A 57671-nucleotide genomic window follows, 5' to 3' on the forward strand; every position below is an offset into this window, starting at 1 on the left:
GACCTTCCTACAGAGGACTTTCACCTCATTAGTTCATGCCCATGCTGGGCGTACACAAGGCGTAGCAACACGCCGCTGCGCGGCTGGACAGTTTGTAAGTCGCGCTTATGTGGTTTTGCTGCGCAAAAGTATTCCACAACGCACAGCTTACAAACTGCCGTTGTGCTTAACGTTAGTTTTTAGGTTAACCAAATGATACTTAGTGCAATTAACATTGCTAACCGAATAGTGGCTTTAGCGATCATTATTTTCCTTTTCGCTGGAGGTTATTTATCTATTTTTTCAGATGTCAGAGTTACCGTTGATAACTCATCAGGTACATGGATCTTCAGTTTGTATGTGTTTTTATTAGTGTTCGGGTTGTTTTCATTTGGTTGTATGTATTTTTTGAACAAAAGTCATTTTTCTGAAGTTCGAAGAAACTGGAAAGGCACATATTTGGTAGTTCTGCCGGTCGTATTTGCTGGCTGGTTAGCGACAGCTATATTCGGCGGCCTGCCGAAATTTTTGCATCCTTTTTATGCAAGTGACGGCACCACAGAGCTAACTGTCGTAGAAATGGAAAGTGTAATATTTAAAGGCCGATGTGCTCCGAGAGTTGTTGTAAAAGAAGTCACTTTTTTTATCAAACAACATATTTGTTTATCAGAGTCTGTTTACGGCAATCTTGAGTTAGGTTCGAAAATACGAGTTTTTGGGCAAATATCACCTTTTGGAATAGAGGTCGCGGCAATTGAAAACTAACAAGCGCCTCAAACATCGCGGTCTGCGGCCGCTGGAATCGCAACAAGTTGCTCGCTGTTAGGCGTGCGTTATGAGTTTTTGGTTAGGAGTTAACCCATGAATGATGAACAACTTTCAAGAACTCTTCAATCGGTTGGTCAGGCTTGTTTCGTGAGATTTTTTGGTGAGTTTTCGTCGAACACATTATCGCGCGAGGATATAGTCGAAAAGCTACGAGCAGAGACAGATTATACTGAGGGCTCTTGTATCTCTCGTACTGGCCACGCTCGAAGTATTATAAATGCAGGTCGTGCGGAAGCCGCCCTGAACATTATCATTTCGTCTGATTCACCTCGTGTTTCTGAGAAAACTCGCAAGGATGCACTGCAATGGATTCAAAAAATAATCTCATAACAAGGCGCATCACTCGCAGCCTGCGGCGGCTGGGATGCCAACCGCTGCGCGGTCGTCACCCGAGTGCTTTGCGTTAGGAGTCTTGAGTAACATGGAAATTGAAGGAAGAAAATATACCCTTGTTGTTACAAGCGCTAACGACTTCGATACACTTAGCTTGGAATGCACACTCGATAACGAATTAATAATCGAAGCAGAGCTAGTCAGTTATAAGGAAAAACAGGCAAAAATCCACTTCCATAAAAGTGGGCTTTCGCTAAAGGTGGTTGAGGCGTTCATCAATGAGGTCAATAAAGAGCTAATTCATGGCGGACAGAAAAACTCCTAACAAGTTGCTTAATTTCATTCCGGCCACAAACAGCGTGGCCTCCACTGGACTGCCTACGTTACGCTGCGGCAGCCAATTAGCAAAGCGTTAGTTTCTTACAATTAGGATTGCGTATGATTTTTAATTCAGGGCCATGTGTTTTAGAATCAGAAAAAGAGCGGAACCTCTATACAAAGTTCTTTGCTGGTTATTTTTTTAATGAATTTATTGATGGATACGACGAGCGTGTAGTGTGGATAAATAGCTACCTATCAAAAAAATTAAATAAAACAGTGTACTTGCAGTCTCCTTCAATCAGTTTTGATAATCATACCTATTTACTCGATATCGACTCTGACAGAGGGGAATTTGCGGATATTTTACTTCATGACCCAGTATCAAAGACAATGATCGCAATTGAAGCGAAATACCTAACTAATTGGTCTATAGAGAAAGACATTAAGAGTAATCTTAAAAGAATTAACGCTATTAGAGAAAGGTATTATAAATATACATTACACTTTTGCCTTTTAGTAAGTTCCACTAAATGGAAGTCAGCCATAAAAATGAAAAAGCACGAGAGTAGTAGTTACGCCTGTTTTATTAAGGACTTCAAAGATGATGTTGGCGTATTGTTTTGGGAAGATCTTGTTGAATATTGTGATTCAAAAACCGTTAAAAAATATATGGAATATAGGCTCAGTTTAGTTAATGCACCTGCTTCCCAAAGGTATGCAAATATCCAAAACTAATCGGGTAGCCGGAGGTATTTAGCCTCCAGCCCCCACACCACCCTGCATGCAGCTCTGCACAGGGCGGTTCATTTAGAACGCCTAACCTGTTTTCTGGTTCGGATAGTTAACCGCGATCCATCCATCTCTCAGTGAATACAATCCTGCTTTCTTAAGATACTCATTACTCAGCGCTTGCTGTATCCCTGGTGTTTTCGAGCTTCGCCACGGCCCTTTGCTTGTAATTCCACAAGCAACGGCCGCTTGGATCCTGACGCCACGTTTGAGTAAGTTTTGTACCTTAGTCCGTGGCTTTCGCCATTGACGCCAGTAGCACATACGTACTCGACGACGGATCCAGTGGTCTAAATCGACACACTCTTGGTAAGCGTTGGCTATGCCAAAGTAATTGATCCAGCCTTGCATGTATTGCCGCACTTTAAACAATTGATAGCTCATGCTCACGCCCCAATTGCGGTTTGTCAGTCGCCTTATCTTTTGTTTAAAGATGTGCAGTGTTTTGACATGCCACTGGATCTTTCCGCGGTTAAAGGTAAACCCTAGGAACTTGCTTTGTCGTACCTTAACCACTTGGCTTTGGTCATGCCATCGATACCAGCCGCGCCATTATTGGCTTTAACCTGACGCCAAGCTCGGTGTAAATTCTCAGGCTGAAGCAGTTGTTGGAATAAATCGCTGTTGAAGGCTGGTTGCTCATTTACAGTGGCCATTAGATCACGTGGTTTCGTCGTCTTGTCCCCTTACTTCGTGGGGGAGGCCCTGCCAACTCACCTCTAGCCTACGCCTCATATGATGTTCTTGTTCATCAGCTCGCAAATTTGCTAGCGGCTTCCTTCAAACCAATCATCAATGATAAGCCCTTGCCATTCGCTAGTAGTTAACGTTTAATAACAGGATGTTATTGAACGGTGATCTTCCTACAGAGGACTTTCACCTCATTAGTTCATGCCATGCTGGGCGTACACATCGCCATCAAAAACGCGCCCTTTGAGCGCTCGACTCGCAACAAGTTGCTCGCGTTTGTGGCGGGCGTTAGCAGCTATGAGTTAATTGAGAGGTATCATGGCACAAATTAAAGACAGATTAGTTAGGATAATTCGTGATAAACCTCGTGTTCTGACTAGAGCTATATTTTGGAAGATTCCGCACAACACTTCAGAAGATGAAGTGTTTTTGAAGCTTGGTAGATACAATAAACCAAAGAGTTGGCATGAGAGTGAAACTCTCGAGCTCGATAGCCCTAAAAGTGAACTAACACTAGACAGTGAAGAGTTTCACAATTTAATTGATTTTATTTCAAACAATTATGAACCTTTCAAGCAAGGTACTAGAGCTTTCTTGCCACTTGATAATCCGTATGATCTTTCCAATGCTGAGCAAATTAAACAGTTGTTGAATTTGCCAGACAAACGGGGAATGCTTGAGTTCCTTTTGGCAAATGAGGTAATCCCTGAAGATCTAGAGTTAGGTTTAGAGCATGCTCGAAAAGTCCGAGCGCTAGATGAATTCCAATACCTTTTAGAGTCGGACTTTACTGAAAACGTATGGCAAAACTGGTTTGAAAAAAATAGTTGGGTTCTTGGTAGTGACTTTGTCAAAGTTCTAGATGAGAGGGCTATAGATACCCACAATATTTCAGACTTTCTGATGGAAAGCTATGATGGTTTTCTGGATATTGTCGAAATAAAACGCCCTGAGGGAAGCCTTAAATTTTGGTCTACGGGACTTGACCACAATAACTATTATCCGCACTCTGACCTAATTAAAGCTATCACTCAATCCCAGAGTTACATTCATGAAGTTGAACTGGAAGCTAACAGCGTCAAGTTCATGGAAAGGGTAGGCTACGTTAAAACCATCAAGCCAAGGTGCACTTTAATTTACGGGCGCTCAAATGATTGGAATAAAGAGCAACAACAGGCATTTCGCGTACTCAATAGTAGTTACCATAACCTAACAATTATGACGTTTGATCATGTCTTAGAAAGGGCAAAGCGCATAATTGGGAAACGCGGCTAACAAAACAATAAACAACATTCGCTTCGCTTATTGGGCACGATTATGACAAACATAGAAATCAAATGTGCTAGCAATCGCAAAAATGGGTAACCGCTGGCTGCTTACACTAGAGTCTACAAATGAGTTTGCGTTAGGGTTCGGAGAAACACCAGACAACATTATGATGTATGGTTTTGTTTCGCCTGATGCAGTAGGCGAGTGGTGCGCGTAGTTATCACATAATAATCAAATATTATTGCCGGCAACCCGCTGCGCGGTTTTCCGCGCTAAATTTGGGCGTAATAGGACTTAAATATGAACGAGACAGAAGAGCCAATTATCGATAATTTCTTGAATGAGATATGCTTTTTATTCCCAGAAGTGAAACGCAAAATGGATTCGCACGATGTCTTTATGACCACTTCAAAAATGGAGGAGTTTGCAAATGCTACTACTCAGGCATTTTCTTCTGGCAATATTGCGTTAGCTCAAAGCTATCTAGATTACATAAATGAAAAATTACCCAATGCGCATCCAAAAGAGTTTGAGTTTATTGATGTGTATTATGTAGAACATTTGTTTTGGCAGGCTAGCCAGAAAACTAAAGAAATGGGCTGGCCTTTAGTGCCAACAAAGCTACAAAGTTTATATGTTGCATTTCATGGTAAACCTGCCCTATAACAAGTTGTAGCACATCGCCCTGTTGGGGCTTCGACTGGCGCCGCTTCGCGCCGACTGCACGTGTGCAAAGCGTTAAATTGCAGTCAAGGATGGTGGATTATCAACATAGAGATTTATGATGTGTTTACCGGCGAATCGGCTTTTGGCAATCCTTGTGGAGTGTTAGAGCTAAATAACTGGCTGTCTGATACTGAGTTGCATCAAATTACTCATGATGTTGGACTGCCAGTGACTTCGTTCATTACTAACGTCGACGGACAATTTCACATTCGCTGGTTTGCATTGGATGGTGAAATTAACCTTTGTGGTCACGGTAGTTTGGGAGCTGGTGCAGCGATCCTTTCTAAGTACCCATTGGAAAAAGTAGTTTTCAACAGTAAACACGGTGAGGTAGTGATTTCTAAAAGAAATGGCCTATATTCACTCGTATTGCCGAGCTGGGAAGGTAAGCCTTGTGCTGTTCCAGCAGAAATATCTGATTTGGCGATTGATGCCATTGATGTTTTTTCTACTCGAGATTTAGTCTTAGTTTTCCCCTCGGTAGAGACGGTAATGAATTTCCAGCCAGATTATAAGCACTTGAGAGAAATCAATGAATATCATGCTTTAATTGTGACGGCTGCAAATAGTAATAATGGTTATGTTCTAAGATACTTTGCTCCAAAAATTGGTATATCTGAAGATTTGGCAACAGGCTCAGCACAATGCTCTCTTGCACCGTATTGGTTTAAAAAATTTGGTTCAGACTCATTGAATGTGCGTCAACTTTCAATGTCCGGTGGTTATTTTGAAGTAGAGCGAGCAACTGAGAATTCAATAACAGTATTTGCTCAAGCAAAGCTGCGAGCTATTGCAATTTAACTAACGCTTCAAGAGGGACTGTCAACGCGTGGCGTTTCCTGTCCCATTGAGCCGCGGTGGTTACGGTTGCTGTGGTTTACTCTATATCATCATCGACTTTACTAGCAAGGTAGGTAGGCCCTTATTCAAGAGCCCATTTTGAGCGTATCAGTAGATTTGACTGAATAACTTAATTTTCTGACCAAACTCGTTGAGGGACAGGCGCTTACTGTTACCGCTCCCCACTAGAATGTAGAAGGTATTGTTCGTTTCAAAGATGCAGTTATGGTGAGTATGGACAACCATTGTGGTTCTGACCCATCCGCCACTGGGGAAACGGCCTTGGCCATCTTCAATTATGTGATTCGCCAGTACCAGCTCTTTAATAGGGTGAGTGCCAGGGGTGCCTTGTGGGACATCAATAATCCAAATGATCCACTCTGAAACGACGCACCAAGCTTTGAATGGTTGGATTGACTTACAATGCAATTTCATCTGTTCAATATCATCTATTCGACAACCATATGCGGTAGGGATGCCTTCAAGAGAGAACAGTTCTGCTGTTATTTCAGCTTGTTGAGCCAGTTTTTCTATCATGGGTTGCTCCTTAAATATTAAAGGCGCAAGTGCGTTTAAGCAGCTGATTTACGCTATAAACCGGACTGCATATCACGAACATTGCAACAACCCTATTTTAGTTTAGATGTTCAATACGATTCTGCCAGTAGACATCATTAAAATTAACTTACCGAAATATCAATTTTCGGTGAAAGCTTTTCCAGCGATTATCGGGCCAAGCTGTTACGGTCACTGCGACAACGTAAACTGGCTATCCCTGTGGTGAAACCTTAGTTAATGGCAAATTCGTGTTGTGTTTACAACAAAGCATGTCTGAGCCGCGCCGAAACCGTGGTTGAATACTTTGGGCGTGATACCCGTAGAGTCATGCTGCATCAGTCAAGAATTGCAGAAGTGATCGCAGAAGATGTCAGTTTTCAATCGTGACGGTCTGCAGCATAAGCAAATACCGCTAAGCTGTGATGAGTTTATTCGCCGCTATTTAATTCTTGTGTTGCCCAAAGGCTGATGCGAATGAGGCATTTGGGTTTTCTTGCCAACGCTTGCAGCCACAAAAAATCAGCGCTGATCTAGCGGTAATTGGCAAACCGCAGGCGACATTGGCGAATCCTTTGTTAAGGAAAACTGTTCGTAGTCAAGCCCGCAATGCCAGTTTGGCCACTTGTAGTTTATTGAGCAGATATGGTAACAGGATTAGTGATGATAAATAGCCAAGGTTAGCCAGTACGCGTGTCAGGATAACCACGCCTTAAAGATGTAGCGGAATGAACGATAGCGAAAAGCAGTTAGCTTTGTGAGCTTAAACCTATGATGGATGTGGTACGAGTGTTAACCAGAAGGTGGGCCTCAATGGTGCCAATCAAGGTCAATAACAAGTCAAAAATGAGCCTAAAAGAATGATAAAGCTGAAATAATATCAAGTGATTACCCTCAAAACTTTGTAAAAAACCACTACCGCAAAAAAGCAAATTCCTATAGCATCATTTATACAAATTCACAGGGATGTGGCTTCGGCCAAGTCTAACAACCGATTTATGCCCAGAAGGAGAAAAGAGATGAAAATGGATGCATCTGAATTAATAGTGTTCTTCCTATGATGTTTTTGTTCATCAGTTCGCAGCTTTGCGTCCGGTATCCTTCAGACATTACCTCTCGGAGTTGTCCCTACCGTTCGCTAGTAGTTAACACTTAACAACAATAATTATAAATAGCTAAGGATGATGACCTTCTTATAGAGGACTCTCACCCAATTAGCTCATGTCCATGCTGGACGTACACAAATAAAAGGAATGCCATGAGCGAACAATCTAATCAAATCTATGAATCAATTCAGATACAGATTCAAACTGTTATCCAAAGTTTATCGGAACAACAGTGTCAAGGTCGTTTGGCAGAAGACATTTCTGGAGCGATGGAGAATTTGAGTCTGCTCAATGAACGGCTCCAAAATGAATTGAATAAGCTAAAAGAAAGCAGTGAATGGAAACGCTTTACCATTGCTTTCTATGGAGAAACTAATGCTGGCAAATCTAGCTTGATTGAAGCTTTACGCTTACAACTGGGGGAAAAAACTAAGCAAGAAAGCCAGCGAAAGTTTAAAGAAATTCAGCAACAGTTCGGTCTAACCCAAGAAAAATTTGACGAAGTGCGGGATGTGATTATGGATACGGAAAAGACTCTTGAGGCTGTTAATCAAGAGCTTGCTACATTATCGCAAAAATATGCTGCACAAATCATACAGGCTGAATTAGCGGTTAGCCAAGCGGAAAACAAATCTATGCAGGAAGCTGCTGAATTAGCCATGCAGCACAACAAGGTTATACGAGAGTTTGAATCCGAAACTCTCAAGCTGAATGAGCTGCTGCAAAAAATTAGAGCTGAACGAAATTGGTGGCAAAAAATCACCTCATATATTTTTGAATCCCCAGAAAAAAAACAGTTGGCAGAAATTAAATATCATGTTGCAAAAGTAAAAAAACAGCAGCAAATTGAACATAACGCTCTTATCGCTCACCATCAGACACTGAAACAGTTGGCAGATATCGCTCTTACTGAACTTCAGGCGCAAAAAAAACAGGAACAAACCCTAATTGCCAAAAGGAAACAAGAATTACAGGAAGTACAACGAAAAGCTGAAACTGAAAGGAACCGTTTAGATAACGAAGCGAATAAACTGGCTGAATTTGCTGATGGACAAATTATTGGTGATGGTCGCTCCGACTTTACCCGTACGAATACCGCTTTTGATTTTGATTTAGGTGGACAGCAATTCTCTTTAATCGATGTTCCTGGTATCGAAGGTGATGAAACTGTTGTCAGTAAACCAATTGAAGAGGCCGTACGCAAAGCACACGCTGTATTTTACGTAACACGCACAGCACGCCCGCCGCAGACTAATGATGGGAACACAAGTAATGCAAAAGGTACTTTGGAAAAAATCAAAGCGCATTTGGGGGCGCAAAGCGAGGTATGGTCAATATACAACCATCCAGCCAACAGCCCACGCCAATTGACTTCACCACTATTGAATGAAGACAACCGCAATAGTCTGGCTGCAATGGATGCGAAGCTAAAAACAGAATTGAAAGAGCAATACTGCGGAAGTTTAGTCATTAGTGCGCGCCCCGCTTATCTAGCGCTGACTGAATGTATTGTACCCGGTAGCAAAGACGCTACCGAACAGCGGAAATTTTTAGAAAAATTTACAAATTCTCAGGCTATTTTATTATTAAGTGGCCTAACTGAGTTCGTCACTTGCTTAAAAACAAATATTATTGACGACTATCGAAATAAAATTCTTAGGTCGAATTTAAATAAAGCTTATAAAGCTCTTTACAACTCTTTAAGTGAAATGGAAAAGCTACAAGCCGAATTTACCAATCTGGAAAAAAATGTAAAAAGTGAAGTTTCTAATTCTAAATCACAAATTAATGTTTGTTTAGAAGAATTCACAGGGAGTTTACATGCAGCAGGCAGCAAAGTCAGATGTAAGTTTCACGACCAAGTGCAGAAACGTATTTACGATGAGATTGAAGGAGATATAAGTCATGATGAATTCAAACGAAGTTTAAAAAATACTCTAAATAAAAATGCAGAGAATATTCAAGTAACACTGAAACAATTAATTGAAAATGAAGCTGATGCTTTGGGTGATAAAATCAAGAGTATAATTAAACGCTCAAGTCACCATTTAAAAAACATTGTTACAGCACAAAATAATAATTTCGATTTTCAGAAAAGTTTTAAAATTAACATTAATATGGATAATGGTCTAAAATTGAGCGGATTGGTTGCAGGTGGTATAAGTGCAGCTCTTGGGGTCGCCTTCTTAGTTAGTAATCCCGTGGGGTGGACAGTAGCATTTGTTGGAGGTGTTCTGGCTCTTGTTGGTTCGGTAGTAGGTATAGTTAAATCTGTTTGGGGCTTTTTTGATTCCGACTACAAAAAATCCCAGCAAAGAAAAGAAACAGATAAAGTCCTACGTGAGGCGAATAAAAACATCGAAAATGAAATCAATACAATCATCACACAAATAAAACAGGAAATGTTTGTCGAAATGGGAAAAATACAAAAAGAATTAGAAGCTCCAGTTAAACAATGTATTGATATCAATACCTCACTGAAACAGGCTAATACCGAATTAACCGCCATCGCCAGCAATATAAAATCTTAAACTAAAAAGAGGACATTATTATGAGTAATACTGTAGTTGAATTTAAACATCAACAGCAGCAAACCCTTCAGGTGCTGCAAAAACTAGCAGGTTTTATAGAAAAGGGGCGGGTTTTTGGACTGAATCCTGATATAGCTTTGATGGATAAGCTAGCAACAGCCCTCAAAAACGCTGAAGAAAAGATATTAAAAGTAGCTCTGATTGGCGGATTTTCTGAAGGTAAAACATCCATTGCTGCAGCTTGGCTGGAACGTTTAAACAAAAGCATGAATATTAGCCAGCAGGAATCGTCCAACGAGGTACAAGTATATCGTTTGGATAACGATATCGAGTTAATTGATACACCAGGATTATTCGGCTTTAAAGAGCAAATCAATAGCGCAGGTGAAATTGAAAAATATAAAGAAATTACCAAAAAATATGTAAGTGAAGCACACTTAGTGCTGTATGTAATGAACTCGGTTAATCCAGTCAAAGAAAGCCATCAAGATGACTTAGCTTGGTTATTTCGTGATTTAAGCTTGTTGCCGCGAACAGTTTTTGTTTTAAGTCGCTTTGATGAAGTTGCAGATATAGAAGACGATTGGGATTACCGTCAAAATCTAAAGGTAAAAAAAGATAATGTTATTAACCGCTTGGAAAATTTAATTGACTTGACCGAGCAAGAAGTAGAGCATATAAAAGTCGTTGGTGTATCAGCTAATCCGTTTGGTGAAGGCACATCTTACTGGTTGGAGCATTTAGACGAATTTAAGAAAATTTCCCGCATCACTACCTTACAAGAAGCCACCCTCCAAACCATCACACAAAACGGAGGGGCTACACCGATTGTATTAGAAGCACAAAAAAGTATGATTCAAGATGTATTGGGTAGGCAAATGCCTATAGTAAGGCAGCAACAAGCTTTATTAGACAGTGAGCTACTTAAGTTATCAGATACAACCAAACACTTAAATAACGAACTTGCACCAATGGTTGCTAAAATTGCCAACGTTCGCGTGGAATTAATGGCGTTTGTTAGTAATCATTTCACTTCACTTATTCGTCAAGTTAAAGGTACGGACTTAACAACGTTTACCGATTTTTATGAAAGTGAAATTGGTGCAGAGGGTATTGTATTAAATACAGAAATCGAAAAAGAGTTTAGTCGTCAATGCCAGTCTGTATCTAGCAGTTTACATCGTATCAGCTTGGATTTTGACAATGAAATGAGTCGCTTTGAAACATCAGTAGGAGCTGATTTAGCTACTAAAGGTATTTCTAGCCTGAAAAATGTCAAATTAAATAATACACATATTCTAGCTGCAAGGGATGGTATTGTTTCCGCGGGTAAAATGGTAGGTATGGATTTGGCTAAATACATGAAATTCAAACCGTGGGGGGCCGTTAATTTTGCCGCTAAAGCGAATGCAATATTTGCAGTATTAGGTCTCGCTATGGAGGCTTTCGATAGCTATAAAAAAGCTACAGCCGAAGCCGAATTCAGAGAAATGGTGACACAGATTGTCTCAATGCTAGAAGAACAACGAAAAGGTCTATTAGGTTCTTTAAATCAGGAAGATTTTATTAATCAGCTTTTCCCTGTCTATAAACAATTGAGAGAAAATCTCGATATTGTTTTGCGTGCGAACGCAGAAACCGCTAGCCGTAAGAAATCCTTTGATGAATGGCAAAATGAGGGAGTAAATATTGAAGGTAAATATCGTATTGTCACAGAAAATAATTATTATTTTTCAGAGGTTAAAACAGATAATGCCGTCTGAAAGTTTTTAATGGTATAAAATGCCACCCATGTTGGCTGTTCGTTTTTTTGCCTGATACTGATACTCAAAGAGTATCAGTTTTCGTTTGCACACCACTGGAGCCAGGCTTTGTTTCCTAAATTGAGTCAGCGAACAAAACTCTCATCATTGTTCAAATATCAAGCTACATAGTGGGTTTCAGGCATACCTAGCCCAGTAAGCTTGTTCAAAGCCCTAATCATCGCGTAAGCTTCTCCCAGCTGAGCGTTATAATTCCGCATGCTCAACGTGCCTCCTAGCAGTTGTTTTATCCTGTGCATAGCGGTTTCTGAGATTGAACGGCGATGATAGCCATACCGTTTTTTCCACTGCTTATTTGAGCCATGAAGCTGTTGCCAACTGACGGCTAAGTTTCGTGGATGCCCTTGTTCCCATAGCGCAGCACCTTCCCTAGGTGGAATGAGCACTAAAGCGCGTTTTCGACGAACGGCTTCGTGACAGGCTTTCATGTCGTAAGCACCATCACCCGAGATATTGCGGATTTTTCGATGGGTTTGCTTAAGTAAATTGGGCATCACTTCAGCGTCTGTTACGCCTGATAAACTGAGTTCTGCGGCAATAATTTCATGGCTATGTGTATCTACGGCAATATGCAGTTTACGCCACACTCTGCGCTTTCCATCTGTGCCATGTTTCTTCACTTTCCACTCACCTTCGCCATAGACCTTCAAGCCTGTTGAGTCGATAGCTAAGTGCTCAATGGCGCCGCGAGTCTTGGTTTTAAAAGCAATATTGACCGTTTTCGCGCATTTACGGATGCAGGTGTAATGCGGGCGAGATAATGGGATGTCACCCAGTTTAAACACCGAATTGATAAAGCCCTGTAAGGCTCTCAGTGGCATAGAGAAAATACGCTTAACCATCAACGCAGTGGTAATGGCTAAGTCGCTAAACACTTGAGGGCGACCTTTCTTGGGCTGCTCGACCTTGGCTTTCCACTTAGTAATTGCATCCTCATCAATCCAAAAGGTAAGTGAACCGCGGTTGATTAAGGCTTGGTTGTATTGCTTCCAGTTGGTTGTTTTATAGCGAGGTTTTGACAAGGTTGATGGGTAAGTTGATAGGCGATGCCGATCAGATCAGCGGCTACGGTTTTAGTTCAACCTATTTAGGAAACAAAGCCGATAAAGGGATTAAAAGTATAGAACTATTGTGGAGACGTGCTTTACCTGATTGCTCAAGATATAACAAAAGGGCATGAGAATGCCGCCGTAAAGCGCTTCGTAATGCACCGTTTTCAAACGGTAAAACGTACCTACGAGCAAGGTATTCGTCCAGCTGACTTCAATTTACAACAATACATACAAGACGGTGCAATGCACTTCTCTAACGGCGAAACCCTAAAGCTTAAAGCTAAGGTCACCGCAGAGTTAGCATTTCATCTAACCGAAAGCCCTATGTCTGACGATATGGTATTAATACCTTTAGACGAACATTTTTATGAACTGACAGCAACAGTGCACAATAGTTGGCAATTGAACTGGTGGTTAAAAGGACAGGGCGCCAATATAGCGGTACTCGAACCGCAATCACTTCGAACTCAACTTAGTGACAACTTGCGTAAGGCGCTTGAAGCTTATGGATCACAGTGAAATATGTGTACATTATAAACATTAAAAGAGTTAAACTTAATTTAATTCAATCTGTTAGGGTCACATCTTAGCCGTTGAATGTTGCAAGGCTTATTGTTTAACAGTGCAACACCAAAATTTAAAGCATTTATCTAGTAATGGAGTAGAGATGAAAAACAAAACAGCTTTGATTGTTTTAGAGCGCCCTTGGGGCACGAATACTAGCGATAATAATAGGGCAAGTGTACTGCCATTTTTTCATGGACTGCAGCAGTTGAATGGTGATTTTGATGTATTTCATGCTCAGTTCTATGAAAGAAAAAGCTTTGAGATGGCTCTTAATGACATGATGGAACTCAAATATAGCCAATTCTATATTTATATCGCATGCCATGGCAGTGGTAAGCGCCTTGAAGGATTGAATTTATCAACGGCTATGTTCGCTATCCATGAAAAAGCACAAACAAATAATATTGTCGGCGTAGTGATCGGAGCCTGTGAAATTGGTAAAAATGTTTCTCATTTACAAGCGTATTCTGAAGGTTCATCAATAGTTTGGCAGTTTGGCTACAAATGTTCGGTTAATTGGCTAGATGGTACATTATTAGATGTGAAAATTTTTGATGAATTGCTCAGGCTAAAGCCTAAAGCATTCAATGAATCTGAAAATATTGTCCAAGCCTTTGCGGAAGTGCTAGAAGATTTCAAACCCGAGGCTTCGATTGGTTATGATAGAAATGGTAACCCCATGCCCTTAAAAGACTCGCTTACATTAGTTGTACAGTCAAAAGGACAGGGGAAACAAGCTAAGGATCATAGCTCAGAACTCTTTAATATTTAGATTAGCCACACTTCTATGTATTAAGCGGCTAAATGTCATTAGCCGCTTTAAGTAAGGATTAGTTTCATATCCTCCTCATCACATTCTCACTTAAAATACGGCCATTTTTCTGGTTTTAAAGCAACTTGGCTGGTATCTTACAAGCCGACATTTTTGTACTTTTGTATTTGAAAAGGTTGATGTTTGTATGAAGCTTAACATTTAGCGAAAAACGCTGAAAAAGGCATCAACACTGTATACCGCTGTGGGCATTTTTTACTCAGCAAACCATTCGACGTTTTTCACAAAACTCATTTTCAACGAATGGCTTTCCTCAGCGTTGTTCAAGCTAGGTGCTACAGAACGCGGCTCAAGGTATAACGCTATTACTCGCTGCAACTTCATCGTCAAAATAACTTGCAAGATAGGACGCCACATGGCCATTAAAAAGAACGAACTCTATTCCTCCCTTTGGGCCAGCTGTGACGAACTGCGTGGTGGTATGGACGCCAGCCAATACAAGGATTACGTTCTCACACTCTTGTTTATGAAATACGTTTCCGACAAATATAAAGGCGATCCGTACGGCATGATAGTCGTGCCCAAAGGTGCCAGCTTTGACGACATGATTGCCGCCAAAAACGATAAAGAAATCGGCGATAAACTCAATAAAATCATTGGTAGCTTAGCGGAAGAAAACGATCTTAAAGGCGTTATCGATGTTGCCGACTTTAACGATGAAGACAAGCTCGGCAAAGGCAAGGAAATGGTTGATCGCCTGACTAAGTTAGTCGGGATTTTCCAAGGATTAGATTTAACCGGTAACCGTGCCGATGGTGACGACTTATTAGGGGATGCCTATGAGTATTTAATGCGCCACTTCGCCACCGAATCGGGCAAATCCAAAGGCCAATTCTATACCCCGTCAGAAGTCTCGCAAATTCTGGCTAAAGTGGTTGGTATTCAAAACAATACCCCACAAGATGCCACTGTTTACGACCCCACCTGTGGTTCGGGTTCTTTGCTGTTAAAAGCCAGTAACGAAGCACCACGCGGCTTGTCTATTTTCGGCCAAGAGATGGACAACGCCACCAGTGCACTTGCTCGCATGAACATGATTTTGCACAACAATGCCACAGCTAAAATCTGGAAAGGCAACACCCTTGCCGATCCGCAGTGGAAAGACGGCGCCAATAAACTAAAAACCTTTGACTTTGCCGTGGCTAACCCGCCATTTTCTAACAAAAACTGGACGAGTGGCTTAAACCCACTAAACGATCCCTATGATCGATTTACTTGGGGAACTCCGCCCGAAAAGAACGGTGATTACACTTTCTTACTGCACATCATTACCAGTTTAAAAAGCACAGGTAAGGGCGCAGTCATTCTGCCCCACGGCGTACTGTTTAGAGGCAACGCCGAAGCCAATATTCGTCAAAATCTTATTAAGCAAGGTTACATCAAAGGCATTATTGGTTTACCTGCCAACCTGTTCTACGGCACGGGGATCCCCGCCTGTATTATCGTGATTGACAAAGAGCACGCCCAAAAAGCTGCAGTTCACTTTGGTGAAGCCCTGCAGGGTGAAAGGCCGCTGATTGAAGGGCACGGCAATGACGTGAAAAACAATCAAACTCACATCACCGGCCGTTCCATCTTTATGATTGACGCCAGCAAAGGCTTCATCAAAGACGGCAATAAAAACCGCCTGCGCAGCCAAGACATTCATAAAATTGTCGATGTGTTTAATAAAGGGCTTGAGCTAGAGCGTTTTAGCCGTTTAGTCACGATTGATGAAATTGCCAAAAACGATTACAACCTCAACATACCGCGTTATATCGACTCATCAGAGCCAGAAGATTTACACGATTTAAGCGCCCACTTGCAAGGCGGTATTCCTAATCGCGATATCGATGCCCTGGCGCATTACTGGCAGGTATTCCCTAGTATTCGAGCGACCTTATTTGGTCGTAACCCAGAGCTGCCAGCGCGTGATGGCTACAGCCACTGCATGATAGACGCCAGCAAAGTGAAAGCCAGTATTTTGGCCCATAGCGAGTTTAAAGACTTTGCCAGCCGCAGCTTATTCCCCTTTAAAGCCTGGGTGAAACAAGCTGCGTTAACCGAAATGAGTCTAGGCGACAGCCCTAAAGAGTTAATCCACGACATATCAGAAAGCCTATTAGCCGCCTACGCCAACAGTGAACTGCTGAGCAAGTACGACATCTACCAGATCCTCATGGATTACTGGAGCGACACACTGCAAGATGACGTCTACGTATTAGCGCAAGATGACTGGCAAGCGGGTAAAACCCTGCGTGAGTTAGTCGCAGCCAAAGGTGAAAAGCTTAAAGAAACACCCGATTTAATCATTAACAAGAAAAAATACAAAGCCGAGCTGATCCCACCATGCTTAATCGTGGCGCGTTACTTTGCCGCGGAGCAAACCAAGCTTGATGCCCTTCAAGTCAAACAAGACGAAGCCACTCAAGCCCTCGAAACTTATCTAGAGGAAAATGCCCCTTCTGGAACAGGGAGCGAAGAAGGCTTGCTCGCCGATGCGTTAAACGACAAAGACAAAATAACCAAAGTCAGCGTCGCGGCGCGCCTTAAAGTCGCCACCGATAAAGCGGAAATTGCCGCCCTTAAGCAAGCGACCAAGTTGTTTACCTCTGATGCCAACGCCAAAAAAGCCGTAAAAGAAGCCCAAGAAATCTTGGATTTAGCGGTATTTAAGCAATACCCACATTTGAGCATTGACGAAATTAAAACCCTGATCGTCAACGACAAATGGCTCGCCACATTGCAAGCCAACATCATTGCAGAGATTGAGCGTGTCACTCAGCAAATGGCCAACCGCGTCAAAGAGCTGGAGGAGCGTTACAGCACGCCGCTGCCCACCTTAACAAAATCGGTTGAAGCTTTAAGCGATAAAGTCGCGGGCCACCTCAAAGCCATGGGTTTGGAGTGGACACTATGAGTCAAGCAATAAACCAAGTGATACCAGAAGGGTATAAACAGACTGATATAGGGGTGATTCCAGAAAATTGGGATGTCATTACATTAGATGACGCCGCTAATTTTTTAGATGGCCAAAGGCGACCAGTAAAATCCGGCGACAGAGCAAGGATAAAGGGACAATATCCATATTATGGTGCATCGGGGATTGTTGACTATGTTAATGACTATATCTTTGATGGTGAGTTTATATTATTAGGGGAAGATGGTGAGAACATACTTAGCCGTAATTTACCTCTTGCATTCAGGGCAAATGGGAAAATTTGGGTAAACAATCATGCCCATGTCATGATACCTAAATCCAATTTTCATATCGATTTTTTAACTTCATATCTTGAAAGTTTAGATTATTCGTTGCTTAACTCAGGTACAGCCCAACCTAAGCTCAACAAACAAGCTTGTTTAAATATAAAGGTTCTTCGACCTTCATTAAAAGAACAAACCGCAATAGCTAATGCTTTGTCTGATATTGATGCCTTGCTGAGTGAGTTAGAAAAACTTATCGCCAAAAAACAAGCGATAAAAACCGCCACCATGCAGCAACTGCTCACCGGCAAAACCCGCTTACCGCAGTTTGGCTATTATTCTGATATTAACAGTACAGATGGCGCAGTCGAAGGTAAGCGCAATAATGCATCAGCAACGAATGTTAACGTCGGAGCCTGCGACGACGGCTATCTAGCTTCTCAAGAGAGCGTAGGCATGAATAGCCGACGTAAAGGCACCAAAACCAGCGAACTAGGCGAAATCCCAGAAGATTGGGATATAAAAGCTTTAGGAGAGTTGGTTACCATTCAAAGTGGAGAAAGCCCGTCAAAGTTTCAATTTAAACCTGATGGTGTACCATATTTTAAAGTTGAGCAATTGAATAATGGCTTGGTATACGCAGAAGATACAGAATACCGTATTGACACAAAAAAAGTAGTTAAAGCCAATAGTATAATTTTTCCCAAAAGAGGCGCTTCAATACTCCTAAACAAAATAAGAGTGTTAAAAAACGACAGTTTTATGGATACGAACTTAATGACACTAACTTGTGGGGATAGTCTAGTTAGCCTCTATCTCTATAATATGTTGACCTATCGAGGATTAGATAAAGTTGCAGATACGACATCCATACCTCAAATCAATAATAAGCATATTATTCCATTACTTATTCCAGTTCCTAATATAAAAGAGCAAACCGCGATCGCCACTATTCTCTCGGATATGGATAACGAAATCAAAACCCTCGAGCAACGCTTAAGCAAAACCCGCCAAATCAAACAAGGCATGATGCAAGAACTGCTCACGGGTAAAACCCGCTTGCCGTTTGACAAAGACACAATATCTGAGGTCAGTGTGTAATGAGTAAAAAGGAATTAGTACCACAGGATGTGACGGTAAAATTGGTGAGTTTTAGTCAATTAGCAAACGTAAAAAGTCCATTAGCGTTAGATAGCTACCAACGTGCTTATGTGTGGGGCGAAGATAAGATCATTCAGTTGTTGAATGATTTTGCGGAATTCATCCACACAAATAATGGCGCTAAACAATATTACATGGGCACTTTGCTGCTGCACCAGAAAGTTGGTGTTAAGCAAAACAAGCATTTCGTTATTGATGGCCAACAGCGCTTAACTAGCTTGTCGGTTTTGTATTGGTTGTTATACGGTAAGTTACCAGCGCATATACAGTTTGAATTTCGCTCGTCTCGATCTTTGGTCAATATCCAGCAAGCAAAATGCACTATGCAAGCATGGTTCAAAGAGCAGAAAATTGATAAGGATGCATTTACTAAGGTGTTTAAGCAATTACGCTTCACTGTCATTGCTGTGCAGCGAGAAGACTTAGCCTTTACCTTTTTTGATACTCAGAATAATCGTGGTGTGCCGCTTGGCAGCACAGATTTACTCAAAGCTTACCATTTACGTGCCATTCAAGACGGTAATCTTAAATTGGTCGAGCAATTGCAAAGCCATTGTGCGAGACGTTGGGAGCAAGTTCAACTCCAAGGCGAGTTAGGCAAAACTAGCCAGCATAATGATTTTGCTCCTGAATTATTTCATTATTATTTGTGGCGTGGCCGTAATTGGACTGGCAATCAAGTAGAAGAGCTAGAAAGTAAAGATGAAATGCTTAAGCATTTCGGTGAGCACAGCAAAAAAGCCATTATTGGAGAAGTGGCGCTGTACTGTGCAGGAACAAACCAATGGGGGAAAAGCCTTACATTAACTACCACCAATGACTATTCGTTAACGCCAGCAAAACAACATATTGGCCAACAAGCGGCTTATTTACCTTTTGCTTTGCGCCAGCCCATTAGCCAAGGTGTAGGTTTTTTTCTCTATGCTGAAAAATATGCCTCAATGCTCAATGTGTTATTTCATCAGCCATCTGATAGCCCTGAATTGTTAGCACTACAAGGTTTTTATAATGACGTTGTTTCAACCTTATCTGCTTATTTACAGAGTCTATTCCGCTTAGCGGTTTTGACATATTTCGACAGGTTAGGCAGCGAGGGATTGTTACGATTTGCTATTTGGTTAGATCATCGTTTGGGCGCAATTCGATTAACACAGGCCGACATCCGCCGTGAAACGCCACTTAAATTTCTACGGGATGCAAAACAGAATCTACTCGATGTGCTTGCCTACGCCTACGACAACGATGATGTGATCCGTTTTTTACGGCAAAGTGATGTGAGCAATGCGTATGCAAGCAATGATGGATGGCAAGTACAAATTAAGAATAACCGCTTAGTCCAAGAGCGTTATGCGTCTGCTGTTGCAGGTTATTTTAATGTTCGAGATTTGAGAGATAAGACAAACCAACATATTGAAAACACGATTACACATAAACTCAGTCAAGTGAGTGTAGAGAAACTCGGTGTACAGCAGGGAGCTTGTCATGTCTAAATTCGAGTCAGATTTAATTACTTTAGAAGACGTAATTAAAAATGAGTATTTCTTTAATATCCCCATTTATCAGAGACTGTACGTCTGGGGAAAAGAACAAATTCACAGCTTGTTGGATGATATTGTAACTGCCTGGCAAGAAGATAAAAATGAGTTTTATCTAGGCGGCACCTTAGTTATAGAAAGGACATCACAGAATACGACTGACACAAGTAAACTCTATGATCTCATTGACGGACAGCAACGTTTTACCACCTTATGGCTGATAAGCGTGGTACTGGGTGAGCATCTTACTGAGTATCGACAAGTGCAAACTGAGCAAGGTGTTCGCCCACGGATAAACTTTGCCATTCGCCCTCAAGTCACTGAATTTTTTGAAAAGTTGTGTAAAGTATCCTTACCGCAAGCTAAACAGTTAGAAGATGCGCTTCAATATATCAAGTCTTATTTTGACAATGCTGAAGTCAAGGTAGATAAAGTTACTTTAACTGATTTTATTCTCACGAAAGTTCAGATGATATTAACAAAAGTCCCTAAAGAGACAGATTTAAATAAATTATTTGAAGTGATTAATAATCGTGGAGTGCAGTTACAGCATCATGAAATTCTAAAAGCTAAGCTACTTGAAAGCATAGACTCAAAAGAACGTGAAGCTTATGCACAGTTGTGGGATGCATGCTCAGACATGAACGGTTACATTGAGCGCCATTTACGCGCAGCCACCCAAGTTAATACCCTTTCTTTATACGAAAGTAAAATCGAATCATACGTTTATCAACGCGAACAACTCAGTAAAGCCAAATATGTCATTGAGAGCTTAAAGCAAAACAAGCAGCATATTGAAACCAAGCCTATGAGTTTGGAAGCCATTTTAAAGAACAAAAATAGTTTCACCTCGAATGACTCTGAACCTGAAGACGAAGTTGATGATGGTTTACCCGACAGGGTATCAAGCATCATTACTTTTTCAATGCTTTTACAACATACATTGCGGATATATTTACAGCAAAGTGGCAAGTTCGAACATAAAGACATCAACAAAGTTTCTGATAAAGATCTATTGCAAATATTCAAATTACACTGGCTTAAATTTCAACCTAACAGTGAGCAAGTGAAGCAATTTTTCGAACTGGTTTGGGAAGTACGCTATCAATTTGATAAGCACATCATAAAATGGGTACTAGTTGAAGAAGACAAACAACATGCTATTCGTAGAATATACGTCAATCGGAATACAAAGAAAAAAACCGAATATTTACAACGTTATTCCACCGATGCAGATCCAGATTTTGCACTTTTACAGAGTATGCTGTATCACTCACAGCAAATGACAACTCAATATTGGTTAACACCATTACTTAATTTTTTGTTAAAAAACAATGAGAAAAATGCACTTTACTATTTGCAGCATCTTGATAATCATTTGCTATGTAGTGTGGCTGACGCCCCTTTGATTGAACGTACTCATCGTTATTTAGTGAATTGCTGGCATAAAGAGAAAGTGTTAAACGCGGCTAAAAGCCTTAACCAACCCTACGATAATGGGACTCAATATCCGCATTATTGGTTTTACAAACTTGAATACGTCCAGTATCTCAAACTCAAAGCTAAAAAAAGTAATCTTGTCGATAATTTTAGAATGACAGCTAAAAACTCGGTTGAGCATGTCACGCCGCAAAATCCTAGAATTCCGCAAGATGCAATACCTGCTAATTTACTTCACACTTTTGGGAACTTAGCCTTAGTCACTGGAAGTATTAACTCTGAAATGACCGATGATGGTTTTACTATCAAAAAAGCTAAATTCGAAGAAAGACATAAAGGTAAAGGTGTGTCGCTTAAGCTTGAAGATATATATTCAAATAAACAGTGGAAAAAAGATGAAATCAGGCACCATCATCAAAAAATGATTAGCGACTTTAATCTTTATATTAAAAAGGTGAATGACAAAACAACGGAGTTGTTGAATGAGTAATGTCGGCCAAAAGGAACGTGCCACCCAAAACCGTGTGGTCAAATTCTTTCAAAATGAATTGGGCTATCGCTATTTAGGTGATTGGAAGGATAGACAAGCTAACCGTAATGTTGAAAGCCATATATTAGCCAATTGGCTGGCCGATCGCGGCATATCAGAGCTACTGATCAATCGTGCATTACGTAAACTGGATATTGCAACTGCGTTGGGTGAAGGCAAAAAACTCTATGATGCCAATAAAGAGGTGTATCGCTTATTACGTTATGGCGTGAAAGAGAAAGAGGGCGCAGGTGAGCAAAATCAAACGGTTTGGCTGATTGATTGGCAACACCCTGAAGCGAATGATTTTGCTATTGCTGAAGAAGTGACAGTGAAGGGGGATCAGCTATCGCCCAAAACAAAACGTCCCGATCTGGTACTGTATGTCAATGGTATTGCCCTTGGGGTGATTGAGCTAAAGCGCTCGTCTGTTTCTGTGAGTGAAGGGATACGCCAGAATCTCGATAATCAAAAGAAAGACTTTATCCGCAATTTTTTTACGACCATGCAACTTGTCATGGCAGGCAATGATACCCAAGGTGTGCGCTACGGCACGATTGAAACCACCGAGAAATACTATCTTGAGTGGAAAGAAAATGTGGAATGGAAAGATCCTGCCATTATCACGAGTGTGGATAAAACAGAAAATGCGAGCACTTTACTGGATTCGCACTTAGGCCAGCTTTGTAATAAATCGCGGTTTTTACAACTGATCCACGACTTTATTGTATTTGATTCTGGGGTAAAAAAGACCTGCCGTCATAATCAATACTTTGGTATTCAAGCCGCCAGAAAACACATTAAGTCACGCCATGGTGGAATCATTTGGCACACCCAAGGTTCAGGCAAGAGCTTGACCATGGTGTGGTTGGCTAAGTGGATCCGTGAAAATGTCGCCGATTCTCGGGTGTTGATCATTACAGACAGAACCGAACTCGACGAGCAGATTGAAAAAGTCTTTATCGGTGTTGATGAATTTATTTACCGTACTAAAAGTGGCAGTGATTTAGTCGCCAGCCTAAATAAGCCCAATCCTTGGTTATTATGCTCATTGGTACATAAATTTGGCCGCAATGGCGAAGCGCTAGATGACAATGCTGGAGTGGGAGGCGATGACGATGCAACCGACGATTTTATTGCAGCAATGACCCGTAACTTGCCAAAAGACTTTAGCGTTAAAGGCAACTTGTTTGTTTTTGTTGACGAGTGTCATCGTACTCAGTCTGGCAAGTTGCATACGGCAATGAAATCTCTGCTTAGTGGTAAAGAGTGGCCTGAAGCCATGTTTATCGGTTTTACGGGCACGCCATTAATGAAAAAGGATAAGAAAAAATCCTTTGAAATCTTCGGCCCTTACATTCATACCTACAAGTTTAATGAAGCTGTACTTGATGGTGTGGTGCTGGATTTACGCTACGAAGCCAGAGATATCGATCAGCATTTAACATCAGAGAAAAAAATTGATCAGTGGTTTGAGGCTAAAACCAAGGGATTGTCTCACCTAGCGAAAATGCAGCTAAAACAAAAATGGGGCACGATGCAAAAAGTGCTCTCCAGTAAATCACGGCTCGAAAAAATCGTTAGCGATATCTTAATGGATATGGAACTTAAACCACGATTGATGGACGGCCGAGGCAATGCCATGTTGGTGTGTGCTAGCGTGCATCAAGCCTGTGTTGTCTATGATCTGTTTAGTAAAACTGACTTACATGACAAGTGCGCGATTGTCACCAGCTATCAGCCTGTTGCCGGTTCAATTAAGGGTGAGGAGTCGGGAGAAGGGTTAACAGAAAAACTGTTTAAGTACGATGTATACCGAAAAATGCTGGCGAGTTACTTCGAACAATCAGAAGATGAAGCGGCTAAAAGAGTCGAAGAGTTTGAAAAAGAGGTTAAAAAGCGTTTTATCGACGAACCTGGTCAAATGCGTTTATTGATTGTGGTTGATAAGCTACTGACGGGTTTCGATGCGCCTTCTGCGACATATTTATACATTGATAAGTCGATGGCCGATCATAACTTATTCCAAGCAATTTGTCGGGTGAATCGACTCGATGGTGAGGATAAAGAATATGGTTATATCATTGACTATAAAGATTTATTTAGGTCATTAGACAAAGCATTAAAAGACTACACCGCCGAAGCGTTTGACGCTTATGATGTTGAAGATGTTGCTGGTTTATTGAAGGACAGATTAGTGCAGGCGAGGGAAGATCTCGATAATGCACTGGAGACTGTACGGGCGATTTGCGAACCCGTTGAAACGCCTCGTCATACTCAAGATTTTATTCATTATTTTTGTGGCAAATCTGGTGTTAGCTATGATGCGGACACTAGAAGCGAACAAGAAACACTGCGCCTGACACTCTATACTGCGGTCGCTAAGCTGCTCCGCGCTTACGCCAATTTAGCCAATGAAATGGAGCAAGCGGGTTACACCACAGAAGAATCTATCCAGATCAAAGCTGAAGTCGTGTTCTATGAGAAAGTGCGCGATGAAGTGAAGCTTGCCAGCGGTGATTTACTCGAAATGAAGCGCTTTGAACCGGCAATGCGTCACTTGCTCGATATGTATATTCGAGCAGATGACAGCGAAGTGTTAATGGATTTTGAAGACTTCGGGCTAATCGATTTAGTGATCAATAACAACGGGGAGGGCATGGATCAACTCCCAAAAGGATTGCGCGATAATGAAGATGCTATGGCGGAAGCCATTGAGAATAACGTCCGTAAAACCATAGTGGATGAAAATCCAGTTAACCCTAAATATTTTGACCAGATGTCGACATTGCTCGAAGAGCTAATAAAACAGCGCCGAGAAAAAGCACTGAATTATCAAGAGTATTTAGAAAAAATCCGTGAACTGGCCAAAAAAGTGGTTAATCCTGTTGGCGCGAGTCAATCTAGCTATCCGGATTCTATTGATACCGCAGCTAAACAAGCTATTTTCGATAACTTTGGTAATGATGAAGTATTAACCACCAAAATAGATACTGCAGTTCGCTTTACTAAGAGAGCGGATTGGCTAGGTGATCGATTTAAGGAACGTGAAATTGCTAATGCAATCCGTGAAGAAACTGCCAGTTATGGCATTGATGTGGCTGCAATAATGGAGCTTATTAAAGCACAGAAGGAATACCATTAATGCCGTCAACACATCCTTTAGATGAGACTTTTTCAATCGAAGTGCGCGGCATAGAAATAGTGGTTAATCGCAAGAATATTAAAAACTTACATTTGAGCGTATTACCTCCGGATGGAAGAGTAAGAGTGTCAGCTCCTATTCATACGTCAGAGCAAGCGATACGTTTAGCTGTTATAGGCAAGTTAGCCTGGATTAAAAAGCAACAAAGGGATTTTGTTACCCAACCTAGGCAATCAAGTCGCGAAATGGTTAACGGTGAGAGCCATTACCTATGGGGACAAAGATACCGCTTAAGTATGGTTGAGACGACTGGCAGACACCTTGTGAGTCTTAAAGGCGTGTCGAAGTTAGTCATTGCGGTATCAACGGATACTTCAACAGAAAATCGCTTGAAACTCCTTAACGGATTTTATCGATTGGAAATGCAACAAAGGATTTTGCATCTACTCGAGATATGGCAAGAGCGTTTAGGTGTAGAAGCAAACTACATCGGCATTAAGAAAATGAAAACCAAATGGGGCAGCTGTAATATTCAGGCAAAACGCATTTGGTTAAACCTAGAGTTAGCCAAAAAACCGCCAGAATGCCTTGAATACATTTTGGTTCATGAACTGACTCATTTACTTGAACGTCATCATAACGAAAGATTTCGCGCCATCATGGACAAGCAAATGCCAAATTGGCGAGAGCATCGTAATTTACTCAATAGTCTGCCATTGGCCTATGAAGATTGGCAATATTGATACCAGTCAAAAAGAACGCGCTGCTACGTAAATAATTGAGGGCTATGCCAGCCAACACGCTAAAGAATTCACGTAGCGACGCGACATACAAGCCTCTAAACTTCATTTTCAAAACTTAAGTTGCATAATTTCAGTTATTTAGGTGGTATTGATAACTTCAAGCAATGGATTGTTATACTTAGAACAAACCTTTACAAAGATTGATGGGCGAGGGCGGATAAGGGAGATAGTAGTAACGTAGTCATGACTCGATTTTATTTGAACTATGCAATTAAGACTTAGTCCAATTTTAGCAACTAATGAGGGAAGGCGTACCAAGATATAGCTCATCAATGTTTTATTGAGTATGAAATTCTTGGGGTTTAAAGAGTATAAAGTGGGCCATGCGCTGAGATTTACTAGCTTCGCAATTCGCAACAAGTTAGGGCCGTGTATCTTCGACATACACAGTTTTTGTTGTCCATCATGATTCAATCAGATGAATACAGTTTGTTACTATGTGCATAAGCTATTATTCAAGAAAAATACAGTTTTACGCTAATGCCGATAACGTCATTTATCGGCATTCTTGGAGACTCAGATAACACTATTAAACCGTTCAATGAACTCATTATGTACTGACACATTTATACACAGGAACTCAGTCGCTCAGTTCATTTCTAAAAATTTCATGTATCAATCAGTGCATTTATAGCCGGTAAGACAAATGTATCACTTAGCCAGAGTTTAGGTCGCTTTAACATCCGCTTCGATAGAGTCATATCATATCTTCGAACTTGAAGGCTTCTGCATAAGTAAATCTGCTTTAAAGCTGTTACTGCGCGTTTTACATGATTTCTTTCGCATATGGTTACACAAAATCTAAAAGCATTCACGTAGAGACGCGAAAATCCAATAGCTCAGTGACATCTTCGATATCAGACTTTAGATGAAAACTTCAATCTAATCGAATAAGAAACCGTCCGTAATTTTTATCTGAATATCCATTTGCTAATCCTAGCTAGTCAAACAGCAAAAAATATCAGCAGGTTAGCTTGCGGCCTAGATTCATGTTCATCATAAAGGTAAATCTCAGTCTGCCGCGAAATCTCATTCTGAGTGGCCACGAACACACACACGGGTGAAATATAATAAACATTAGCCATATTTAACATAATATACATTGTGCGCAGTTTTGTATGGAAGGGATAAGGATGCCGATAATGTGTCGTTATCGGCATTAGCGCGTCTATCTCTGAAACAATGAAATGTTTGCTTTCCGACGTGACGGCTTCGTGTTTCAGGCTTCTTGTTTTTATTCATTTATATACTCTAAAAAATAAACAAGACCCTTTAATAGGCTATTTTTGCCACTGGGTAACTCAATCCATTTATGCCGACTAACTGATAAATACATCACCTGCCGAGACTCTTTTGATAATTATTCAGCAAAGGAATGTTTTGCGCTGGTGATGAGCCAGTCCATGTTGGGCCGACCTATGGCAATACTGGTTGGATTGGGTGGTTTTATCCGCTAAAACGGAAATTAAACTTCAGGGTAATGATGAGTTTATCATTCGCATTACTCCTAAAAGTTAAGCGCAAGCGCTCAGCTAAACAAACATTCTAAAGAAGCATTTTAAGAAATTATTTCAAGAAACCATTTTCATTGCCGTTTTGGAGATGGGCGTAAGTGGTGCGGCGTGGGCAACGGTGGCGGGCCAATGTGTGAGCCTATTTATCGCCGTCGTTTATTTTGTCCCCAATAACCGCTTTGCCAATAAGCAGGCGCTTCATAGGCAAGCTGCCCAGCCTATTTGTTTTAGAATAGAGCAGATAAAGCTCAACCTCACTGAGATAAAAGCGATTCTTGGCTTGGGTAGCCCAATACTATTGTCATATCTTGGGATTGCCTGCGTGATCTCATTGGTAAATCATATTTTAGTCAGTCAATTAGCCAATGTAGTGCCCAATACGCCAGCGGCGAATGAGGTCGCGTACATGATCAGCGCTTATGGTTTGATCGGCCGCTTTAATATTTTTATCGCCCTGCCGCTCATGGCTCTCACCAGTGCAGCACAAACGATCAGTGCCTATAACTATGGGGCGATGGCATCTTCTCGGGTGTTAGCGTGTGCTAAATGGGGAATCGTCTTGACCTGCTGTTATCTGAGTGTGGTGACAATCATATTTATGGGGTTTCCTACCTCGGTATTTGGTGTTTTCACCGATAATCACTCACTCATTGCCGCCTGTGTTAAGATTTCGAGTGTGACGTTTATCGCCTTACCTTTGGCGGGGTTCACAGGTATTGCGATTGCTATGTATCAAGGCACAAACCGCCCTAAGCTTGCATTGCTATTATCTGGGATAAAAATCTATGGTTTATTACTGCCCCTGCTGGTTCTGTTACCTCAACTATCCTTCGCAGATATTTCATTTATCACAGGTGCATTAAACATTAAGATCATGCCAAACGCTTTGATTGAGTTATGGATGGCCTTTCCAATCGCGGACATCTTAGCTTGTCTCTTGAGTTTATTGATCATCAGTATTTGGCCTTTCATTCACGTGCCGCAAGCAAATCGAGTCAGTCGTGGAGGTAATGCAAATTGAAGTTAACCAAAATGAAAGACTCAAGCGCCATCGCATTAAATGAAACTAAAATTCGCGCTAAGAAGCTGTTCAAAGCTTGTCAGCAGGATGAGCCGTCTGCCAAGCAAAGAGTCGCGACCTTAATGGCGAAGTTGGGCATCCTACACTCAGAACTCCAGCTTAAGCATTGCCAACAAGTGATTGCACGTGAGCTAGGGTTTATCGATTTTCATCATTGCCAGCGAGTCCTGTCGGGTCAAGCCATACTCGGGGATGATTGGGGAAACTTATTCCATACTAAGCAATGCGATACGCTACTCAATCATTGGTTTACAGGTTATTTAGCCGCGCGTGATTTTAATGCACAAGCTGAAGGCACACTGTTACTCCCCTTCAAGAAGCAGTTTTTTGTGGTGGAGCGGCAGGATTACTGTAATGCGCTGAATTTGTCGATAATTTCGCAGCAGGTGGATAGCGTCGGCGAACCGACTATCCTGAGGGATCTGGTGAGTAGTTATGCTAATGCAGACTGGAACGCCTTTGCGCTGGCCATGATCCAACACAAACTACCCAAGGTTTAATGATGGCTGAGATTGTCAGTGCATCATCTTGAATGAGCAAATCTAGAGCTAAATGATAAAAACAGCAAGGCCATCAGTGCTGACGGCCTTGTTGGTGAAATATGCTGGAGGCACTGCGTTTCGAATCAGAAACTCAAAGCTAGAATCGCTAAAATGCAAAAAGCCGCTAATTGCTTAGCGGCTTTTTGACTGAATATGGCGGAGGAGTAGGGATTTGAACCCTAGGTGGGCTATAAACCCACGCCGGTTTTCAAGACCGGTGCATTAAACCACTCTGCCACCCCTCCGAACGAGGCGCATAATATAAGTAAGTGTATTGACTGTAAAGCACTAACTCTCAATTATGTGCCGATTGTTGCTATTACACTCAATCCGCTGGATTTTGCTTCACATCGGCCACTATGCCAACACGTGCGGGATCTGGCTTAGTGAAATGTTTGGCAAAATCACCCCACCCTTGTTGGCTCTTCAGCACATAGCCGACCACAACTAAGATAGCGCAACATAGGATGCCCCAACCGATCGCTACTTCACCTAGGCTTGCCCACATAGCGACTAAGCTAGATGCACCAAAGGCAATGCTTATCTGCAAGAAGTTCTGTAATCCTGCGGCCTTAGCGGCATTCTGACTAAACTGCTGTAGCGCGCTGTTCACGACTATCGGGTAAATTGCACCATTAGCTGCGGCCAAAATAGAGAACGAAATAAGCAGTGGGAATATCGTGCTTGCTGGGAAAATCAGCGTGAACATGATGATCGAAATAACGCAGGCTGCAAAAATCGACAACAAGATATTCAGCGTTTGATGCCCACCAATGCGTTTTATCAGTAACTTACTCGCATAACCACCGACAATAAACATAATGGTTTGCGGGATAAAGCTAAGGCCGATTTCAGTTGGCAGATAACCATGCATCTCCATCACAATTGGCCATACAGTTAGGTAAGCAAAGAAAGCACCGGAACAGGCGCCGAAGATCACGACGTTGCCTAAATAGCGGGTGTTTTTCAAAATTTGCCCATAAGATACTGCAGCATGATCACTGTGCGTATGCTGACGCTTGCCTGGCACAAAATACAAGGTCATCAATATCAGTAGAAAAGCGATAACACACAAAGAGATAAAGATTGCACGCCAGCCTAATTCGTTCAGAATGTAAGCGCCAAGGATCGGTGCTAATGCAGGCGATAATGCAACCAGTGGCATAATGTTGCTGAAAATACCTTGGGCTTTATCGGCATCATATTGTTCAACCACAATCGCTTGCCAAATAACCCCTGCACTACAGGCGCCAATCGCTTGGAAGAAGCGCGCGGTATTGAGCATGAATATAGAATCACTGTTGGCAATAAACACGCTGGCAATGGCAAACACCACTAAACCAAAAATCAGTGCCCAACGTTTGCCGATTTTATTGACTAAGGGGCCGTAAAGTAGTTGGCCTAGGGCAAGACCCGCAAGGAAACAGGTCAGCGACATCGCCACCTGTGATGGGGTACTGCTAAATGAGCCTTCAATTGCTTTGAAGGCAGGCAAATACATGTCAGTGGCAATAAAACCGAGCATGCTCAACATGGCTAAATAGAATAGAAACATAAAGAACTTTATGTTTACAAAGGCGTTACTAGAAGTTTTCATAATATATTTGGGTCGGATTGACTAAAGCGTGCAGTCTAATGACTTGTTAAATCTATTGGAAACGTTTATTTTTGACTTGTGCTATCAATTATTTTCATCGGAATGGACGTCAGCTATGCTCTCAGAACAAGCGCTAGAACTCATTGATATTGTGGCTCGTGTAGGAAGTTTCACCGCAGCGGCGAATCGGCTGCATAAAGTGCCCTCTGCCGTGAGCTACGCGGTCAAGCAAATAGAAGAAGAACTCGGCGTCATTCTTTTCGAACGTCATCATCGCAGCGTAACCTTAACGCCTGCGGGTGAGCATTTTGTAAAGCAAGCCAGAACCTTGCTTACGCAGATGGATGAGATGAAACGTGGCACGCAGCGCGTAGCAAACGGTTGGCAACCGACCTTGTCCATCGCACTGGATAATATCGTCCGCGCCGATAGGATCAGCGTATTGATTGCTGACTTTTACCGTCATTTCCATGATATTGAATTAATTATTCGCATTGAGGTCTTTAACGGGGTTTGGGAAGCGCTCGCCACGGGTCGCAGTGATATCGCCATTGGTGCCACAACCGCAATTCCAGTCGGCGGCGTGTACCAATATAAAGACATGGGCGATATTGAGTGGGCATTTTTAGTTAGCAAAAATCATCCATTGGCCAATATTGACCGCCCGCTCAGCGACGATGAACTGCGCCCTTTCCCCTCGATTTGTCTAGAAGATACCTCGCGGGAAATCCCCAAACGCATGACTTGGCTGCTCGAAAATCAACGCCGCCTCGTTGTACCCGATTGGATCCGCGCCATTAACTGTTTCCGCGAAGGTTTAGGCGTTGGTTATATGCCAGTGCACTTAGCAAGTGTGTTTATTAAAGCGGGTGCGCTGGTTGAGAAACAGCTAGAAAATCCGAAACAGACCAGCCCTTGTTGCCTCGCGTGGAATGCCGACAAGATGTCGCCCGCGCTCGCTTGGGTGCTGGAATATCTGGGCGATACTGAAAAATTACATAAAGAGTGGCTGGCTTAAGCTTGGTTTAAACTCAATATGTTGATCTCGTCCTTATACTTGGCATTGAAATTAGCATTGGACTGTCTTTGAAATCGGTATTGAACTTGGAATTGGCAGTAAGTTCAGTGGGCGTATTTATCAAGCCTATTCAGTTTTAACGCCGAATTCATGTGCTTATTGGATAAATATACGGATAGCACCAACCTTAGCCAAACGCTTAGCACTTAAGATTGATATGTGTGGCGAGGCAAAATTTTTAAGATTAACAATTTGTTATTCATGGTTCTATGACTTTCACCCGTATCTCAGGTACGGTATCATGAATGCAGTTAAGTTCGTTTTAGGATTTTACGGGAACTTAGTGTGCTGTAAAAAATCAAAACGATCAGTTCGGAAATGTGTCAACGGAGATCAACATGACCCAAGAAACCTTATATTCGACGAGTGCGTCAACACTGGAAGTGAACAAACTTCTTAAAAACACTTATATGCTGTTGTCTATGACATTGGCCTTCTCTGCCCTGTGCGCTGGCTTGGCAATGGCATTAAATATCAGTCCATTAATGTCTATCGGCTTATCCATTGGTGGCCTAGTCTTGCTATTTGTCACTTTACGTAAAGCTGAATCTGCAGCGGGTATCTTCTGGGTGTTTGCCTTTACGGGTATGGAAGGCGCGTCACTGGGCTACATGCTGAATCACTACGCGGGTATGGCAAACGGCCCGCAGCTGATCATGCAAGCACTGGGGTTAACGTCAGTGATTTTCGTTGCGTTATCAGCCTATGCCGTGACCACTAAGAAAGATTTCTCTTTCCTACGAGGATTCTTGTTCGCCGGCTTGATTGTGGTGATTGCCGCTGCCGTAATTAATATCTTTATGGGTAACAGCGTGGCCTTTATGGCGATTAACGCTGGTATTGCATTATTGATGACGGGTTTTATCCTGTTTGATACTAGCCGTATTGTGAACGGCGGCGAGACGAACTACATTCGCGCAACTATCTCATTATACTTAGATTTCTTAAACCTCTTCATCGCGCTATTGCACCTTATGGGCATAGGTAACGATGACTAATCCTAGTTAGCGATTTTTAGCTTAACTTGCGTTAGAATGGCCCTACTTTTAGGGCCATTTTTATTTTAAATGAGCAAATTTATTATCCAAGTGAACGGGCCCGCTTATGGCACGTCGGCGAGTGTTAACGCCTTACGCTTTGCCCAAGCGGCACTTTTGGCTGGGCATCAGATTATCTGTGTGTTTTTTTATCAAGACGGCGTGTATAACTCCACAGATTTAAGCTTACCCGCCTCCGATGAAAACGATGTGATCAGTGACTGGAAACAGCTCGCGCAATCGCATCAGATCCAGTTAGTTAATTGCGTTTCAGCAGCGCTGCGCCGTGGGATTGTGAGTAAGCAAGATGCCAGCGAGAATGGCCTGAGCCACTGGAATGTGGGTGAGTCATTTATCATGGGCGGTTTAGGCGAGCTTGTCACAGGCATTGAATCGGCCGATCGTTTGATCAGTTTTTAACTTTCAGGGTGACTATGAAAAAATTGTGTATCCTATTTCGCTGTTCGCCACACGGTACTGTTCGTGGCCGCGAAGGTTTAGATCTCGCCCTGCTGAGTGCCAGCTTTGAGCAAGAAGTGAGTTTAGTGTTTGTCGATGAAGGTGTGCTGCATTTGATTAAAGATCAACAACCTGAGCTAATTGGCGCTAAAGATTACATCTCCACCTTTAAAGCACTGCCGCTGTATGATATCGAGTCGGTATTTGTCTGTAAGCAATCCTTAGCCGACTACGGCTTAAGCCATGGTTTACTGTCAGTTCCTGTTACTGTGGTCAACGATGAAGCCATCGCTGCCCATTTAAAACAGGTTGATGAGGTCTTAGTATTCTGATGATTTTACATCATATTCAAACATCTCCCAGCCGAGATAGTGCGTTGAAACTCTGCTTACGTTACGCCTGTAAGGAAGATGCGATTCTACTATCGAGCGATGGCGTGAACGCGTTACTGCTGCGTCAATGGGCAATGGCATTATCGCCCTTCAAGCTCATGGTCTTAAAAGACGATGTCATCGCTCGCGGCCTATCTGAGCGTTTAAAGAACGTGACGCTTATCGATTACAATGAATTTGTGGCTCAATCATTACTCCATGACAAGGTGATAACGTGGTAAATCCATTGCAATTTAATGGCGCAGAAATCGCCCGTGACCATCAAGGTTATTTAAAAGATCTCAACGATTGGCAACCAGATATGGCTTTACTATTGGCGGCAGAAGAGCAAATCGTGCTTACGCCCGCCCATTGGGAAGTGATTAACTTTGTTCGCGATTTTTATCTTGAATACAAAACGAGCCCTGCTATTCGCGTATTAGTCAAAGCTATTGGCCAAGCTTTAGGTCCAGACAAAGGCAATTCAAAATACTTATATACCTTGTTCCCTATTGGCCCAGCAAAACAAGCGACAAAAATTGCAGGCCTGCCAAAGCCAGCTAAATGCATTTAATGGTATTGGGTTAAGTCATCACACTTAACTCGATATCGAACGTAAGCGTCAAATGTGAGCATTGAACATCAATGTGGCACAAACAAAAAGGCATGTTCCCTTGGGAAACATGCCTTTCTTTTTACTTGAACAAAGTTAATAGGGTTATTTGACGTTTTCTAACACAACCCAGACGGCTTTGCCTATGGTCGCCAACATCACCGCAAAAAATACTGCAATGACAGCGGTATAGGAAAGCCAACGGAGATAGCGCTGGCCTTTATCCATAGTATTATCTTGCGTTCCATTAGCCTATTTGAGTCAAGCCGCCCATGTAGGGACGCAGCACTTCAGGGATTGTGATACTGCCATCGGCATTTTGATAGTTTTCTAAAATAGCCACTAAGGTACGACCCACAGCTAAACCTGAACCGTTTAAAGTATGCAGTAACGCGGGCTTATTATCAGCTTTCACGCGGTAGCGCGCTTGCATACGACGGGCTTGGAAATCCTTCATGTTTGAGCAAGAAGAAATTTCACGATAAGTGTTTTGTGCCGGTAACCAGACTTCGATGTCGTAGGTTTTGCTTGAGCCAAAGCCCATATCACCAGTACATAAAATCACAGTACGGTATGGCAGACCTAAACGTTGCAATACCGTTTCAGCATGACCTGTTAGCGCTTCGAGCGCCGCCATTGAATCTTCCGGCTTAACGATTTGCACCATTTCAACTTTATCGAACTGATGCTGACGGATCAGACCGCGAGTGTCTTTGCCGTATGAGCCCGCTTCGCTGCGGAAACACGCGGTATGCGCCGTTAACTTAATCGGCAGCTCGTCTTCATCAACAATGCTATCGCGCACTAAGTTGGTTAATGGCACTTCGGCCGTTGGGATCAAGCTTAAGCCTTGGCCTTCTTCGGTGGCAGGTTTAGTGTGGAACAAGTCTTCACCAAACTTAGGCAGTTGACCTGTGCCCAGCAAACTTGCTTCGTTAACCAGTAACGGCACATAGGCTTCGGTATAACCGTGCTCTGTGGTGTGCAAGTCCAGCATGAACTGACCAATGGCGCGGTTTAAGCGGGCAACTTGACCTTTCATTACGATAAAACGTGAGCCAGTGATTTTCACTGCATTTTTAAAATCTAAACCGTTTAGGCCTTCGCCTAAATCGATATGATCTTTAATTGGGAAATCAAACGTGCGTGGCGTGCCCCAGCGACGAACTTCAACGTTCTCCGTTTCATCGGCACCGATTGGCGCGGATTCGTCTGGCAGGTTGGGCATCGACATGGCAATGGCATTGACTTCTTCAAGCACGGCCGCCAGTTCAATCTTTCTGGCATCCAGCTGTGAACCTAAATCGCCCACTTGCGCCATGATCGCTTCAACATCTTCACCACGGGCTTTAGCTTGGCCAATGGATTTGGAGATGGCATTACGCGACGCTTGTAATTCTTCGGTAGCCACTTGCAGTGACTTACGCTTTTCTTCTAATTGAGTGAGGTGAGCTATGTCTAAAATAAAGCCACGGGTGGCCAGTCGCTCAGCGGTAACTTCTAATTCGTTGCGCAAAAATTTAGGATCTAACATGTGATATATTCTTAATAGTTAAATGCGAGAAAAAACCAGTTGCTGACCTAAGTACACCATGAATAAACATAGACTTAGATTCAACACCACATTCAAAGTCGCCTTCAGCCAATCCCCTTCTTGCAGCAGCAATAAGGTTTCATTAGAGAAAGTCGAAAACGTTGTCAAAGCGCCCAACAGGCCGATACCGATCAGCGCTTTGAGTTCTGGGCTGATATGACTCATTTGCCCCAGTGCGTAAATTACGCCCATTAAAAATGAACCGAGGACATTAACCAACAGTGTACCAAAAGGAAAACTGCTGCCAAATACTTGGATCATGAATATTGAAATAAGATAGCGAAAAACAGCCCCAATTGAACCACCTAGCGCCACAAGTAAGAGATTATTCATATCTTTTGTGCTCGCTGGCTTGATCTAACTGGGCTAATTGCGCCAACTTATCTTTGATTCGCTTCTCGAACCCTCGCTCAGTCGGAAAATAAAACTGCGCTGTTTGCAGGGATTCGGGGAAATAATTTTCACCACTGGCATAGGCATTGGCTTCATCATGGGCATATCGATACCCTGCTCCCATGCCAATGTCTTTCATTAACTGAGTCGGTGCATTGCGTAAATGGTGCGGCACTTCGACTTGCCCAGTATCGCGAGCTAACTCACGGGCGGCCTTAAATGCGGTATAGACAGCGTTACTCTTAGGCGCGCTGGCAAGATAAACAATGGCTTGTGCTATTGCTCGTTCACCTTCGGCTGGTCCAACACGGTGAAAACAATCCCAAGCATTAAGCGCGATGGTCATCGCCGCAGGATCGGCATTGCCGACATCTTCAGAGGCAATCGCCAGTAAGCGCCTTGCGACATACAGCGGATCGCCGCCGCCTTCTAATATTCGACAAAACCAATACAGCGCCGCATCGGGTGCTGAACCGCGAATTGATTTATGGACGGCTGAGATTAAATCGTAAAACTGATCGCCATTTTTATCGAATCCGGCAACTTGGTGCCCCGCCACTTGGATCAACATATCAGTGGTAAAGGTGCCACCGTCGATGAGCATATCACTCATCAACTCAATAAGATTTAAGGCTTTACGGGCATCACCATCACAAAGTTGTGCCAATGTGGTGAGCACATCGGTTGGCATCACAAATTGGCGTTGGCCTAAGCCACGCTCGGTATCGCTTAAGGCTTGAGTCACTATGTGGGCTATCTCATCATGGCTTAAGCGCTTGATAAGATAAACCCGTGCCCGCGAGAGCAAGGCATTGTTGATTTCAAATGACGGGTTTTCAGTGGTCGCACCGATAAAAATCACAGTGCCATCTTCAATAAATGGCAGAAAGGCATCCTGCTGGCTCTTATTGAATCGGTGGACTTCATCGACAAACAATAACGTGCGTTGACCACGGGATTCAGCCACGGCTTTCGCTTGCTCAATCGCCGCGCGAATATCTTTGACGCCAGAGGTGACCGCAGAGATGCGTTCAACGTGCGCATTTGAATAATGTGCGATTAATTCGGCTAAGGTCGTTTTACCTGTGCCCGGCGGCCCCCACAACATCATGGAATGGGCGCGTCCCGCTTCCAATGCTTTGCGTAGCGGCTGGCCTTCACCCAGTAAATGGGCTTGACCTATGTACTCGGCGATCGTTCTTGGCCGCATACGTGCGGCCAAGGGACGAAAGTCGGGGGCGAAATTAAAGGATAAACTGCTCACGCTATCGCCTAGTGCGCTGTTTTACGACGTTGATCATCAACATCGACATTGTCAGGCAGCACAAAGCTGAACAGCGCTTTGTCTTTATCGGTAATCGCTTGCTGATTGCTCAAATCAAATTGGCTCAAATTACCTTTGTCATCGGCAACATTAAAATTGGCTAACTGGGCATTTTTGAAACACACCTTGACAGACAATATGCCCGAATCAATCGCCTTAGGTTTGATCTCATAGCAGTCTTGTTGCTTAGTGACTGAATACTGTGACCAAGTGGCATCGTCGCGGTGGACTAACAAGGCTATAGGCGAAGCATTAATGGCTTCAGCAAAATCCATGATGACCACTTCTTCGGCGAAGGGATTGTAGATCCATAAATCTTTACCATCGGCGACAATTTGCGATTCATCGGGCTGAGTTAAATGCCAATAAAACTGATTTGGATACGCCAAGGCAAAAATACCAGAACCCGTCTGAATGACCTTTTTATTGACGTCAGTGACGGTTTGTTTGAAATCGGCTTTTAGTGATGCAGTACCAATCAGTTTGTCTCTGAGCTGCTGCGCATCATCGGCAAACACGGCCGCGCTAAATAGCAAAGGTGAAGCTAACAACACAGCGCATAATCGTTTTTTCATTTTATTCCTTACCCTGTAAAACCCTTGGGTGTATCAAAGCCACGCCTCAGCGCGGCTTAATAATGTTTTGGTGCCGGCGGCGCTAAGACCTCACGGTTACCGTTGTGGCCTTGAGCCGAAACGATACCTTGGGCTTCCATCTGTTCGATAATGCGCGCTGCACGGTTATAACCAATCTTAAATTTACGCTGTACGCTTGAAATCGAGCCGCGACGGGTTTCGGTCACAAAGGCGACGGCTTCATCGTAGAGTGGATCATATTCTTCATCGGTTTCTGCAGTTTCACCCGGAAGTAAGACTTGCTCGCCATCGCTGGCACCATTGAGAATTTCATCGATATATTGCGGTTTACCACGGGCGCACCAATCGGCAACGACGCGGTGAACTTCATGGTCATCAACAAAGGCACCATGGACACGGTTTGGAACTGCAGTACCCGGTGGCAGGAATAACATATCCCCCATACCGAGCAAGGTTTCAGCACCCTGTTGGTCTAAAATGGTGCGCGAATCGATACGCGATGACACTTGGAATGCCATACGTGTCGGAATGTTGGCTTTAATCAAGCCAGTAATCACATCCACTGACGGTCTTTGGGTTGCCAGAATCAAATGTATGCCTGCTGCACGGGCCTTTTGCGCGATACGGGCAATCAACTCTTCCACTTTTTTACCGACAATCATCATCATGTCGGCAAATTCATCGACCACGACAACAATCGATGGCAGCTTATCTAACGCAGGCGCTTCAGGCTCCATACTGTCGGATGACTTCCACATAGGATCTAAAATCACTTCGCCATTGGCTTTCGCCTCGGCAATTTTGGCGTTATAGCCCTTAATATTACGCACACCCATCATAGACATTAGCTTGTAGCGACGTTCCATCTCGCCCACACACCAGCGCAGTGCATTGGCGGCTTCTTTCATGTCGGTGACGACTTCACAGAGCAAATGCGGAATACCTTCATAGACAGACAATTCCAACATTTTGGGATCGATCATGATAAAGCGCACATCTTCTGGGCCCGACTTATACAGTAAGCTGGTGATCATCACGTTTACGCCCACTGACTTACCCGAACCTGTGGTACCCGCAACTAACAAATGCGGCATTTTTCCCAGGTCGACCACGACTGGATCGCCGGCGATATCTTGGCCTAACACCATAGTTAAATTGGATTTACTGTCGGTAAAGGCGGCGCAATCTAACACATCGCGCATAAACACGGTTTCACGGAATTTATTCGGCAATTCGAGTCCGACATAAGCCTTACCCGGAATAACTTCAACCACGCGCACACTTTCAGCTAGCAGTGAACGGGCTAAATCCTTTGACAGATTAGAGATTTTTGACGCTTTAACGCCAGGCGCTAATTCCAATTCGAAGCGGGTGATCACAGGCCCTGGGTACACACCCACCACATTGGCGATAATGTTGAAATCGGCCAACTTCACTTCAACTAGACGAGCGACTTGATCTAACTCTTCAGGGCTAATCGGGTTTTTCTTACGATCTGGCACATCAAGCAAATTGATACTTGGTAAGGGGTCCATGGGCTTTTTCGGTGCGGGTTTATCATCTTGCCCGGGTAGCACCACTATGCCATCCACAATTTTCGCTTTTTGATCTTGCTGCTTACGCTGGGCTTGATTCACAGCGCCCGTTGAGGCTTTTGTATCAAAATCAATGACGTCATCATCGGTAAAGCCTAAGCTTTCATCATCATCTTCCGCAAAGTTTTGGCTGTTAAAAACTGGCTCATTGTCGTCGTGATCGAATGCCTGCGAATTGAAATCGGCGCTTTCTTGTTCATCATGTCTTGCATCTTGGGCTTCGGTTAACCAAGGCGGCGCTTCAAAATTGCCATGGGCGGCCAAATCATCATGATCGATTTGAGGTTCAACCCTTTGTGTATTTTTGCTTTTACTGCCATTCAAACTCAAAATTTTTGCGAGTGCCGATAGCTTGTTTTTTTGCGGCGCAGCTTCTTCAGTATTGATGCTTTCGGTAATAAACCCTTCATCTGCGGCAGTAGACAGGGTTGGAGTTATTTCGGCTCTGCGGCCAATATGACGTTCACGCACCTTTGGCGTGGCAACGACTGGCGGCTTTTCAAGCACGTATTGTGATTCGCGGCGCTGTTTAAACTTGTCGACCACAGACATAAAACCACGGGTATCTTCGGTTTCACGCTCACGTTTCATCGCTTGCGGTAATAATTTAAGTTTCTTATAAATCCAAATAGAGATTAAGCCGATTTTCTCGACCACGGTCAGCCAGCTGATCCCCGTCAACAGGGTAAAGCCAGAACCTAAGAAGCACAGCAGCAATAAGGTGGTGCCGAGTTTATTAAAATACGGCAGCATGGCTTGGCCGATCACATCGCCCGCCACCCCGCCTGCCGAAAACTCGTAGATATTGTTGGCGTTCATACTCGCCAGCGCAGAAAACCCAAGGATGATCAGTAAAAATCCAATCAATCTCAGGGCCACTGAAAAGTAATCAACTTCGAGCAAATGATGGGCGCGTTTGAACAGCAGCCAGCCGGTCGACGCAACAATGATTGGCATGATGTAAGCCGTGACGCCGAAGAAATATAACAGAATATCGGCTATCCAAGCCCCTACTGCTCCGGTCCAGTTTTTAATATCGCCTTGAAAATGCGACTGACTCCAACCAGGATCAGACGGACTAAAACTCGTCAATGCGAGCAAAATATAAGTGGCGAGGACACAACAAATGATGAGTCCGCCTTCCAGCAGACGTTGCAGGCCAGTGAGCGTGCGTACACTATTTCCTTGAGACAAACGACGTAATCCATAAAAAGTGAAAACAGGTGGCCTAACGATACCAGAATCCCACTAAATGTGGAGCACATTAGCCTGTTTTTCTGTGCAGAATTGGCCATGATTGGCAAAAATTAACCTATTGGGGTGTTTAAGTGTGCTTTTGGAGAGGAATGAGTTATTACACAAACACTTCCGTTAACAACTCTGCTTAAAAATGCCACAAAAATAAGCCCCTAAGTTGGCGAACTTAAGGGCTATAACAAGGTTAGTCGTCGTAGGTGTTAAACGGGATAGTTGTGCTGACTTAAACAATAAATAAGGGGCCTAAGCCCCTTATTGTAAAACCAAACAATCAGGGTAATTTAGATATCTGAGAGTAGATGATTTATCGCTACGCGACTGGTGTGTTTAACCTCTTCCATCACGACATAAGTCCGCGTGTCGGAAACAGAAGGTAATTTCAACAAGGTTTCACCTAACAAGCGACGATAAGCCGACATATCTGAAACACGAGTTTTCAGTAAGTAGTCAAAATCGCCTGAAACCAGATGACATTCTTGAATGTCGTCGAGTAACTGCACTGCACGGTTAAACTTATCAAACACTTCGGGAGTATCACGGCTTAAGGTGATTTCCACGAATACCAGTAGGGATGCACCCAGGAAATGAGGATTGACCAATGCGGTATAGCCATTGATATAACCTTGCTTTTCGAGTCGTTTCACTCTTTCTAAACACGGAGTTGGACTAAGTCCGACTCTTTTTGATAATTCCACATTAGAAATGCGGCCATCAAGTTGTAATTCGTTAAGAATGTTGCGATCGATGCGATCCAAGTCTTTTACAGGACTCTTTTTATTATATGCCATTTATTTAACCTTGCTTTATCACTAAAACAACATTTTATTCTACGTATGCCGAAAGTTCAGCAGCATAAACTGCGTCGCCGATACTATACTAGATATCCCTGAATTAATCACGTTCAGGTCACGATAAAATAACAATTATGCCCATTAAAAGTGGGTTTTCAGGCAATTGAGGCTCAAAGATGATTATTGGTGTTCCCAAGGAAATTAAAAACCACGAATATCGTGTCGGTATGGTTCCTTCTAGCGTTCGCGAGTTAGCGATCAAAGGTCACGAAGTTTTTGTAGAAACAAATGCTGGCACAGGTATCGGTTTTTCAGATCAAGATTATATTGATGCTGGCGCCACAATTTTAGCGACTGCAGCTGAAGTTTTCGCTAAAGCGCAGATGATTGTAAAAGTAAAAGAGCCTCAAGCAGTTGAACGCGCTATGTTGCGTCACGATCAGATTTTATTTACTTATCTGCATCTTGCGCCAGATTTACCGCAAACTGAAGATTTAATTAAAAGTGGTGCCGTATGTATCGCTTACGAAACTGTGACTGACGACCGTGGTGGCCTGCCCCTACTTGCCCCAATGTCAGAAGTTGCTGGCCGTATGTCAATCCAAGCTGGCGCTATGGCATTAGAGAAATCTTCTGGTGGTCGCGGTATGTTACTGGGCGGCGTTCCAGGTGTTGAACCTGCTAAAGTCGTGATCATTGGCGGCGGTATGGTCGGTACTAACGCTGCACAAATGGCGGTTGGCATGGGTGCAGATGTGGTTGTACTTGACCGTAGCATTGATGCACTGCGTCGCTTAAATGTGCAATTCGGCTCTGCCGTAAAAGCCATTTACTCTACTGCTGATGCGATTGAACGTCATGTTATTGAAGCCGATCTTGTGATCGGTGGCGTACTGATCCCAGGTGCTGCGGCACCTAAATTGGTTACCCGTAGCATGATTTCACGTATGAAGCCGGGCAGTGCTATCGTTGACGTAGCAATCGATCAAGGCGGCTGTGTTGAAACTTCACACGCAACCACTCACCAAGATCCGACTTATATCGTTGACGATGTTGTGCATTATTGCGTGGCAAACATGCCAGGTGCGGTTGCTCGCACTTCAACTTTCGCACTAAATAATGCAACGCTACCGTATATTCTTAAGTTAGCTAACTTAGGCTATAAAGAAGCGCTGTTGCAAGACAAGCACTTACTCAATGGCTTAAACGTGATGCACGGTAAAGTGGTCTGTAAGGAAGTGGCTCACGCCCTGAATCTAGCGTTCACCTCTCCAGTTGCATTATTGGCATAAGCGTTTAATTAGCTTAAGCTTTCGATGTAATATTGCGTTTGATTTACCTAGCAAATGATCCAAATCGGCCTCAACCCTGTTGAAGCCGATTTTTTATTGGCTGAACTGAAATTAAAGCATGCGAATTGATAACATCCCGTTTATCAACATGTCTGGTGCTTTCACTCGTCATGCCCGCCTAAGCCATTTAATTCACCGTAGTAAAGTTAAACTGACACTCTGAATACCAAAGCGCACTGACTCGATTAGCGCAATCTAAAAGAATCACCCTTCAACACTTTACCCCCACAGGTAAATTCCCTACAATCCTTGCAATTTGCTAAAGGCACGGAGATAAACATGAGCCAGATCAGACATTGTAACTTATTGATTTTGGGTTCAGGCCCAGCAGGATATACCGCAGCTGTTTATGCTGCGCGTGCGAATTTAAAACCTGTGATGATCACAGGTATGCAGCAAGGTGGTCAATTGACCACTACGACTGAAGTTGAAAACTGGCCAGGTGACGCGGATGACTTAACGGGTCCAGCGTTAATGGAACGTATGCAAAAGCATGCAGAAAAGTTCGATACTGAAATCTTGTTCGATCACATCAACGAAGTGACTCTAACTGAGCGCCCTTTCCGTTTGAAAGGCGATAACGGCGAGTACACCTGTGATGCGTTGATCATCGCAACTGGCGCTTCTGCCCGTTACTTAGGATTAGAGTCAGAAGAAGCATTCAAGGGCCGTGGCGTATCAGCCTGTGCGACCTGTGATGGTTTCTTCTATCGCAATCAAAAAGTCGCTGTGATCGGTGGCGGTAACACTGCCGTTGAAGAAGCATTGTACTTAAGCAATATTGCCGCTGAAGTGCATTTGATCCACCGTCGTGACACCTTCCGCTCAGAAAAAATCTTAATCGACCGTCTGATGGACAAAGTCGCCAATGGCAACATCATCCTTCATTTAGATCAAACCATGGATGAAGTGGTTGGTGATGCTATGGGTGTGACAGGCCTTAAGATGAAGAGCACTAAAGATGGCTCAATTACCGACTTAGCCGTTGCTGGAGTGTTCGTCGCGATTGGTCACAGCCCTAATACCGGTATTTTTGAAGGCCAGTTGGAAATGAACCACGGTTATTTAAAAGTACAAAGCGGTTTGCAAGGTAACGCCACGCAAACCAGTATCGAAGGTGTTTATGCTTGTGGTGATGTGATGGACCAACATTATCGTCAAGCGATTACTTCTGCGGGCACAGGCTGTATGGCCGCACTCGATGCAGAGCGTTATTTAGACGCTAAAAAGTAATTAAACTCTAAACTTTTTTCAACGAATAGCAGGCTTGGCCTGCTATTTTTTTAGCTAAAAATGACACATAAAAAAAGGGACCAAATGGTCCCTTCTCTACAGCAACAAACTAATTTCTTAGTTTAACGCTTCTTTTGCTTTTTCAACTAAAGTTGCAAATACAACTTTATCGAATACAGCGATGTCAGCCAAAATCTTACGATCGATTTCGATAGACGCCTTTTTCAGACCGTTGATGAAACGGCTGTAAGACAGACCATTTTGACGAGCAGCAGCATTAATACGTGCAATCCAAAGTTGACGGAATTGACGTTTTTTCTGACGACGGTCACGGTAAGCATATTGACCAGCTTTAGTTACTGCTTGAACAGCAACACGGTAAGTACGGCTACGAGCGCCATAATAACCTTTAGCCAGTTTTAAAACTTTCTTGTGACGAGCACGAGCGGTTACACCACGCTTAACTCTTGGCATTTTCTAATCTCCTAAATTAAGCGTAAGGTAATTGACGCGCGATTGCTGGAACGTCAGCTTTTGCAACTAAACATTTAGCACGTAAATGACGTTTACGTTTAGTGCTTTTTTTCGTCAAAATGTGACGTAAGTGTGCTTGCTTGCGCTTGAAACCATTAGCGGTTTTCTTAAAACGCTTCGCTACACCCTTGTCTGTTTTCATTTTAGGCATTTCTAAAACTCCGCATTGGGATGTTTAATAAAAAGCAAGGCGAGCAAAGGCCATAGACCTTCGCTACTTTAAGTTTTGCCCTACTTATTTCTTTTTAGGCGCTAGCACCATAATTGCTTGTCGACCTTCCATTTTCGGGAAAGATTCAACAACCGCATACTCGTCCAAATCAGCCTTGATACGGTTCAATAGATCCATACCTAGGTTTTGGTGTGCCATTTCGCGACCTCGGAAACGAAGCGTAATCTTCGCTTTGTCCCCGTCTTCCAGAAAACGTATCAGGTTGCGTAGTTTTACCTGATAGTCGTTTTCGTCAGTTCCAGGACGGAATTTAATTTCCTTAACCTGAACCTGCTTTTGCTTCTTCTTTTGTTCCTTGGCTGACTTAGCCTTATCAAAAAGGAACTTACCGTAGTCCATAATGCGACATACTGGAGGTTCAGCATTTGGGCTGATTTCTACTAGGTCTACACCTGCTTCATCTGCCAAATTCTGAGCATCTCTGATGCTTACCACACCAATAGCTTCACCATCAATGCCTGTTAAACGTACTTCTGGTACGCCTGTGATTTCTTCATTGATTCTATTAGGGGCCGGCTGACGCCCTGCTGTTTTTTTGATCTTTATGACCTATTCCTCCAACAATTTGAGACTACGGAGCGAAATCTGTTGATGGATTTTAGTGGCGAAATCTTCAAGTCGCATCTTACCTAAATCGATACCATCACGGGTACGCACCGCTACTTCCTTATTTTCCATTTCTTGATCGCCAACGACCAACAAATAAGGGACACGCCTTAAGGTGTGCTCGCGTATTTTAAAGCCTATTTTCTCATTCCTCAAGTCAAAAGACGCTCGAATACCTTGTTCTTTGAAGAATTTTACGACTTCTTCAACATAATCAGCCTGTTTATCGGTGATATTCATCACGACAACTTGCATTGGGGCTAACCAAGTTGGGAAACGTCCTGCATATTCTTCTATCAAGATACCCAAGAATCGTTCCAAAGAGCCTAAAATGGCACGATGGATCATCACTGGGGTCTGACGGCTATTATCTTCGGCAACGTAAGTTGCACCAAGACGGCTTGGCAACGCATAATCGAGCTGCACAGTACCACATTGCCACGCACGGTCCAAACAATCGTGTAAAGTAAATTCGATTTTTGGTCCGTAGAACGCGCCTTCACCCGGCAAAATGGTGAATTCAATATTATTGTCACGCAGAGCTTGCTTAAGCGCTTCTTCCGCTCTGTCCCACATCGCATCGTCACCGATACGTTTTTCTGGGCGAGTCGACAGTTTCACCACGATATTTTCAAAGCCGAAGGTGGCGTATGTATCGTAAACCATCTGGATACAAGCACTCACTTCCTCTTGAACTTGGCTGTCAGTACAGAAAATATGGGCGTCGTCTTGGGTAAAGCCACGTACGCGCATTAATCCGTGTAACGAACCAGAAGGTTCATTACGGTGACAGCAACCAAACTCAGCCATACGTAATGGCAGGTCGCGGTAAGATTTCAACCCTTGGTTGAAGATCTGCACGTGGCCTGGGCAGTTCATTGGCTTGATAGCATATTCGCGGTTTTCACTGCTGGTCGTGAACATGGCTTCTGAGTATTTATCCCAGTGACCAGAACGTTCCCACAACACGCGGTCCATCATTAATGGGCCTTTCACTTCTTGGTAAGTGTATTGGTTTAACTTACGGCGAATGAATCTTTCTAATTCGAGGAAGATGCTCCAACCGTCGTTATGCCAGAACACCATACCCGGTGCTTCTTCTTGCATGTGATACAAGTCGAGCTGCTTACCGATTTTACGGTGGTCACGCTTAGCCGCTTCTTCAAGACGGGTTAAGTGTGTGCTCAAGGCTTTTTTGTCAGCCCAAGCAGTACCATAGATACGTTGCAACATCTTGTTTTCTGAGTTGCCACGCCAGTAAGCGCCAGCAATGCTCATTAATTTGAAATGTTGGCAGAAACGCATGTTAGGCACGTGCGGTCCACGACACATGTCTGTGTATTCTTCGTGATGATACAGCGCAGGCGTCGCGTCTTTGCTGATGTTCTCATCCAGAATGGCAATCTTATAATCTTCGCCGCGCGCAGCGAATGTATCGCGCGCTTCTTGCCAGCTAACCACACGTTTTACAACGTCATAGTTAGTTTTTGCCAGTTGAAGCATGCGCTTTTCTAAGGCGTCGATGTCATCTTGAGTCAACTTGTGCTCAAGGTCGATATCATAGTAGAAGCCGTTATCGATAACTGGACCAATCGCCATCTTGGTTTCTGGCCACATTTGCTTAATCGCGTGACCTAATAAATGTGCGCAAGAATGGCGAAGAATTTCAACACCTTCTTCGTCTTTGGCGGTAATGATTGATAGCTCTGCATCGGTTTCAATGAGATCGCAAGCATCTTTTAATTCGCCATTAACACGGCCAGCGATACAAGCTTTCGCTAAACCTGGGCCAATATCGGCGGCAACATCGAGGGTCGATACAGCATGAGCAAACTCGCGTTTGCTACCATCGGGAAGTGTAATTACAGGCATGAAATGTCCTTTCCAGTGGTGACCCACACGTAGGGCCACTTGGTTTTAGTTAATGTAAGAGAAATGCTCGCTAGGTTAAGACAGTACAGGAGTCTTAGCCGCCTTGCGTAGCAGGGCGTTTATTCTAAGGGATTGTAGCTAAAAGGCGCAAGCATATTGGCCAGAATTGGGATTGAAAGCAAAAAGCAAATTCATGATTTTGCAGTGTCTTGGTAACTTAGCGGTCATCTAACTCCCCTATTCTGGCGCCAGTTTATTAGCCATCACTGAAAACATGACAAGGGAGTTGATATGTTGAACTGCATTCTACTGGCTGTGGCACTCACGAACACAGCCGCCGCTTTACCTGAGCCGCAGCATATAAGTACAAACGAACCTAAGATCGATACTCAAGTATTACTCGTTGATATTAAAAGTGAGCTTGAGCTACAGATGCAGCGTTTAACGCTGGATATTACCCAAAATGCCCGCGATGGCGTGTTACACAGCAGCGAAATGGAAGGGTTAGTCACGGTTAAGGACTAAATGCTAAAAGGGTTATTGATCCACTAAGCAAAGCATTTAACCAGAAGGTCTATCATGCTGCCTTTTGAGACCGACTTCGTCTAAGTCAGCGCACTGCACTCTGCTGTATACTCAAATAGGAAGCACTTAAATAAAGTACTCGAATAGGACGAACATAAACAGCACTCAGGTTTGCAAAGCCAACGCGCACAACAATAGGTGCGATGAACGAACTAAGTGTGAGATGTGCTGATTGAACTGAGCGATTAGCTCTATTCTATTGGGGCTCTGCTCTATTGTGGCTTTCTTCTATTAGCTATAAGGAGTTACACCATGAAAGTCATGAACAAAGTGATTGCTTGTCCCCACTGCGGGCACCACCAACATATCAGTATTGATGCCAGCTGCGGAGATCAAGATTATTACGATGATTGTCGAATTTGTTGTAATCCCATTCATTTACGCTTACATATCGATGAGTCGAGACGTACCGTGGAGCTGTATATCGGCTCGGACGACGAGCAAATATATTAAATGAGATTGTACTAAAGGCGATGATGAAACGAGCCTAACAGGCTTGCTCGTTAAAACGTCTCGCCAGCACGCGCTCGACTGTGTCAACGATAACTTGTGTTTGGCTATCGATCTCAATGTTGAGTTCATCACCCACTTTACACTGACTTAAATTGGTCAGCTTTAGGGTTTCGGGAATTAAGTGTAACTTAAAACCGGAGTCACTCACCTCGCCTACCGTTAAGCTGCAACCGTTAACGCCAACAAAACCTTTATGAAAAATGTAATCCATCCATTTAGGTTCAATGCCCAGTGTCAGATCATAATGCTGTTCTGTGTGGCTGATATCGACAACTTTAGCCTTAGTATGAATATGGCCGGAGAGAATGTGACCACCAATTTCACTACCGAAAGTTAACGAACGCTCAACATTAACGCTTTGACCTATAGACATATTAGCCAGATTCGTTAGTCGCAAGGTCTCTTCCACTACGTCGAAAAATACCCTATCATCAACCACCTGAGTCACAGTTAGACATACCCCGTTATTTGCCACACTTGCACCAATCGCAAGTCCCTCATGCAAATCAGGTTCAAATGCTACCTCAAGGGTATTTAGGCCATCTTTCTTATGTATTGCGACCACCTCGCAGGTGGCTTGTACTATACCTGTAAACATTTTTTGCTCGCTTAATCGTTAAAGGCTGTATTTATGAATAATTCAGGCTATCAAGCCAAACGTTTAATCCAATTGGCGCTGCCGGTGCTAATAGCTCAGGTCACTCAGACCATGATGGGCTTTATTGATACCGTTATGGCGGGTCGTGTTAGTGCGGTCGATATGGCCGCTGTTGCGGTCGGCACTAGTCTTTGGTTACCCGCTATTCTGTTCGTCCAAGGTTTGCTGATGGCTTTTACACCTTTATTTGCCCACTACAATGGAGCGAATAATCAAAAAGCCATCCAACCTTTGGCCTTTCAAGGGGCCTATCTTGCCATCATTGGCGGGATTGGCGTGATGATTTTCCTCGCATCAGCGCCCTTTGTACTTGGCCATATGGATTTAGAACCCGAATTATACCGCTTAACCATTGGATATCTCGACGGTATTTTATGGGGCGCGCCCGCATTTGTGCTTTACCAAGTGCTGCGCGGCTGTAGTGAAGGGATTTCTTATACGTTACCTACAATGGTCATTGGCTTTGTCGGCTTAGCGGTGAACATACCCGCCAACTACATCTTTATTTACGGACACTTTGGCGTACCTCCGATGGGCGGTGCAGGCTGCGGTATTGCCACTGCCTTGGTTTTTTGGGCCATGCTGATTGCCATGACTATTTATATGCAAGTACATAAGAAATTTGCGGCCTTAGCTCCTTTCAGTAAATTTCATCGTCCTGACTTTGAAACGATGAAAAAAATGACCAAACTCGGTATGCCGATAGCAATGGCGCTGTTTTTTGAAGTGAGTTTATTTGCCATTATTGCGTTGTTACTCGCCCCATTAGGTGCAACTGTGGTGGCAAGTCACCAGATAGCACTGAACTTTTCTGCGATTGTATTTATGCTGCCGTTGTCTATTGGTATCGCAGTATCGATTCGAATTGGCTATTACTTGGGTCGCGATCGTGCTGATATTTCTGCAGTGGTCGCCAAAGTGGGTTTATGGTTAGCGCTATCCCTTGCATTATCAACTGCAGTCTTGACCGTCATTTTTAGATTCCAGATTGCAGAGCTTTATAATGGTGATCCTGAAGTGGTCGCTTTAGCCGGCAGCTTGATGTTAATGGCGGCACTGTATCAATTATCGGATTCAGTCCAAGTGGTTGCCGCCGGAGCCCTACGTGGTTATAAAGATACCCGCAGTGCCTTTTATATCACGCTGTTTTCCTATTGGGGCATAGGTATGTCACTCGGCTATACCTTGGCTTATACGGATCATATCGTTCCTGCCATGGGCGCACACGGTTTTTGGACCGGATTGATTGCAGGTCTCACCTCGGCGGCGCTGCTATTTTTCATTCGACTGCGTTACATCCAAAAACATGGTGTGCATTTAAGCCTGATTGAAGGCGACAGTGTGCATCACTAATCGGATAGGCAAGATTCAAAGCAACGGCGAGCATTAAGCTCGCCGTTTTGTTTATGTCTTCGTGGTTTGACGTGCTCAGTAAGTCTAACTTGCCGTTATATCAACAACTTTGTTGAAACACTGGACAAGTTGCACAGCAATTCACCATTTGACGACAAATTTGATTTTTTTGCTTGCCAGCCCTGCGCTATGCCCCTAATATAGCGCTCGTTCCAAGGCGCAACGCTTTTGAATAGCAAGTTAATATTTACGATGCACCCGTAGCTCAGTTGGTTAGAGCACTACCTTGACATGGTAGGGGTCGGTGGTTCGAGTCCACTCGGGTGTACCACTCTATTCAAAGAGTCTAAAATTTGAAATTCAAACAGTGCACCCGTAGCTCAGTTGGTTAGAGCACTACCTTGACATGGTAGGGGTCGGTGGTTCGAGTCCACTCGGGTGTACCATTTCTTGCTTTAAATCCATTTGTCCTAATTCCTATATATTTACTAAAAACTAATGATTCTCCGTTCTTGAGCAAGTTGTCTCTCTTCATCTTTAAAATTTCTTTTTAAATTTAAAAATATTGTTAATGCCGATTTGTGTTGGCGGATTAAGCCTTTGGGCTCAGGGAGATATCCATTACAATGAAGTTCATTTTGAGTCCGTGAAACAGATATTCAGCCTATGCCTAAGTCTCATACCCATATGCACCATCATTTGCAGATGCCGCATTCGCGAGTAGATCTACACGCTTTGGCGCGCGAACTTGCCTTCGAGCAAGTGACCATTATTGGTAATGCTTCTGGCAATTGGCAGCCAGCTACTACGGGCACGACATTTATCTTTAACGGCACTCAATGGAATGAGAAAAGTAACCAAAATAATCAGATAGTGAATATCGCTAATGGCGGTTTTGCAGAATCAAAATATGCTTTTGTGGTACAAGGTCACGCGCAAAGTGATTTGCTTACCCAAGCTTTGACACAAGTTGCGATTGAATTAACGCCTCAGCTTGGCTGTTGGCCTTCATCTGGCCTAACCACAATTGTGTTGATGCAGCAGTTATCTCAGCATGTGCAAGTGCAGCGGATGTCGCTGTTTCCGAGTTTAGCAAGGCCCAATGATTTACCGCCTGAAGACCACTTACCTTGTATGGTGCATAACTGGTTAGGCGAACGGCGGATTGCGCAGACGCTCGCGCCCACACTTGACTGGCCGGAGTTCACCTTGCCAGCAGTTTGTTTAGCAAACTTAGCGGCAGTCAATAAAGCGCGTGGTTCCCAAACTTCAATGATGATGAAAACGGGCAATCCTTTTGATTTACTTGCGCGTTTACAAGAATCAACCCCATCAGCAGATATGCCACATTCCGCAAAACACATACAACTCGATTGGTTGATTACGCTGGCTCATACGCCTATCGACGTTTGGCTGAAATATGCGGATTTAAAACAAGTCATCAATGCCGAAGCATTATTTTTTAATCACATGCCAGAATCAAAACCCAGCTACTGGTATTTAATGGATACTCAAGCGTCCCAATATCTCGATGCTATCCGCCACAGTTTGGCCTATTGCTGGCAAACACATTCGGCTTAGACAAGGACTGACTCACACCTCCACTAATCATTAACAGTTAGACTTGCCAACTAAGCTTGTACTCGCATCACACTGCCATTTACCGTATTTTGACGTACTTTCTAAAGATTATAATCAGCCAAACGGACGTTTACTCAATGCCATTCCTAGTGGCTCGAAGTAATTGATCAAAGCGTTAAAAATCACTTTTCTGTGGGCTTCATCGGGATAAGCGCCCTCCTTTGCCATTGCTGAAAAGCGTGTCCCAGAGACTAAATACGGATTCGAAATCGCATCATAGGATTCAATACAGGCTTCAAATGCCCGCGCCATCATTTCAGTTGGCCGTGCGAAGTACTGCATGCCATGTTTTTTGTCTAAGGCAATCGCTCGGCGCACATAATCATGGGGCTCATCGCCATTATCACTCAAAAACGTCACCTTGAAGATCTCCGATAATCGTGCATTCAGTGGATGTTCTATGATGTGCAGATCCGATAACCAAAGATCGCTCGCGCATTGAAACCGCTTAGACAAAGATTTGAAGGACTTGGCGGCAATATAGTGGTCAAACGCATGCCAAAACTCATGGGCTAAAGCGCCAGCACCGGCATTTTTTGCCAAGGCCAATTCCCGAGTCGCGGGCGCATAATGGGCCTGAACGCCTTTTTGACCCCCATGACCAAAAGCCAGACTCACGGTTTCGCGCAGCCCTAACGTCAAAGGTGGCAACTTTAAGATAAAGGCCAGATCGGCGAGCGAATCAAACACCAGATCCGCAGCAAGGCGCGATTCATCCCGCGTAACCCAGCGGCCAACGCGCACATGACTAAAACCAAAGGTTTGTTTAACATCAAGAAATGTCACCTGCTCACCAAATCGATAATCGGGTCCATGGCGGGTATATTGCTGATTGATTAACACAGTTTCCCTTGAGTACTAATGCACTGAATGTCGAATGCTTTGTTTAGCTGGGCTTGTGGCGAGGTAACATCACCTCATCCCATATCACCACGCGATTTCGCCCGAGGGTTTTAGCTTGATAGAGCGCTTTATCCGCCTCGGCCACCAGCTTTTCAGCATCAGAGCGACACTGACTTCCGGTTCCCACGGGCAATGCAACCTGCTCCACATCTGCAATATCAGTACTGTTATCAATGCTATGGCGAATAATCACAGGGGTTAAGGCGCTGACCCCTGCTGAAAATTGATATTGAAAATCAGCCACGATTGCAGAAATGTCCTCATTGGCAAGGGATGACATCATACGCATTACGATTTTTTGAGCTGTATCAACCGTGGTTTCTGGCAGTAGTAGTGCAAACTCTTCACCGCCGAGGCGGCCAAAAATATCGTAGGGACGCGTTCGAGTGCTGATGAATTGGGTAAAATGTTGCAATATCTTGTCACCGACTTGATGGCCGTAGCGATCATTAACCAGTTTAAAATTATCGATGTCCATCATCACTAGGCATAATGGCAACTGTAAGCGACTCAAGCGTTTGATTTCATGTTCTAACTGCTGAAAAAAGTGACGCCGATTGGCAATCCCCGTTAACTCATCGGTGAGCGCGAGGCGATTTAATTCAGTCTGCGCATTCCTAAGGGCAAATTCGACCTGTTTTAACTGGGTGATATCCGTGCAAACAATCACCATATCGCCATTGTGATAAACCTGTTCAGAGAGTTGTAACCAGCAGCCATCCACCAGATCCACTTCAAAACGTCTAAAAGCCGATTTACGTTGATGCGCATGAATAAGCTCGAGCCATTCCTCTATGGTTTCATGCTCAATTTTCGGTCCCTGTTTATGGGTAAAGGCAAAGCGCATCATGTCGTCAAAATGCTTGCCGACCATGTCTTGATCAACAAAACCAAACATTTTCGCAAAGGTATTATTATAAAAGATAAAATGATTATGTTTGTCTAACACTGCTAGACCATTCTCGCTCAGCCGCAAAGCTTCCGTTAAAAATGGGTAAACCAATTCAAGGGGTTTCTTATCCATCGGCCTTCCTAGCAGTGACACATTTAAAAAATAACTTAGATATGTTTAGCGTAGCAGTGTTCTAAGCAGTTCACCGCGCTTATACCTTGGATAACACATTAACTGCAAAGATATTTGCAGTATTTCAGTACCAATTAGATGAAGCCAGTAAATCGTATTTAAATATAACATTCAATATGTTGATGATTTAGTCTTTTATCGCTAATTTGCTGAGAAAGACTTCGGCACTAAAAGGTTTCTGCATGAAATGCACCTCAGGAAATGACGCTAACTCGGGAATATCATCGCAGTCATTCGCGGAGAGCAAAAAGAAACGACAGTGATGTTCAATAGGGTTATCACTCACCAGGTTTTTTAATACTTGCTGCATCTGCCTGACCAGTTGTAAACCGTTCATGTCTTGTAAACGGTAATCCACAATGACAATCTGTGGCAAATGGTTAACCAACATCTTCAGTGCTTGCTCTGTATTATCAGTACTGAAGGTTTGAAAATGATAGTGCTCCAGCATGGCGCGACAAATTTCAAGATTAAACAGATTGTCATCTATGATCATCACTTTTTGTTGATCATATTGAAGTGTTAATCGTTCTTTCACTGCGCTGAGCTGACAGGGGAAATGCAGTAACACTGTGGTGCCTTTGCCCTTTTGACTGCGCAGCCTAAACCGACCGCCAATCTGCTCAAGCAATCGATTACACGTATAGAGCCCGAGTCCCATACCCGATGTCGCGGCAATAGGTGAGTTAGCGGCGTGAATAAAGGGATCGACTAAAGCGCGCTGCGCTTCCTTTGACATACCATCGCCAAAATCGCGGATCAGCACCCTAAGCACAGGGCGCTGATTTTTAGCATTCGCTTTAAGGTGTAAATCCATATAGCAATGCACTTCGCTACCCGTACTGTATTTGAACGCATTATTGATAATGTTGGTCATGAGTTGGAATAACTTAGTCCCATCGAGTTCGATAAACTGCGGCAAAGACTCACTTACTACAATGTGTAAACGTTTGCCGGAGGTTGCACTAAATGCACGATAATAGTCCTGAATATTGCCCACATACTCGTGTAAGTTCACCGAATGTAAATTCAGTTTTAACTGCCCAGCTTCTGCCTTACTGTAATTTAAGGTATTTTCGGCAACCGAATAGAGTAAGTTGGCAGACCAGGCCATTTTATCGACGATTTTATCCAGTTCCTGTGGTTGTGAGAGGGCTTTTTTTAGCATGCGACTATAGCCAAGAATGGCATTGATTGGGGTGCGGATCTCATGATTAATGCTCGAAAGCACGGCTAATTTAGCGCGATTGTCGAGCTTAATTTGCTCCACAATTTGCTGATTTTTAGACTTAAAGTACAAAAGGAAGGACAACACTATGCCAAGGGCTGCAATCAGTAGGATGATCACGATAAGCTCGATAACTTCTTTTTGTGGCACTTGATATTGTACCTGTAAACTCACTCGGGTTTGATATTCAGGGATCGCTAAGGTTTGGCTATCAGAGTAATTAAATAATGAAAATAGGCCGCTGGCTAACTTATGATGACAGGATGAGTTTTGCAGTAAGGACTGCTCAAATGACTGTTCAAATTGATAGGTAATGCAAACGCCCTGCTCTTGTTCGATTCGCGCGAGTATCCGCTGATGAGAAACGGCATAAACGAGATAAGGCATATTTGGCTCATCAATTGCCACCACAGCCAAAGTGTAATTGGCAAGGCTCGCCTTAAGTTCTCCTTTAAGATTCTTGACTAACTCAATCTGTTTAAGCTCAGTAGCCATCGTTTTATCTGAGATATAGGCCAGTTCAAGACTGGGGGTCAGCGTAAAAGCGACGGCAGATTTGATTTTAAGTAAATCCTTGGCAAAAATCTCAAACTCCTGTGACGTCACCTCGCTCGATGCGTGAAAAAAAGATTTCAGCGCATCCAACATGATCTTATGTTGTAAGAACATATCCCGCGAGGAAGTAAAAACCGCCTGCGCTTTTTTATCGTAAATAGCGTCAAACTCATACAGCGAGTGGGACAAGGTTAGCCACAGCACTAATATTGTGACCCATAAGCCACTGAACATATTGATGCAAGCACTGTATTTAACGCTCATTGGCGTAATCCATTACGGCATTAAGTAAATCGTTTAGCTGATGTTTGAACTGTTCACGCTCGCAAGAATTAGCCATAGGCACGGTATTCTTAAGCTGCAAATAGCGAGCAATCCCCACGAATTGATGTGTTAGGGCCTCGATACTGTCATTGGACTTACATTTTTCTAGCTCGAGTCGCATACGCTGCAACTCTGCGATAAGTGTTGATCGCAGTCGCGATTGCTGTTCTTGGCTGTATTGCTCAAAAAATGTCGATAAGGCCAGTGTTAACTCATTATTAATTGTTGACTTAGTATCCATGGGTTAGGCATTCCCTATTGTATTGCGCTATCCAATCAATAAGATAACGACCTTCAATTGGCGGGCTATATAAATAGCCTTGGGCAACATCGCAGCCTAGTTCAGAAAGAATCGCTTCTATTGCACTTGTCTCAACGCCTTCAGCAACCACCTTTACGTGCATCTTCTGCGCAAGTGCTATGGTGGACTCCACAATGAGATAATGTTGGTGATTAATATCCATATCGGAGACAAAACTTTTATCAATTTTAATTTCTTTAAAGGGAATCGCATCGAGGCGATCATAAGTGGAATAACTTTTACCGAAATCATCGAGGGAAATATCGATATTGTTGATGATCAGCCGTGCAATTGAGTTAAGCACTCTATCTTGATTGATGATCTCTTGTGATTCAGTGAGCTCTAAAATCAAATGGATGTGTTTATGCTCACGGCCACATTCGATGATGAATTCAATCAGTTCATCGCAAGTCAAATCATCCGCGGTAATGTTAATCGACAGCGCAAACGCCGTCAGTAAAGGTTGACGCGACCAACATTGCAACGCCTGGGAAATGACCATCCGCGAGAACAGGCTATTCAGCCCCTGTTGATTAACCAGTGGCAGAAAAACGTCGGGATAAATATAGCCATTGGATTGATCGCAAAGCCGCGACAGCACTTCAAACCCCATAATCTCCTTGGTCTTTAGATTGATCTTAGGTTGATAGCAGAGAATTAATTGTTCATCTTTAAGCAATTGCCGCACATTGATATTGGCCGCCCTGTTTTGCACGATCGATTGATGTTGATGCGCATGATGTCTATCCGTGGATGCTTCTAACAATGGCGTTAAAATATCATTCACGTTGATAGGCTTAGCAAATACCCCCAGCAAG

At 43.3% G+C, this 57671-nt stretch carries 51 protein-coding genes, 3 tRNA genes and 3 pseudogenes (1 of these 57 running past the window's edge); 34 read left to right on the plus strand and 23 right to left on the minus strand.

The genetic code is table 11. The annotated features are described in order from the left end of the window. The first annotated feature begins 192 nt into the window (after positions 1–192). The 4 genes from Q4Q54_RS03695 to Q4Q54_RS03710 all read left to right on the plus strand — a co-directional run bounded on the left by Q4Q54_RS03695 (position 193) and on the right by Q4Q54_RS03710 (position 2196). Positions 193–744 carry a hypothetical protein gene (locus tag Q4Q54_RS03695; protein ID WP_263166208.1) on the plus strand — a complete coding sequence of 184 codons (552 nt, stop codon included), beginning with the start codon at positions 193–195 and terminating at the stop codon, positions 742–744. A 96-nt stretch (positions 745–840) separates the two neighbouring features. Next, positions 841–1137, plus strand: a complete 297-nt coding sequence (locus Q4Q54_RS03700; RefSeq protein WP_106650478.1) for a hypothetical protein — start codon at positions 841–843, stop codon at positions 1135–1137. A gap of 91 nt (positions 1138–1228) precedes the next feature. After that, the gene (locus Q4Q54_RS03705) at positions 1229–1465 is read left to right on the plus strand and encodes a hypothetical protein (RefSeq protein ID WP_106650479.1); all 237 of its coding nucleotides are present in this window, start codon (positions 1229–1231) and stop codon (positions 1463–1465) included. A gap of 113 nt (positions 1466–1578) precedes the next feature. After that, positions 1579–2196 carry a hypothetical protein gene (locus Q4Q54_RS03710; RefSeq protein WP_311987734.1) on the plus strand — a complete coding sequence of 206 codons (618 nt, stop codon included), beginning with the start codon at positions 1579–1581 and terminating at the stop codon, positions 2194–2196. Positions 2197–2277: 81 nt separating this feature from the next. Here Q4Q54_RS03710 and Q4Q54_RS03715 read toward each other — a convergent pair. Continuing rightward, positions 2278–2775, minus strand: a pseudogene (locus Q4Q54_RS03715) (group II intron maturase-specific domain-containing protein); the annotation flags it as partial. Beyond that, the gene (locus tag Q4Q54_RS03720; protein ID WP_311987735.1) at positions 2736–2906 is read right to left on the minus strand and encodes a hypothetical protein; all 171 of its coding nucleotides are present in this window, start codon (positions 2904–2906) and stop codon (positions 2736–2738) included. The gene Q4Q54_RS03720 and the pseudogene Q4Q54_RS03715, both read right to left, overlap by 40 nt. A gap of 352 nt (positions 2907–3258) precedes the next feature. Here Q4Q54_RS03720 and Q4Q54_RS03725 point away from each other — a divergent pair, with 352 nt between their 5' ends. From Q4Q54_RS03725 to Q4Q54_RS03735, 3 genes are all read left to right on the plus strand, one after another. Continuing rightward, entirely contained in the window at positions 3259–4215 is a 957-nt protein-coding gene (locus tag Q4Q54_RS03725) for a Shedu immune nuclease family protein (RefSeq protein ID WP_012089215.1), read from the plus strand. A gap of 294 nt (positions 4216–4509) precedes the next feature. Next, entirely contained in the window at positions 4510–4875 is a 366-nt protein-coding gene (locus Q4Q54_RS03730) for a hypothetical protein (RefSeq protein WP_219234175.1), read from the plus strand. A 120-nt stretch (positions 4876–4995) separates the two neighbouring features. After that, complete coding sequence (locus tag Q4Q54_RS03735; protein WP_311987736.1) at positions 4996–5736, plus strand: PhzF family phenazine biosynthesis protein; 741 nt, start codon at positions 4996–4998, stop codon at positions 5734–5736. Positions 5737–5883: 147 nt separating this feature from the next. On the opposite strand, the gene Q4Q54_RS03740 is transcribed toward Q4Q54_RS03735, so the two are convergent. Continuing rightward, positions 5884–6312 carry a DUF6957 family protein gene (locus Q4Q54_RS03740; RefSeq protein WP_311987737.1) on the minus strand — a complete coding sequence of 143 codons (429 nt, stop codon included), beginning with the start codon at positions 6310–6312 and terminating at the stop codon, positions 5884–5886. A 180-nt stretch (positions 6313–6492) separates the two neighbouring features. Here Q4Q54_RS03740 and Q4Q54_RS03745 point away from each other — a divergent pair. The 3 genes and pseudogenes from Q4Q54_RS03745 to Q4Q54_RS03755 all read left to right on the plus strand — a co-directional run. Further along, a pseudogene (locus tag Q4Q54_RS03745) lies at positions 6493–7014 on the plus strand (transposase); the annotation flags it as partial. 574 nt (positions 7015–7588) lie between these two features. Continuing rightward, complete coding sequence (locus Q4Q54_RS03750; RefSeq protein WP_311987738.1) at positions 7589–9967, plus strand: hypothetical protein; 2379 nt, start codon at positions 7589–7591, stop codon at positions 9965–9967. 20 nt (positions 9968–9987) lie between these two features. Continuing rightward, positions 9988–11730 (plus strand): LeoA/HP0731 family dynamin-like GTPase, encoded by a 1743-nt coding sequence (locus Q4Q54_RS03755; protein ID WP_311987739.1) that lies wholly within the window; start codon positions 9988–9990, stop codon positions 11728–11730. Between the two features lie 158 nt (positions 11731–11888). Here the strand turns inward: Q4Q54_RS03755 and Q4Q54_RS03760 are convergent, their stop codons facing one another. Beyond that, positions 11889–12812 (minus strand): IS5 family transposase, encoded by a 924-nt coding sequence (locus Q4Q54_RS03760; protein ID WP_311987740.1) that lies wholly within the window; start codon positions 12810–12812, stop codon positions 11889–11891. A 117-nt stretch (positions 12813–12929) separates the two neighbouring features. On the opposite strand from Q4Q54_RS03760, the gene Q4Q54_RS03765 reads away from it, so the two are divergent. From Q4Q54_RS03765 to Q4Q54_RS03810, 10 genes are all read left to right on the plus strand, one after another. Continuing rightward, positions 12930–13361 (plus strand): WYL domain-containing protein, encoded by a 432-nt coding sequence (locus Q4Q54_RS03765; protein WP_311987741.1) that lies wholly within the window; start codon positions 12930–12932, stop codon positions 13359–13361. A gap of 148 nt (positions 13362–13509) precedes the next feature. Continuing rightward, positions 13510–14181, plus strand: a complete 672-nt coding sequence (locus Q4Q54_RS03770) for a hypothetical protein (RefSeq protein ID WP_311987742.1) — start codon at positions 13510–13512, stop codon at positions 14179–14181. Positions 14182–14596: 415 nt separating this feature from the next. Next, positions 14597–17140, plus strand: coding sequence for an N-6 DNA methylase (locus Q4Q54_RS03775; RefSeq protein ID WP_311987743.1), 2544 nt, complete (start codon positions 14597–14599; stop codon positions 17138–17140). Next, positions 17137–18525: a restriction endonuclease subunit S gene (locus tag Q4Q54_RS03780; RefSeq protein WP_311987744.1), complete on the plus strand. Its 1389-nt coding sequence runs from the start codon at positions 17137–17139 to the stop codon at positions 18523–18525. The genes Q4Q54_RS03775 and Q4Q54_RS03780 overlap by 4 nt, the downstream gene beginning before the upstream one ends. Continuing rightward, a complete protein-coding gene (locus Q4Q54_RS03785) occupies positions 18525–20075 on the plus strand; it encodes a DUF262 domain-containing protein (RefSeq protein ID WP_311987745.1) in 1551 nt (516 codons plus the stop codon). The genes Q4Q54_RS03780 and Q4Q54_RS03785 overlap by 1 nt, the downstream gene beginning before the upstream one ends. Then, a complete protein-coding gene (locus tag Q4Q54_RS03790) occupies positions 20068–22050 on the plus strand; it encodes a DUF262 domain-containing HNH endonuclease family protein (protein ID WP_311987746.1) in 1983 nt (660 codons plus the stop codon). The genes Q4Q54_RS03785 and Q4Q54_RS03790 overlap by 8 nt, the downstream gene beginning before the upstream one ends. After that, the gene (locus Q4Q54_RS03795; protein ID WP_311987747.1) at positions 22043–25234 is read left to right on the plus strand and encodes an HsdR family type I site-specific deoxyribonuclease; all 3192 of its coding nucleotides are present in this window, start codon (positions 22043–22045) and stop codon (positions 25232–25234) included. The genes Q4Q54_RS03790 and Q4Q54_RS03795 overlap by 8 nt, the downstream gene beginning before the upstream one ends. Beyond that, complete coding sequence (locus Q4Q54_RS03800; protein ID WP_259520423.1) at positions 25234–25977, plus strand: M48 family metallopeptidase; 744 nt, start codon at positions 25234–25236, stop codon at positions 25975–25977. Before Q4Q54_RS03795 ends, Q4Q54_RS03800 begins: the two co-directional genes overlap by 1 nt. A 1662-nt stretch (positions 25978–27639) precedes the next feature. Continuing rightward, entirely contained in the window at positions 27640–28572 is a 933-nt protein-coding gene (locus Q4Q54_RS03805; RefSeq protein ID WP_311899134.1) for an MATE family efflux transporter, read from the plus strand. Next, entirely contained in the window at positions 28569–29132 is a 564-nt protein-coding gene (locus Q4Q54_RS03810; protein ID WP_311987748.1) for a hypothetical protein, read from the plus strand. Before Q4Q54_RS03805 ends, Q4Q54_RS03810 begins: the two co-directional genes overlap by 4 nt. A gap of 196 nt (positions 29133–29328) precedes the next feature. Here the strand turns inward: Q4Q54_RS03810 and Q4Q54_RS03815 are convergent. Both Q4Q54_RS03815 and punC read right to left on the minus strand, forming a co-directional pair. Further along, positions 29329–29419, minus strand: a tRNA-Ser gene (locus Q4Q54_RS03815). Between the two features lie 80 nt (positions 29420–29499). Beyond that, positions 29500–30771, minus strand: a complete 1272-nt coding sequence (punC, locus tag Q4Q54_RS03820; protein WP_311987749.1) for a purine nucleoside transporter PunC — start codon at positions 30769–30771, stop codon at positions 29500–29502. A gap of 115 nt (positions 30772–30886) precedes the next feature. Between punC and punR the strand changes: the two genes are divergently transcribed. From punR to Q4Q54_RS03850, 6 genes are all read left to right on the plus strand, one after another. Further along, on the plus strand, positions 30887–31789 hold the full coding sequence (punR, locus tag Q4Q54_RS03825; protein WP_011846842.1) for a DNA-binding transcriptional activator PunR: 903 nt from the start codon (positions 30887–30889) through the stop codon (positions 31787–31789). A gap of 398 nt (positions 31790–32187) precedes the next feature. After that, positions 32188–32847 (plus strand): Bax inhibitor-1/YccA family protein, encoded by a 660-nt coding sequence (locus tag Q4Q54_RS03830; RefSeq protein ID WP_220592966.1) that lies wholly within the window; start codon positions 32188–32190, stop codon positions 32845–32847. 69 nt (positions 32848–32916) lie between these two features. Further along, positions 32917–33306: a sulfurtransferase complex subunit TusD gene (tusD, locus tag Q4Q54_RS03835; RefSeq protein ID WP_311899136.1), complete on the plus strand. Its 390-nt coding sequence runs from the start codon at positions 32917–32919 to the stop codon at positions 33304–33306. A 14-nt stretch (positions 33307–33320) separates the two neighbouring features. Further along, entirely contained in the window at positions 33321–33677 is a 357-nt protein-coding gene (gene tusC / locus Q4Q54_RS03840; RefSeq protein WP_063882974.1) for a sulfurtransferase complex subunit TusC, read from the plus strand. Further along, positions 33677–33958 carry a sulfurtransferase complex subunit TusB gene (tusB, locus tag Q4Q54_RS03845; protein WP_106650510.1) on the plus strand — a complete coding sequence of 94 codons (282 nt, stop codon included), beginning with the start codon at positions 33677–33679 and terminating at the stop codon, positions 33956–33958. Before tusC ends, tusB begins: the two co-directional genes overlap by 1 nt. Further along, on the plus strand, positions 33952–34290 hold the full coding sequence (locus tag Q4Q54_RS03850; protein ID WP_006081642.1) for a TusE/DsrC/DsvC family sulfur relay protein: 339 nt from the start codon (positions 33952–33954) through the stop codon (positions 34288–34290). Before tusB ends, Q4Q54_RS03850 begins: the two co-directional genes overlap by 7 nt. Positions 34291–34434: 144 nt before the next feature. Here the strand turns inward: Q4Q54_RS03850 and Q4Q54_RS03855 are convergent, their stop codons facing one another. The 7 genes from Q4Q54_RS03855 to lrp form a co-directional block, all read right to left on the minus strand. Continuing rightward, positions 34435–34557 (minus strand): hypothetical protein, encoded by a 123-nt coding sequence (locus Q4Q54_RS03855; protein WP_006081643.1) that lies wholly within the window; start codon positions 34555–34557, stop codon positions 34435–34437. Between the two features lie 19 nt (positions 34558–34576). Continuing rightward, the gene (serS, locus tag Q4Q54_RS03860) at positions 34577–35863 is read right to left on the minus strand and encodes a serine--tRNA ligase (RefSeq protein ID WP_311899139.1); all 1287 of its coding nucleotides are present in this window, start codon (positions 35861–35863) and stop codon (positions 34577–34579) included. An 18-nt stretch (positions 35864–35881) separates the two neighbouring features. Then, positions 35882–36256 carry a fluoride efflux transporter CrcB gene (crcB, locus tag Q4Q54_RS03865; protein WP_006081645.1) on the minus strand — a complete coding sequence of 125 codons (375 nt, stop codon included), beginning with the start codon at positions 36254–36256 and terminating at the stop codon, positions 35882–35884. After that, on the minus strand, positions 36249–37580 hold the full coding sequence (locus Q4Q54_RS03870; RefSeq protein ID WP_107947538.1) for a replication-associated recombination protein A: 1332 nt from the start codon (positions 37578–37580) through the stop codon (positions 36249–36251). The genes crcB and Q4Q54_RS03870 overlap by 8 nt, the downstream gene beginning before the upstream one ends. An 8-nt stretch (positions 37581–37588) precedes the next feature. Further along, positions 37589–38215: an outer membrane lipoprotein chaperone LolA gene (gene lolA / locus Q4Q54_RS03875; RefSeq protein ID WP_011846837.1), complete on the minus strand. Its 627-nt coding sequence runs from the start codon at positions 38213–38215 to the stop codon at positions 37589–37591. Positions 38216–38271: 56 nt separating this feature from the next. Then, a complete protein-coding gene (locus Q4Q54_RS03880; RefSeq protein ID WP_311899140.1) occupies positions 38272–41025 on the minus strand; it encodes a DNA translocase FtsK 4TM domain-containing protein in 2754 nt (917 codons plus the stop codon). 344 nt (positions 41026–41369) lie between these two features. Further along, positions 41370–41876 (minus strand): leucine-responsive transcriptional regulator Lrp, encoded by a 507-nt coding sequence (gene lrp / locus Q4Q54_RS03885; protein ID WP_006081649.1) that lies wholly within the window; start codon positions 41874–41876, stop codon positions 41370–41372. A 179-nt stretch (positions 41877–42055) separates the two neighbouring features. On the opposite strand from lrp, the gene ald reads away from it, so the two are divergent. Both ald and trxB read left to right on the plus strand, forming a co-directional pair. Next, positions 42056–43171 (plus strand): alanine dehydrogenase, encoded by a 1116-nt coding sequence (gene ald / locus Q4Q54_RS03890; RefSeq protein WP_300483231.1) that lies wholly within the window; start codon positions 42056–42058, stop codon positions 43169–43171. A gap of 339 nt (positions 43172–43510) precedes the next feature. Beyond that, on the plus strand, positions 43511–44464 hold the full coding sequence (gene trxB / locus Q4Q54_RS03895; RefSeq protein WP_106650516.1) for a thioredoxin-disulfide reductase: 954 nt from the start codon (positions 43511–43513) through the stop codon (positions 44462–44464). Between the two features lie 117 nt (positions 44465–44581). Here the strand turns inward: trxB and rplT are convergent, their stop codons facing one another. The 4 genes from rplT to thrS all read right to left on the minus strand — a co-directional run bounded on the left by rplT (position 44582) and on the right by thrS (position 47708). After that, complete coding sequence (gene rplT, locus Q4Q54_RS03900; RefSeq protein WP_006081652.1) at positions 44582–44938, minus strand: 50S ribosomal protein L20; 357 nt, start codon at positions 44936–44938, stop codon at positions 44582–44584. A 16-nt stretch (positions 44939–44954) separates the two neighbouring features. Further along, positions 44955–45149: a 50S ribosomal protein L35 gene (rpmI, locus tag Q4Q54_RS03905; protein WP_106650517.1), complete on the minus strand. Its 195-nt coding sequence runs from the start codon at positions 45147–45149 to the stop codon at positions 44955–44957. 84 nt (positions 45150–45233) lie between these two features. After that, positions 45234–45776, minus strand: coding sequence for a translation initiation factor IF-3 (infC, locus tag Q4Q54_RS03910; RefSeq protein ID WP_012089240.1), 543 nt, complete (start codon positions 45774–45776; stop codon positions 45234–45236). Positions 45777–45779: 3 nt separating this feature from the next. Beyond that, on the minus strand, positions 45780–47708 hold the full coding sequence (thrS, locus tag Q4Q54_RS03915; RefSeq protein WP_011846833.1) for a threonine--tRNA ligase: 1929 nt from the start codon (positions 47706–47708) through the stop codon (positions 45780–45782). A 291-nt stretch (positions 47709–47999) separates the two neighbouring features. Between thrS and Q4Q54_RS03920 the strand changes: the two genes are divergently transcribed. Together Q4Q54_RS03920 and Q4Q54_RS03925 are read left to right on the plus strand one after the other, a co-directional pair. Beyond that, the gene (locus Q4Q54_RS03920; RefSeq protein WP_311987750.1) at positions 48000–48233 is read left to right on the plus strand and encodes a hypothetical protein; all 234 of its coding nucleotides are present in this window, start codon (positions 48000–48002) and stop codon (positions 48231–48233) included. 312 nt (positions 48234–48545) lie between these two features. Further along, complete coding sequence (locus tag Q4Q54_RS03925; RefSeq protein WP_311987751.1) at positions 48546–48746, plus strand: CPXCG motif-containing cysteine-rich protein; 201 nt, start codon at positions 48546–48548, stop codon at positions 48744–48746. Between the two features lie 34 nt (positions 48747–48780). Here Q4Q54_RS03925 and Q4Q54_RS03930 read toward each other — a convergent pair whose 3' ends face one another. Next, positions 48781–49404, minus strand: coding sequence for a riboflavin synthase subunit alpha (locus tag Q4Q54_RS03930; RefSeq protein WP_311987752.1), 624 nt, complete (start codon positions 49402–49404; stop codon positions 48781–48783). Positions 49405–49437: 33 nt separating this feature from the next. Here Q4Q54_RS03930 and Q4Q54_RS03935 point away from each other — a divergent pair, with 33 nt between their 5' ends. The 4 genes and pseudogenes from Q4Q54_RS03935 (at position 49438) to Q4Q54_RS03950 (ending at position 52432) form a co-directional block, all read left to right on the plus strand. Then, positions 49438–50817, plus strand: a complete 1380-nt coding sequence (locus Q4Q54_RS03935) for an MATE family efflux transporter (RefSeq protein WP_311987753.1) — start codon at positions 49438–49440, stop codon at positions 50815–50817. 254 nt (positions 50818–51071) lie between these two features. Further along, positions 51072–51148: transfer RNA gene (locus Q4Q54_RS03940), tRNA-Val, on the plus strand. A gap of 38 nt (positions 51149–51186) precedes the next feature. Next, positions 51187–51263: transfer RNA gene (locus Q4Q54_RS03945), tRNA-Val, on the plus strand. A gap of 220 nt (positions 51264–51483) precedes the next feature. Next, a pseudogene (locus Q4Q54_RS03950) lies at positions 51484–52432 on the plus strand (hypothetical protein). An 80-nt stretch (positions 52433–52512) separates the two neighbouring features. On the opposite strand, the gene Q4Q54_RS03955 reads toward Q4Q54_RS03950, so the two are convergent. From Q4Q54_RS03955 to Q4Q54_RS03975, 5 genes are all read right to left on the minus strand, one after another. After that, positions 52513–53301, minus strand: a complete 789-nt coding sequence (locus Q4Q54_RS03955) for a CLCA_X family protein (RefSeq protein WP_311899146.1) — start codon at positions 53299–53301, stop codon at positions 52513–52515. A 43-nt stretch (positions 53302–53344) separates the two neighbouring features. Next, positions 53345–54385: a diguanylate cyclase gene (locus tag Q4Q54_RS03960; protein ID WP_311987755.1), complete on the minus strand. Its 1041-nt coding sequence runs from the start codon at positions 54383–54385 to the stop codon at positions 53345–53347. A 187-nt stretch (positions 54386–54572) separates the two neighbouring features. Further along, complete coding sequence (locus tag Q4Q54_RS03965; protein WP_311987756.1) at positions 54573–56492, minus strand: ATP-binding protein; 1920 nt, start codon at positions 56490–56492, stop codon at positions 54573–54575. Beyond that, entirely contained in the window at positions 56482–56793 is a 312-nt protein-coding gene (locus Q4Q54_RS03970) for a hypothetical protein (RefSeq protein ID WP_259581086.1), read from the minus strand. Before Q4Q54_RS03970 ends, Q4Q54_RS03965 begins: the two co-directional genes overlap by 11 nt. After that, positions 56783–57671, minus strand: partial view of an EAL domain-containing response regulator gene (locus Q4Q54_RS03975; protein WP_071939492.1) — the 3' portion only. The gene runs 320 nt beyond the window's last position; only the last 889 of its 1209 coding nucleotides appear in the window; its start codon lies off the right edge, out of view — the gene reads right to left on this strand; the stop codon is at positions 56783–56785. Before Q4Q54_RS03975 ends, Q4Q54_RS03970 begins: the two co-directional genes overlap by 11 nt.

The organism is Shewanella sp. SP2S2-4 (assembly GCF_031932025.1).
In the GTDB taxonomy this organism is placed as follows: Bacteria; Pseudomonadota; Gammaproteobacteria; order Enterobacterales; family Shewanellaceae; genus Shewanella; species Shewanella baltica.

Coding starts and splice junctions, on each gene's coding strand:
- Q4Q54_RS03695 (WP_263166208.1), top strand. CDS start 193: ATGATACTTAGTGCAATTAACATTGCTAACCGAATAGTGGCTTTAGCG.
- Q4Q54_RS03700 (WP_106650478.1), top strand. CDS start 841: ATGAATGATGAACAACTTTCAAGAACTCTTCAATCGGTTGGTCAGGCT.
- Q4Q54_RS03705 (WP_106650479.1), top strand. CDS start 1,229: ATGGAAATTGAAGGAAGAAAATATACCCTTGTTGTTACAAGCGCTAAC.
- Q4Q54_RS03710 (WP_311987734.1), top strand. CDS start 1,579: ATGATTTTTAATTCAGGGCCATGTGTTTTAGAATCAGAAAAAGAGCGG.
- Q4Q54_RS03720 (WP_311987735.1), bottom strand. CDS start 2,906: ATGGCCACTGTAAATGAGCAACCAGCCTTCAACAGCGATTTATTCCAA.
- Q4Q54_RS03725 (WP_012089215.1), top strand. CDS start 3,259: ATGGCACAAATTAAAGACAGATTAGTTAGGATAATTCGTGATAAACCT.
- Q4Q54_RS03730 (WP_219234175.1), top strand. CDS start 4,510: ATGAACGAGACAGAAGAGCCAATTATCGATAATTTCTTGAATGAGATA.
- Q4Q54_RS03740 (WP_311987737.1), bottom strand. CDS start 6,312: ATGATAGAAAAACTGGCTCAACAAGCTGAAATAACAGCAGAACTGTTC.
- Q4Q54_RS03750 (WP_311987738.1), top strand. CDS start 7,589: ATGAGCGAACAATCTAATCAAATCTATGAATCAATTCAGATACAGATT.
- Q4Q54_RS03755 (WP_311987739.1), top strand. CDS start 9,988: ATGAGTAATACTGTAGTTGAATTTAAACATCAACAGCAGCAAACCCTT.
- Q4Q54_RS03770 (WP_311987742.1), top strand. CDS start 13,510: ATGAAAAACAAAACAGCTTTGATTGTTTTAGAGCGCCCTTGGGGCACG.
- Q4Q54_RS03775 (WP_311987743.1), top strand. CDS start 14,597: ATGGCCATTAAAAAGAACGAACTCTATTCCTCCCTTTGGGCCAGCTGT.
- Q4Q54_RS03780 (WP_311987744.1), top strand. CDS start 17,137: ATGAGTCAAGCAATAAACCAAGTGATACCAGAAGGGTATAAACAGACT.
- Q4Q54_RS03785 (WP_311987745.1), top strand. CDS start 18,525: ATGAGTAAAAAGGAATTAGTACCACAGGATGTGACGGTAAAATTGGTG.
- Q4Q54_RS03790 (WP_311987746.1), top strand. CDS start 20,068: ATGTCTAAATTCGAGTCAGATTTAATTACTTTAGAAGACGTAATTAAA.
- Q4Q54_RS03795 (WP_311987747.1), top strand. CDS start 22,043: ATGAGTAATGTCGGCCAAAAGGAACGTGCCACCCAAAACCGTGTGGTC.
- Q4Q54_RS03800 (WP_259520423.1), top strand. CDS start 25,234: ATGCCGTCAACACATCCTTTAGATGAGACTTTTTCAATCGAAGTGCGC.
- Q4Q54_RS03805 (WP_311899134.1), top strand. CDS start 27,640: ATGGGCGTAAGTGGTGCGGCGTGGGCAACGGTGGCGGGCCAATGTGTG.
- punC (WP_311987749.1), bottom strand. CDS start 30,771: ATGAAAACTTCTAGTAACGCCTTTGTAAACATAAAGTTCTTTATGTTT.
- punR (WP_011846842.1), top strand. CDS start 30,887: ATGCTCTCAGAACAAGCGCTAGAACTCATTGATATTGTGGCTCGTGTA.
- Q4Q54_RS03830 (WP_220592966.1), top strand. CDS start 32,188: ATGACCCAAGAAACCTTATATTCGACGAGTGCGTCAACACTGGAAGTG.
- tusD (WP_311899136.1), top strand. CDS start 32,917: ATGAGCAAATTTATTATCCAAGTGAACGGGCCCGCTTATGGCACGTCG.
- tusC (WP_063882974.1), top strand. CDS start 33,321: ATGAAAAAATTGTGTATCCTATTTCGCTGTTCGCCACACGGTACTGTT.
- tusB (WP_106650510.1), top strand. CDS start 33,677: ATGATTTTACATCATATTCAAACATCTCCCAGCCGAGATAGTGCGTTG.
- Q4Q54_RS03855 (WP_006081643.1), bottom strand. CDS start 34,557: ATGGATAAAGGCCAGCGCTATCTCCGTTGGCTTTCCTATACCGCTGTC.
- serS (WP_311899139.1), bottom strand. CDS start 35,863: ATGTTAGATCCTAAATTTTTGCGCAACGAATTAGAAGTTACCGCTGAG.
- crcB (WP_006081645.1), bottom strand. CDS start 36,256: ATGAATAATCTCTTACTTGTGGCGCTAGGTGGTTCAATTGGGGCTGTT.
- lolA (WP_011846837.1), bottom strand. CDS start 38,215: ATGAAAAAACGATTATGCGCTGTGTTGTTAGCTTCACCTTTGCTATTT.
- lrp (WP_006081649.1), bottom strand. CDS start 41,876: ATGGCATATAATAAAAAGAGTCCTGTAAAAGACTTGGATCGCATCGAT.
- ald (WP_300483231.1), top strand. CDS start 42,056: ATGATTATTGGTGTTCCCAAGGAAATTAAAAACCACGAATATCGTGTC.
- trxB (WP_106650516.1), top strand. CDS start 43,511: ATGAGCCAGATCAGACATTGTAACTTATTGATTTTGGGTTCAGGCCCA.
- rplT (WP_006081652.1), bottom strand. CDS start 44,938: ATGCCAAGAGTTAAGCGTGGTGTAACCGCTCGTGCTCGTCACAAGAAA.
- rpmI (WP_106650517.1), bottom strand. CDS start 45,149: ATGCCTAAAATGAAAACAGACAAGGGTGTAGCGAAGCGTTTTAAGAAA.
- thrS (WP_011846833.1), bottom strand. CDS start 47,708: ATGCCTGTAATTACACTTCCCGATGGTAGCAAACGCGAGTTTGCTCAT.
- Q4Q54_RS03920 (WP_311987750.1), top strand. CDS start 48,000: ATGTTGAACTGCATTCTACTGGCTGTGGCACTCACGAACACAGCCGCC.
- Q4Q54_RS03925 (WP_311987751.1), top strand. CDS start 48,546: ATGAAAGTCATGAACAAAGTGATTGCTTGTCCCCACTGCGGGCACCAC.
- Q4Q54_RS03930 (WP_311987752.1), bottom strand. CDS start 49,404: ATGTTTACAGGTATAGTACAAGCCACCTGCGAGGTGGTCGCAATACAT.
- Q4Q54_RS03935 (WP_311987753.1), top strand. CDS start 49,438: ATGAATAATTCAGGCTATCAAGCCAAACGTTTAATCCAATTGGCGCTG.
- Q4Q54_RS03960 (WP_311987755.1), bottom strand. CDS start 54,385: ATGGATAAGAAACCCCTTGAATTGGTTTACCCATTTTTAACGGAAGCT.
- Q4Q54_RS03965 (WP_311987756.1), bottom strand. CDS start 56,492: ATGAGCGTTAAATACAGTGCTTGCATCAATATGTTCAGTGGCTTATGG.
- Q4Q54_RS03970 (WP_259581086.1), bottom strand. CDS start 56,793: ATGGATACTAAGTCAACAATTAATAATGAGTTAACACTGGCCTTATCG.